This is a genomic window from Amycolatopsis sp. NPDC043887, from assembly GCF_056435665.1.
In genome coordinates this window covers 1-56818 of sequence record NZ_JBWKEB010000027.1, presented here as the reverse complement: position 1 = coordinate 56818, position 56818 = coordinate 1, and the positions used below count along the sequence as shown (strand labels likewise).

The following is a 56818-nucleotide window of genomic DNA, read 5'->3' as shown; positions in this document are numbered from 1 at the left end:
CTTTCTCCCTAGTTTGATATAGGTCCCCTTCTTCCGGTTTTGGGGGCGGGGGGGGGGGGGGGGGGTTTTTTGGTTCCCACCAAAAACCCCCCCCCACGACCCCCTCGTGGGCGCGGTCGGCTCCTGTCTGCCAGAGGGCAACCGAGCGCGTGACCTGCGGCAACCCTCACCGCTTACGATCAAGACCCCATCCAAGATCAACTCAAGCTACGTGGCATTGCGTTCCCACCTGCGCCGACTGCTGGTCGCGAAAGTGGCCTTCGCAACCCTGCCGGATGCGGCGTCGGTGCGGAGTTGCGTGTCGCTGGGTCACCCCTCCACCGTGATCCGCGGTGCCAACGCCGCCAGGAAGTCGGCCGCGTCGAAGACCTCGCCCGCCGAGACGACCCCGGTCGCCCTCGTCCGGCCGTCGAGCACGCGCTGGACGGCCTCCACCACCAGCGGTGCCGTGATCGCGTAGATGTCCTGCCCCCGTGCGACGATCCGCCGTTCTTCGCCGCCGGACCGCACGACGACGTCGACCACGAACTCCTGCGAGGAAGGGCCGCCGGCGGGAGGCGCGGGCGTCTCGGGCGTCACGACCTCGCGAGCCGCGTTCACCGTCATGTACGTGGTCACCTCGGGGATGTCGAGGTGACTGGGGACGGTGACGACGTCGGCCATCGTGAACTCGCCGAGCACGGCGCGGGTCCCGAGCGGTGCGGGGAAGTCCCAATCCAGCTCCGGCAGCGCGTCGTCGCGGTGTTCGATCCGGCCGCCGGAGAAGCGGATCCGCTTGCCGTCACGCCGCTCCCGCGAGACCCTGCCCGCCGCGCGGGTCCCCTCCGTCGGATGCCAGCTGCTCAGCCCGTAGGCGACGTGGGCTTCGTCGGCGGACGTCCAGTCGCCCATCGCGGCGGTGACCATCAGGTCGCCGAGGCCACCGAAGAACGCCATCGCCGGGATCACCGTCGCTCCCGCCGCACCCTCGCCGAACTGAGCGAAGGTGTCGATGTTCGCTTCGAGCTCCGCGGCCACGTCGAGGTACGGGATCCCCGCCCGCAGCGCCGCTTCGATCACCGGAGCGGCGGTGTCGGCGAAAGGCCCGGCGGCGTTGATCACCGCGTCCGCGCCCGCGAACGCGCGGTCGAGCGAAGCCGGGTCGTCCACCGACGCCTGCCGCACGTCGAGATCGGGCCAAGGCAGGCCGCGCAGTTTCGCCTCGTCGCGTCCCACGGCCAGCACGCAGAATCCGCGTTCGCGCAACTCCGCCACCACGAACCGCCCGGTGTGCCCGTAAGCCCCGAATACCGCGACGTCGTAATTCCCCATGATTTCTCCTGTCCTCGGACGATCCACTGTGGACCATCCTGTCGGCGGATCCCGCCGATCGACAGTGTCCGGAATGCCATCATGCGTACACTTTCGGACATGAGCACGGTCGCCCTCGCCGCCACGGACGGGATGCTGCAGTTCGAGCTGTCCATCGCCCACGAGGTCTTCGACACAGGCCTGTACGAATTCGGCGTCTACGGCTCGAAGCCGGTGAAGGTCGGCCGGTTCCTGCTCGAACCGGATCACGGCCTCGACGGTCTGAAGCGCGCCGGCACCGTCATCGTTCCCGGCTGGGCGGACATCGACGTCGATCCGCCGTCCGATCTGGTCGAGGCCGTGCGCGTCGCCCACGAAGCGGGCGCGCGGGTGGCGTCCCTGTGCACGGGCGCGTTCGTGCTGGCGGCCGCCGGTCTGCTCGACGGCCGCCGGGCGACGACGCACTGGGCGCACACCGACGTCCTCGCCGCCCGGTTTCCCTTGGTGGAGGTCGATCCGGACGTCCTCTACGTCGACAACGGCAGCGTGCTCACCTCGGCGGGCAAAGCCGCAGCGATGGACCTTTGCCTGCATCTGGTCCGTTCCGACCACGGTTCGGCCGTCGCGAACACCATCGCCCGCCGCCTGGTCGTCCCGCCGCACCGCGCGGGCGGGCAGGCCCAGTTCGTCACCGCCCCGGTTCCCGACCAGGACGACCATCCGCTCGGCCGTCTGCTCCCCTGGGTCACCGAACGGCTCGACCGGCCGCTGACCGTCGAGGACCTCGCCCGGCACGCGAACATGAGTTCCCGCAATCTGGCCAGGCACTTCCGGTCGGCGACCGGGACGACCCCGCTGCGCTGGCTGCTGACCCAGCGCATCCGCCGTGCTCAGGAACTCCTGGAACGGACCGACGACAGCGTCGACCTGATCGCCGAGGCCACCGGGATGGGCACCGCCGCCACGCTGCGGCGGCACTTCAACCGCACGGTCGGAGTGCCGCCGGACAGCTATCGCCGCACGTTCCGCGCGGTCAACGCAGGTGTGCCGTGATCAGGTCCGCGACGGCCGCCATCCCGGCCTCGTTCGGGTGGTACGGCACGCGTCCCGGCGCGGCCACGTACCGCTCCATCCACGGAACGGCGGCACAGGCGTCGTGATCCGCGCTGACCGCGGCCGCCGGGATCAGGGTGGCCCGTTCGGTGCGGGCCGCCCGGCGGGTCGCCGCCGCGAGCCGGTCCGCGACCTCGCGTTCGAAGGCCAGCTGCTCCAGGGTGAGCGGAACGCCTTCGCAGGCGGGCGTGGTGCGCGGGACGATCGTCAGGTAGTCGACGACCAGCACCCGCGCCCGCGGCGCGCGCCGATGGACCGCCGCGATGACGGCGCCGATCTTCTCGTGCACAGTGGTCAGCGCGGCGCGGACGGCGTCCTGGTCGACCTGGCCGCAGTTCGTGCCGCCGGTGTTCTGGCAGCCGTAGGTGAACAGGCTCCCGACGTAGCCGACGTCGTTGCCGCCGATGGTGACCGTCACGAGCCGGGTGTCCCTGGTGACGGCCTCGATCTGCGGCGGCTGCCCGGCCTGTCCGGTGGTGAGGATGTTCGCCGTGGTCGCTCCGCTGCAGGTGACGTCGGTGAGGGCGAATCCGCGTTCCCCGGCCACGAGACTCGCGTAGTTCTTCGTCGAACGTCCGCACGCCGCCGGGGTTCCGGGCTGCTGCGGCGGGATTCCCGGTCCAGCCGCGAAGGAACTGCCCATGGCGACGTAGCGGGCGGCCCCGGCGGCTTGGCCGGGCGGCGTGGCCAGGAGACCGATCGTGACCGCGGCGAGCACCGCGACGGCTATCCGCTTGACCATGGCGAACCCCTTATCTCAGGAAGGTGACCGGTTCCGGTCCCGCGATGCCGTCGATGGCACCGAGGGCGAGCAGATCTTCGGGACGTGGCTTCAGCGCATCGGCGAGGGCGGGGGTCTCTTCAGGGTCCCGTTTGAGGATCCCGGCCGCCAGTTCCGGGGCGATGACGGAGAAACAGGCGTCCGGGGTGAGCCAGAGCCGGTCCGCCGAGCAGAACGCGAGCGCGCCGCCAGAACCGCCTTCCCCGATCACCAGGGTCGTGATCGGCACCTCCGCCGCCGCGATCGCGCCGAACAGCTCGGCGATGGCGTTCCCGGCCCCGGCCGTCTCCGCGGCCGGATCGGCGGCCGCCCCCGGGGTGTCGACGAGGGTCAGCACCGGCAGGCCCAGCCGGTCGGCGAGCCGGAGCAGCCGGGTCGCCGTCCGGAAACCGCCGGGCGTGGTCGCGGTCCCGGTCTGCGCCGCGAAGGCGATCGACCGGCCTCCCCTGCTTCCGAGCCCGCAAAGGACGCCGTCATCGGCACCGCCCCGGAGGGTGACGCAAGTGTCGAAGTAGTCGTCGAGGTAGGCGCCCGCCCGGGGCCGGTCCGCCGACCGGGCGCGTCGAACGGCCTGCCAGCCGTCCGGAGCGGGATCGAGGGCGCCGAGTGCGCGGGGCAGCTCCGCCGGGCGGTTCCGGGAAACACCGGTCACGAGACCGAGCCACACCTTCAGCCGGTCGGTGATCGCGTCTTCGGCCACGAGTTCGTCGACATATCCGGCCGCGTACTGGTTTTCCGCCGTGTACGCCGGATCGTCGGCGTACCGCTCCGGCCGCACCCGGCGTCCGGCGAAACCCACTTGAGCGCCGGGGACGGCGAGCACGACGTCGGCGTCGGCGCCGAGCGACGCCCACACCCCGCCGGTGGTGGGGTGCCGCGCGACGCTGATGTGCGGCAACCGCTCTTCGCGCAGCAGCGCCAGACCGCGCGCGATCCGCTGCAGTTGCCGCAGCGCGGGAACACCCTCCTGCATCCGGGTGCCGCCCGTGGACAGCAGCGAAACGACGGGAAGCCGGTGCGAGCGCGCCTCGTCGAGCGCCCGTTCGATGAGCGCGCCGGTCCTCGTCCCGACCGAACCGCCGAGGAAGCCGAACTCGAAGCGGATCACGACGACCTCGTGGCCGCCGATCTTCGCGCGTTCCCAGACCACCGACTCGTCCGTGCCCGTGCATTCCCTGGCGCGTGCCAGGGAAGCGGCGTAACCGTCCCAGCCCAGCGGGTCAGTCATGGAGAGCCCGCTTGAGGACCTTGCCCATCTCGTTGCGCGGCAACGCTTCCAGGTACCGCACCACACGCGGCCGCTTGTGCGGGGACAGCAGTCCGGCGACGTGGTCGGCCAGTTCGCCCGCCGTCGGCTTGGCCCCGGCCGGGACGATCCAGGCCACGATGCGCTCGCCGAGGTCGTCGTCCGGCTCCCCGGTGACGGCCGCCTCCGCGACCCCCGGATGTTCCAGGAGCGCGTTCTCGATCTCGCCGGCGCCGATCTTGTAGCCGCCGCTCTTGATCAGGTCGGTGGCGCGGCGGCCCACGATCCGCACGTAGCCGTCCGGATCGCGCACCGCCATGTCGCCGGTCTTGAACCAGCCGTCGCGCATCGTGGCTTCCGTGGCGTCCGGCCGGTTCAGGTAGCCGAGGAACAGGTTCGGGCCGCGGACCTCGATCTCGCCGACGGACTCGCCGGTGAGCGGTTCTCCCGCGTCGTCGACCAGCCGCAGTTCGACGCCGGGCACCGGCGGGCCGACCGCACCTGGCCGCCGGTCCCCCGTCGCGCGGACACCGCAGTTCATCAGAGTTTCGGTCATGCCATAGCGTTCGACGACCCGCTGTCCGGTCGCGGCGGTGATCCGCTCGTGGTCGGTCGCGGGCAGGGCCGCCGAACCCGAAACCAGCAGCCGCGCCGCGCCCACTCCGGCGGCCAGCGCGGGATCGGCCTCGCAATCGGCCGCGAGCCGGTGGTACATCGTCGGGACACCGAAGAGCATCGTGCCCTCACCGGCGAGTTCCTTCGCGGCGGCTTCGGTCGAGAACCGGCCGAGGTGGTGCAGCGCACCGCCCCGTCGCAGCGGGCCGACGACGCCCAGGATAAGGCCGTGCACATGGAACAGCGGAAGGGCGTGCACGAGGACGTCGGCGTCGGTCCAGTCCCAGATCTCCGCGAGCGCGTCGAGATTCGACGCCACCGCGCGGCGCGGGAGGATGACGCCCTTCGGCGGTCCGGTGGTGCCCGACGTGTAGATGACGAACGCCGGAGACTCCGGGTCGGGTTCCTCGCCTCGCCACGGCGTGCCCGAGGTGTCCAGCTCGACCGGAACCCGCGGCAGCACATCGAGTTCCGGTGGCAGCTCGGCGTCCGGCGCGGCAAGCACGAGGTCCGGCGCGCTGTCGGCGACGATATGCGCCAGTTCGCGTGATCCGGCCTTCGGATTGATCGGCACCACCGGGACGCCGGCGGTCAGCGAGGCGACGATCGCGACGCAGGTTCGCAGCGTCGGTGTCGCCCACACCGCGACCCGCGGGCGCCCGGCCAGCCCGGCGGCGAGCGGGCCCGCGACGCACGCGAGTTGGCCGTAGGTCAGGGATTCGTCGCCGAACCGCAGGGCGACGCGGTCACTCTTCCCGGCAACCAGCATGGATCTCCTCCTCAGCCCCAGTTGGGCACGACGAACACGAGCCAGGCGATCAGCGGCACGACGGCCACCACGAGCGCCCCGTAGACCAGCAGTTGTTTGAAGAACTTGTCGCGGTCGACGTCCTTCGCGTTGGCGAGGACGAGCGCGCCGTTGGTGGAGAAGGGACTGACGTCCACCATCGTCGCCGAGACCGCGAGGGCGGCGATCATGCCGACCGGCCCGATCGTCCCCTGCGCCAGGAAGGGCACGGCGAGCGGGATGAGCGCGCCCATCAGCCCGACCGACGACGCGAAGGCGGAGACGATACCTCCGATGTAGCAGAGCAGCAGCGCCGCGAGCAGCGGGATCCCGACGGTGGTGACCGCGTTGCCGACGTAGTCGATGGTGCCGATCTCCTTCAGCACCGCCACGTAGGTCAGCACACCGCAGATCAGCAGCACGGTCGGCCAGGTGATCTCGGAGACGGCGGAACGGCTGGCCTTGGGCCACGCGACGCTCAGCAGGACGGCGACGGTGATGGCGGTCAAGCCCGGGTCGAGGTCGAACACGAGGGTGCCGACCACGAGCGCGACCAGGCCGGTCAGCGTCACGATCTTCGGCCCGTCCAAGGGAATGCGCCGTTCGTGCGGCAGCGGTTCTTCGTCGGCCTCCACTCCCCCGGCGCCCGCCGTCACGAGCTGGCGGCGCCGCAGTTTGGTCCCGCCGAGTACGACGAAAAGGACGCCCGCGATGGCGAGGTTCATGCCGAGGCTCGCGAAGAACAGCACCACGGGGCTGCCCGCGATGTGGTTGCGCTCGACGATCCCGTTGACGATCGAGCCGTAGACGCTGATCGGCGAGAACCCGCCGCCCTGCGCGCCGTGCACGACCATCGCGCCCATGAGCAGTGGGCTGATCTTGTAGCGGGCGGCGAAACCGAGCGCGATCGGCGCGACGATCGCGCAGGCAGCCGGGCTCACCGCGCCGATCGCGGTCAGCGCTCCGGTGACCACGAACATCACCCACGGGATCAGCGCGATCCGGCCGCCGACCAGGCGGACGGCCGCGGCGACCAGCCAGTCGGTGGTGCCGTTGGCCCTGGCGATGGCGAACAGATAGGTGACCCCCACCAGGACCACGAAGATGTCGCCGGGGAAGCCGGCGAAGATGCCGTCGGTGTCCAGGCCACCGGCGAGGGTGCCGACGAGGAAAGCGCCGGCGAAGGCGAGCGCCCCCATGTTGATCGAGCGGGTCGTGGCGAGGGCGAAGATCACCACGAGAACAAGGATCGAGATCAGCTGGGCGGACATGACCGTCCTCCTTGACGGCGGGAGCCCCTTGGCGCGTGGCCGAGTGGACTAGTGGCTGAGCCACTTTCTCTGTGACGGCGACCACCTGTCAACCCACGAGTGGTAAATTGGCTGAGCCACTTGTCCAGCCAAGGGAGGGCACCGAGTGCCGGAGGCGTTGAGCCGGTTGAACCGGGCGAAGCTCTACGAGCAGGTCGTCGAGCGGATCAAGGCGCACGTCGAGGAGTCCGGCCTGCGCGCGGGCGACAAACTCCCCAGCGAACGCGACCTCGCCGAGCGGCTCGGGGTCAGCCGCGCGTCGATCAAGCAGGCGATCGTCGTGCTCGAGGTGCAGGGCCTGCTCGAATCCCGGCACGGCGGGGGCACCTACCTGCGGAACGATCACCTCGACGTCGAACCGGTCGACGAACTCGTCGCCCGCCGCAAGCGGCTTCCGGAAGTACTCGAAGCCCGCGAGGCGATGGAGACCAAGCTCGCGGAACTGGCCGCGTCGCGACGATCCGACGCGGACCTCGCCGCCATCGACGCGGCACTGGAGTACATGAAGACCGAGATCGAGGACGGCGGGCACGGCGCCGAAGGCGATCGCCGGTTCCACGAAGCGATCACCGCCGCCGCGAACAACGCCCTCCTCGCCGAGTTCATGCGTTCGATCGACACGCAGATCGCGGAAAGCCGCAACGAGTCTTTGCGGCAACCCGGCAGGCCGTGGCGCTCACTGAGCCAGCATCACAACATCGCCGAGGCCATCCGGAACGGCGACCCGAAGGCGGCCGCGAACGCGATGCGGCGGCATGTCCAGACCGTCAGCAAGGTCCGGTTGCTGACCTGGGACCCGCAGGCCGACTAGCGTTTCACCAAGCCGTTCGCGGCGATCTCGGTCGCCGCCGCGAGCAAGGCACGCAGCTGCTTTCGTCGCGGCGCAAGGCATCCGGCCGCCAGCCGAGGCTGATGATCCCGTTCCACGCCGCCCACAGCACGGTGGCGGCCTCTTCCGCGTCGACGTCCCGCAGTTCGCCGGCCTCCACCCCTTCACGCAGGGCGCCCACGAGCCGCGCGTTCTGCTCGGCGACCGACCGGGCGAGCCGTTCCGCCAATTCGCGGCCCGCCGCGTAGCCGCCGATCCGCCGCACGTGACACTGGCGCAACACCTACGGCTGGCTCGTCGAGTATCCCGTCGACGCACGGGCCATGGAGAGTTTCATCGGCCCCGTCATGACCGATCCGGCGATCCGCCACGACGGCCGCAAGGCCATCGGCAGCGTGTCGGCGCGGTACAGCCGTGAGGCGGCCGCCCGCCTCACGACCCGGTTCGGCAAACCGATCCTGCCGGCCTGGGCCGCGGAGGATCGCGTGTTCCCGCTCGCCCACGCGCGGCGGTTCGCCGAACGGCTGGACGCGCCGTTGAAGACCATTCCGGACAGTCACGCGTACACGGCCGAGGACCAGCCGGCGAAAACGGCCGCCGTGATCACCGAATGGGCTCGGCAACTTCTTAGCGGCGAAGCGACCGTGGCGCGTTGATCCAGTGGGTCGTGAGTGGCGTTTCGGGTTCTAGCCCGAAACGCCACTCACGACCCCTCGTGAAATCGCTCATCCGGGCATCAATCGGACATTAAGTCAGCGAAAAATGTCCTTTGCGGACACTCGGGGCGCGGTCGGCTCCTGTCGGCCAGGGCAACCGAGCGCGTGACCTGCGGCAATCCTCACCGCTTGCGATCAAGACCACCATCCAAGATCAACTTAAGCTACGTGGCATTGGGCTGGAACGACCATTGCCACTCACGACAGTCGCCAGACCGGACATCCAGTCGCGAAACAGGCATTCCGTCGCCGAAAAGCGTCCCTTGTGGACACTCAGGGCACAGTCGGCTCCCGTCGGCCAGTCCAGAACCACGGCCGCGAAGGCCGCCTCTGCCTTGAGCTAGTGAAGGGTCCTTCACCGCAGAGGCTCGGTCACGCCACATTTGCCTTACCTCTCAAATAGAACCCGAAACGCCACTCACGACCCCCTAGACCCAAGCGACCGTGTGGCACCAAGAACCACCGGCGGCGTCCTGAAGGGCCCCTTCCCTACCTTCAGAGTAGGCAAGGAGGCCTTCACTACCCCGAGGAGCGCGGCAGCGGCTCGAGACCTCACTACGACAGGGCTTTGCCCAGCCGCCGCAATCCCTCGGCGATCGTCTCCGGCGCGTGGGTGGCGAACGACAGCCGCAACGCCGAGCGGTCCGGCTCCCCCACCTGGAACGCCGAGCCGGGCACGAAAGCGACGTCCTGCCGCAGCGCCTCGGGAAGCAGCCGGTCCGTGTCCGCGCCGCCGGGAAGGGTGACCCAGACGAACATCCCGCCGTCCGGGTCGGTCCACGTCGTCCCGGGCGGGGTGATCGCGGGCAGTTCGGCCAGCATCGCGTCACGGCGCACGCGGTACGTCGCGCACAGCTTCCGCACGTGCGCGTCGAGATCCGCGACGGCCAGATACTCGGCCGCGGCCGCTTGGTCGACGGTCGAGCTGTGCAGATCCGTCGCCTGCTTGAGGATCGTGACGCGGCGCAGCAGTTCTCTCGGCGCCCGGAACCAGCCCAGCCGCATCCCGGGCGCGATCACCTTCGAGAACGTGCCGAGATAGATCGTGCGCCCGGCGAGCTCGGGGCGGGCCGACAGCGGTTGCTCGCGTTCGCCGCGATAGCGCAGCTCGTGGTACGGATCGTCCTCGACGAGCCAGAACCCGTGACGCGCGATCACTTCCGCGAGCGCGCGGCGTCGCTCCGGACCGATCGTGCGCCCGGAGGGATTCGAGAACGTCGGGACGAGGTACAGCAGCGCCGGCCGTTCCCTGGCCGCGATCTCGTCCAGCGCGGCCGGATCGATCCCGTCCGCGTCGCCGGGAACGGGCACGACACGTGCCTCGGCGAGCTGGAAGCATTGCAGCGCCGACAGGTACACCGGTTCTTCCACCAGCACGGTGGCGCCGGGGTCGAGCAACGCGGTGCTCAGCAGTTGCAGGCCCTGCTGTGAACCCGTGGTGATCAGCAGATCGTCCACAGTGGTCGTGACCCCACGACCGGACAGCCGCTGCGCGAGCAGCTCGCGCAGCCGCGGATTCCCTTCGGTGGGCGAATACTGCAACGCGGACCTGTCGGCGAGTGCCCGGTCGAAGGCGGCGTGGAGGCCGTCCACATCGAACAGTTCCGGTGCGGGCATCCCACCGGCGAACGAGATCACGCCCGGGCGGGCGGTGAGCGCGAGCAGGTCGCGCACGGGAGAACTGGTGACGCCGTCCATACGACGGGCGAGGGGAAGAGACATGCAGGCTCCTCGGGAGAAACGAGCGGCTCCAGTGCAGCAGCCGGGGATCTTCCCGCGCGAGCAAGCAACTGCCGCCACGATAGCAGTTTCGCCTGCCCTAAGCTTGTGCTCGTGCCTCTCGTGGAAATCACCTACGCGCCCCATCTTCCCGAAGCCAAGCTGCGTGAGCTCGGCTCGGTTCTGCCGCATCTCGTGTCCGTCGCGGTGGAATGCCCCGAGGAGCCCTACGACGGCGACCTCCAGCCCGGCGACGTCGAACTGCGTTTCCGCGCACCGGGACCGTTCGACCGCTTCGGACTCGACCTCCTGGTGGAGGTCAGGTCGAAGTGGTTCCCGAGCCGGGCGGACAACCGCCAGGAGCGGGTGGACCTGCTGCGCACGAGCATCGAATCCGCGACCGGGATCGACGACGTCGGCGTGTACCTCTCACTGCCCGTCGCGGCTTGGTCGCAATCGGACTAGCCATCCCCGAACACGTGCCGCCGGACGAACGGGTTCCGGAACTTGCCGTCCGGGTCCAGTTCGCCGGCGAGCGCCCGGAAATCGGCCAGCTTCGGGTAATCCGCCGCGCGGTGGAAGAGTTTTCCCCAGTGCGGCCGGACGTCGAACGGTGCCAGCCGCTCCTCCATCACGGGCAGCAGCTCGCGGACCGCCTTCTCGTCCGGCAGCCACGTGAAGTGCAGCGCCAGCCGGTCTCCACCGTGGAACGGGCTGAGCCACAGGTCGTCCCCCGCGACCGTGCGGATCTCTGAGGTGAGCAGGACGGGCGCCAGCCGGTGCCCGAGTCCGCGCATCGCCTCCATTGCCGCGACGGCGTGCCGGACGGGCACGAAGTACTCGGTCTGGAGTTCGTTCCCGACGCTGGGCGTGAAGTCCAGGCGGAAATGCGGGATCCGTTCGTGCCACGGCCCGGTGACGCCGAGCTGACGTGTGCAGTTGTCCGCCGGGATGCCCGCCGCGTGGGCCGGATGCCGTGGCCCGTCCGCCGCCGTCGCGCCGAAGAAGTCCGCGCCCGGTCGCCCCGATCCTTTGACCCAGACCTGGTCGACCTCGTCGCGGGCCCAGTTCGTGAACAGGCTGACGCTGTAACCGGCGTCCTGGATCTCGTCGAAGTGCTCGTACACCGATTCCCAGGGAAGGCCGTCGAAGACGTCCTGCCGGAGATCGAACGACGGAACCAGCTCGAGGGTCAGCCGGGTCACCACACCCAGCGCGCCGAGGCCGACGACCACGCCGTCGTGCCGGGAGAAGGTCTTCAGCCCACCGTCGGCGGTCACCAGCTCCAAACCGGACACCGCCGACGCCAGGCTCTGGTTCCGCCGCCCGGAGCCGTGGGTAGCCGTCGCGACGGTGCCCGCCACCGTACAGTGCGGCAGCGAAGCGAGGTTGGCCAGCGCGAACCCGGCAGCGTGGACCTGGACGGCGATGTCGCCGTAGCGGGCCGCCGCGGGCACCGTGACCGTCGCCGAGTCCGCGTCGAGGACGGCGTCGCCGTCGAGCGCGGACAGATCGAGCAGGACGCCACCCGGACAGTCCGCGATGTCGTTGAAACAGTGCCCGCTGCCGAGAGCCCTGACCGCGGCCGCTCCGGCCACGACGTCCTGGATCTGATCGACGGTGCGCGGGCGGAAGATCCGTTCCGCGGTGAAGCTCTGATTTCCCGCCCAGTTCGTCTCTCGCACCAGGCCCAGCCTAGATTGCCGGAGTCGGCTTCACCCGGAGGAGGTTCGCACTGACAGGCTTTCCCGGCGAGATGGTGTCCATCGCGCTCTTGCTGGTCGTCCTGGCCTTCGCGGTGATCCGGCCACGCGGACTCCCGGAGGCGGTCGCGGCCGTCCCCGCCGCCGGGATCGTCCTGGCGGCCGGGGCGATCTCGTTCCCCGACGCCCTCGACGAAGTGACCAGGCTCGCCCCGGTCGTCGCCTTCCTCGCCGCGGTGCTCGTCCTGGCCAAATTGTGCGACGACGAAGGACTGTTCCAGGCGGCCGGGACACTCATGGCGCGGTTCAGCCGGGGACGGCCACAACGGCTGCTGCCGGCGGTGTTCGTCGTCGCCGCGGCGGTCACCGTGGTGCTCAGCCTGGACGCCACCGTCGTCCTGCTGACCCCGGTCGTGTTCGCCACCGCCGCGCGGATGGGCGCGCGGGCCAAACCGCACGCCTACGCCTGTACGCATCTGGCGAACTCGGCCTCGTTGCTGCTGCCGGTGTCCAATCTGACCAACCTGCTCGCCGTCGCCGCGACCGGGATCTCGTTCCTGCGGTTCACCGCGCTGATGACCTTGCCCTGGCTCGCGGCCGTGCTCACCGAATACGTGGTGTTCCGCCGGTTCTTCGCCGCCGACCTGGCGGCCCGGCCACGAGGGGGAAAAGCGGTCCCGGCCGGGAAAGTCCCGGCGTTCGTCCTCGTCGTGCTCGTCCTGACGCTGGCCGGGTTCGTGGTCGCGTCCCTGCTGGACGTCAGCCCCGCGTGGGCCGCGTTCGCCGGTGCCGCCGTCCTGGCCTGCCGTGCCCTCGCGCAGCGAAGGACGTCGCCCGCCGCGATCGTGCGATCGGCGAGCATCCCCTTCGTCGCTTTCGTGCTCGCGCTGGCGATCGTGGTCCGCGCCGTCGTCGACAACGGACTGGATGAGGCGCTCAGCCACCTGGTGCCGTCTTCCACCTCGTTCCCCGCCCTGCTCGGCGCCGCCGCGGTGGCGGCCGTCTTCGCCAACCTGATCAACAACCTGCCCGCCGTGCTCGTGCTGCTGCCGCTCGCCACCGCCGGCGGGACACCGGTGGTGCTGGCCGTGCTGATCGGGGTCAACCTCGGGCCGAACCTGACCTACGTCGGTTCGCTGGCGACGCTGTTGTGGCGGCGGATCCTGCACCGGCACGACACCCGCGCCGAGCTGGGCGAGTTCACCAGGCTCGGGCTGCTCACGGTCCCGGTGTCCATCGTGCTCGCCGTCGGCGGGCTGTGGCTCGGGCTCGTCTTGACTTCCACTCAGTGAGAGGATGGGCGCATGCCCGGGAACCTGTCGACCCCCGGCGCCAGCGTCACGTCGCGGGCGTTCGCGCTGCTCGGCGCCTTCGACGTCGACCATCGTGAGCTGTCGCTGACCGAACTCTCGCAGCGGGCCGGCTGCCGCTGCCCACCGCCCACCGGCTCGCCCGCGAACTCGTCGGGCTGGGTGCGCTGGAGCGGCGCGAGGACCGGTACGCGGTCGGGAGACGGCTGTGGGACCTCGGGCTGCTCGCGCCCGTCCAGTTCGAACTGCGGCAGGTCGCCGCCCCCTTCCTCCAGGATCTCTACGGCGCGACCGGCGCCACCGTCCACCTCGGCGAACGTGACGGCGACCAGGTGCTCTACCTCGACCGGCTCTCCGGGAACGCGTCCGTGCCGGTGGTCAGCCGGATCGGCGGACGGCTGCCGCTGCACGCCACCGGGATCGGGAAGGTCCTGCTGGCCTGGGCACCGGAGGAGGTTCAACGGCAAGTGCTCGCTTCGCTGACCCGCGTCACGCCGTACACCGTCACGCAGCCCGGCCGCCTGCGCGAGCAGTTGCGGCGGGTCCGGCGAGAGGGCTACGCGCAGACCGCCGAGGAGATGAGCCGGGGCGCGTGCTCGGTCGCCGTCCCGATCCGGCCGTCGGGTGGCGACGTCGTCGCGGCGCTCGGCCTGGTCGTCCCGGATCTGAGCCGCGGCCGGGCCCGGCTGATCTCCGCACTCCAGGTCGCGGCCGCCGGAATCGGCCGGAGCCTGCGGGTTTCACTGAGTGGAAGCGACCGCTAGCGGTTCCGCGGCCGCGCGATCAGACTCCGGTCATGCGTACCCCAGTCGCCATCGTCGGCGCCGGCCCGGCCGGACTGCTCCTGTCGCATCTGCTCGATCTCGCAGGGGTCGAGTCGGTGATCGTGGAGACCCGCTCGCGCGAGTACGTCGAAGCGCGGATCCGGGCGGGCATCCTCGAACAGTCCACAGTGGACCTCCTTCGTGAGACAGGACTCGGCGACCGGCTCGATCGCGAAGGCGACGAGCACCGCGGTATCCATCTGCAATGGCCCGAGGAACGGCATCACCTCGACTTCGTGGACCTGGTGGGCCGAAGCGTCACCGTGTACGGCCAGACCGAGGTGACGAAGGACCTCGGCAAGGCGCGTGCGACTGCCGGGCAGCAGATCCACTACGAAGTCACCGGCACCGCCGTGCACGACATCGAGACCGAGCGGCCCTACGTCACTTTCACCGACGCGGACGGCACACAGCAGCGGCTGGACGCCGACGTCGTCGTCGGCTGCGACGGCTCCTTCGGCCCCTGCCGCACCGCGATCCCCGACGCCGCGAAGCAGACTTGGGAACGCACCTACCCGTACTCGTGGCTCGGCGTGCTCGCCGACGTCGCCCCTTCGACCGACGAGCTCATCTACGCGTGGCATCCCGACGGTTTCGCCATGCATTCGATGCGCTCGGCCAGCGTCAGCAGGCTCTACCTGCAGGTGCCCAACGGCACCGACATCGGCGCCTGGTCCGACGACCGGATCTGGGAAGCGCTCGCGACCAGGCTCGGCCACGGCCAGAACGGCTGGACGCTCACGCCGGGGCCGATCACGGACAAGAGCGTGCTGCCCATGCGCAGTTTCGTGCAGCAACCCATGCGGCACGGCCGCCTGTTCCTCGCCGGTGACGCCGCCCATATCGTGCCGCCCACCGGCGCGAAGGGCCTCAACCTCGCCGTCGCCGACGTCGCCCTCCTCGCCCCCGCGCTGGCCGCTTTGGTACGGGACAAGGACTCCGCTCTCGCCGACGCGTACTCCGACACCGCGCTGCGCCGGGTCTGGCGGTGTACGCACTTCTCGTGGTGGATGACGACGATGCTGCACCAGTCTGGCGACCCGTTCGATCGGCAGTTGCAGCTTTCGCAGTTGCAGTGGCTGGCGCGGAGCGAGGCGGGCCGGGCGGGCCTGGCTGAGAACTACGCGGGGCTGCCCATCGGGTTCTGAAGATCGGTGGCTGCTGACGGTCGTCGGCGCGTACCTGACGCACCGGCGGTCCCATCGGGGACCGCCGGCAAGGCGTTGTGATTTCCCGAAACCCGCCACGCGGACGGTGGCTCACCGCATAGGATCTCCGCGGCGTCGCCGGCCCCCGATCTCCGGCGGAGACCTGAGGAAGGCAGACATGTCACCCTTTGCGTTCGCGAGCATCGAGACCATCCCACTGGTGTTGCAACTCGCGGTGGGCCTGCTCGGTCTGATCGTCTCGGTCAAAGGACGCGCCCGGGGAGTCTCCGGCCTGATGGTGGCCGCCTTCGCGGTCATGCTCGTCACGACGGTGATGAGCATCGTGTGGCAGTTCGTGGCGCTGAACGTGCCGGACTGGAGCGAGTCCGGCAATCTGTCCGTCGATGGCATCCGCTCGATCTACCTGGTCATCGGCCTGCTGTTCGACTCCGCCTCACTGCTGTCCTGGCTGCTGGTCGCGGTCGCGGTCGTCAAGAGCGGCCGGTCGTCCCGGCAGCAGCCGGGCTTCGTCCCGCCGGTCCATTACCCGATGGCCGCCCAACCGGGATACCCGGCCGCACAGCCCGGTTACGCCCAGCCAGGTCAGCCGGACCAGACACCGCCGAACCCGCCTGCTCAGCAGCCGCCGAGCTAGCGCGAGGCGACGTGAAGCCTCAGCAAGGTCCTCGACTCCCTCGCGGAAGGTTTCACAGATCGGTTCGGGATCGGACAGGCAGCCGGTGGCCATCGCGCCGTCCCGAAGCAGCACGAAGCGCCGGGTCGCCGTCCGGGCGAACCGCAGTGGCGCCTGGACGCCGTCCCGGCGCAGCCCGCGAGCGCCGCGGTGGCGCGCACCAAGTCGGCAAGGCGGGCTTTGCCTGGCCACGAGCTCATCGAAATAGGCGATGGCCCGGACCGTCGGCGTCCACCTCGGACAGCCGCAAGAGCAGACCCTTCATCGCTCCAGGTCAGGCCAGCCTCGCCGCAGGAAGACGAAAGCGGCGTCCAGCGCCGCGGCCGGATCAGCCTCGACTCCGGCCAGGTCCGGCACCTCCAGGACATAACGCGCCAGCAACCGCACTGAGAAGTCGTCCTGACCCGATTCCTCGGCGATGACCTTCGTCAGCGCGTTCTCGCAACCCGTCCACAGCGCCCTGGCGTAGGCACGCAGCGCCGGGGTGGCGATCACCAGGTCCGCGACACGGCGCGACAGCGGGTCCGGATCCGGATGGAACGGGCCGCGGGTCGCGAGGAAGTCCCGCAACGCCTCGAGGATCGAGGTGCCCTCGGCCCGATCACGCACCGCGGCGGCCAAGGCCGCTTCGCGTTCATGGCCGTCTCCGAGGATCAGCGTCTCCTTGCCACCAGGGAAGTGCGCGAAGAGCGTCGACACCGCCGTGTCCGCCGCGTCCGCGATCTCGGCGACGGTGACGTTGTCGAAGCCCCGTTCCAGGAACAGCTCTCGGGCCGCCCTCGACAGGGCTTGGCGTGTCGCCGCCTTCTTGCGTTCACGCCTGCCCGGCTCGGTCCGTTCCACGCGACCACCTTATATCGAAGTCACTCCGAAATCGTAATGAGTGTATCTTCGGAGTGAATTCGACTTTGAGGAGCCTGTCATGGGTCACTGGGACGTCCACCATTTGCCGCGCGCCGACGGCAAGACCTTCCTGGTCACCGGCGGCAACGCGGGGATCGGCTACTTCGTCGCCGAACAGCTCGCCGGATCCGGCGCGACCGTGTTCCTCGGCAGCCGGAACGCCGCCAAGGCCGATGCCGCGATGACCTCGATCCGCACGCGGGTTCCGGACGCGAGACTCGGGCACCTGCGGCTCGACCTTTCCGACCTCTCGTCCATCGAGTCCTCTGTGGACACTCTGGGGACCGAACGGCTGGACGCCGTCGTCTGCAACGCGGGTGTGCTCCTGGAGGACCAGCCGAGGCAGGAGACCGCCGATGGCCTCGAACTGACCTTCGCCACCAACCATCTCGGGCATTTCGTGCTGGTGCACCGGCTGATGCCCCTGCTCGAAGCGGCGGAGTCCGGTCGCATCGTCACCACGGGCAGTTTCGTGGGCAAGTCGGCGGAACTCGACCTGGACGATCTTCAGAGCAAACGCGACTACCAGCCCAAACGCACTTATGCGCGCTCGAAGCTGGCCCAGATGCTGTTCGCCTTCGAACTCGACAGGCGGCTGCGCGCGGCAGGCAGCCCGGTACTGAGTGTCGTCGACCATCCCGGTGGCGCGCTCGATTCCCTGACCCCGACGCGGCCGGTGCACGCGGCACCGGCCGGGCGGAAGTTCCCGGCCGGGCTTCTGTTGCAGGGCAAGGAAGCCGGAGCCTGGCCCGCTGTGCGCGCCGTCCTCGATCCCGCCGTGCGCGGCGGCGAGATGTTCGGCCCCCGTCTGTTCGGCCTGCGCGGCGAACCCCGCCGGGAACCGGTCCGCGGGAAACTCGCCGACACCGCGCTCGCCGCCCGGTTGTGGGCGGCGAGCGCGGAACTCACCCGGTGACGTCGGTCGAGTCCGGTGTGGACCGGCCACGGGACCGCAGGCCCAGCAGCAGGTCGATCACCAGGAACGCCAGCAGGCTGATCCCGAACAGCGGCACGAACCAGCCGATCGCGGCCGCGAGGACGAGAAGACCCACCACCAAGGCGAGCGGCGCCTTGCGCCACTGACCGCGCGGGATGGGCCGCCCGAAGGTCAGCCCGGTGGCGCGGGTCGGCCGACGCCGCCACCACATGCGGTAGCCGAGCACGACCAGCGTGACCAGACCGGCGCCGAGCAGGAGCAGCACGAGCTGGTTGGGCCAGCCGAACAGCACGCCCATATGCGCGTCGATCCCCCAGCGGGCGAGCTTGGCCATCAGCGGGTAGTCGGCGAACCGCACCTCGCCCAGGATCTGCCCGGTGGTCCCGTCGACCGCGACGGCGTCGACCTGCGTCGGCCAGCCGCGCCCGACTTCCGCCACCTGCCACGGAGCGCCGGGTTCCGCGGGCAGCCCGATCTCCACCGACGGCGCGTCGATCCCGGCGGCACGGGCCGACGCGAGCATCGCGTCCACGCTCTCGGGTTTCGCGGCGGGCGCTTCACCGTGACCCGAGTGCCCGGCGTGGCCGGCGTGCTCGCCGGCGCCGGCCACCTTCAACGCCGGGGTGGCCCAGCCGAGGGATTCACGCAGCGCCGAGACGTTCTCGCCCGCGTACGCCGACCACGTCAGCCCTGTCGCGGAAAGGAACAGCGCGCCGAGCAGCACCCACAGGCCGACAGATCCGTGACGGCGCACCGACTTCCCGCGCGCGGATTCGCTCTTCTCGTTCCGGCGGGCGCGGCGGCGGCTCACCCACAGCACGAGACCGCCCAGCGCGACCACCCACAGCCAGGACGCGGCCAGTTCGCTGTAGAGCCGTCCTGGCTCACCGAGAAGCAGGTTGCGGTGCAACTGGTCGAGCGTGGTCCGGAACGGCAAGGCGCCGCTCGAGCCGTACGCGACGAGATCCCCGCGCACCTGCGCGGTGGCGGGGTCGACGAAGATCGCGCGTCGTTCGGACTCGCCGAGCCCGTCCTCGGCGAAGAGCACGCGGGTGGTGTCGCCCGGTTCGGGAGCGGGCCGGATGGCGACCAGGTCACCGCCGGGGTTCGCGGCTTGTGCCGCTTTGACCTGGTCGGAGAGTGAGACCTGGTTCAGCCCGACGGGTGCCCGGAGCTGATCGGCGTAGATCCAGGACTCCATCTGCGGAGTCGCCGCGTACAGAACGCCGGTGAGCGCGGCGATGAGGACGAACGGGCCGACGAGAACGCCGGCGTAGAAGTGGAGACGGAGGAACAGTCCGCGCCAGCCGGACGCGCGCGGCGGGCTCGTGGTCGATTCGATTCGCGTTGCCATGGGGGACTCCTGAGGCGTCGGTGGGGAGGCGTGCGCCTGCGCCGCGCGCCGGTGTGGTCACGGCACGCGTGCTGAGCCCTGCCGCGACAGGGGTCTCGGCAGGGTTTCGGGGATCAGGCGAACGTCACTGGTGGGCCGCGCCGGGAAAGCAAGTCTCGCAGGAGCGCCTCGGTCGCGGGGAACTTCACCACGAGCGGGACGTGGATCCGCAGCGGCGCCGTCGCAGGCCGCGGTGTCAGACGGCGCGGAAGGACCGAAGCGATCAACGCCGTGAGCGCGAACAGGACGCGCTCGGCGCCCGCGAGCACCATCGCCACCACAAGGGTCGCCGCGGCGTGCCCGGCCGCCATGGCCAGGCCGTTGCCGGGGGCCTCGGCGTGGTGGGCGTGCGACTGCCAGGTCAGGAAGGTCAGGCAGGCGTGCATCGCCAGTTGCCCGCCCGCCACCAGGCCGAGGATGGCGAGCGGACCGCGACGGCGTCCCGCGAACGCGTACGCCACCCAGCTCAGCAGGACGACGAGCAGCACGACCACGCCGAGGTCGGGGACGCGTCCGCTGGTCCCGGCGTGCGCACCGGTCGCCAAAGTGCCGGTCAGGACCCCCACGGCCCCGCCGCGGAGGCGCCTGGCCGGGCCTCGGGCCGAGGTCGGCGTGCGCACGGGAGGCAGAGTAGAGCGCGAAAGGGCCTGCTGTCTCTCCTTGCTATCGTCACCCCGGTGTTCCGCAGCCTGTCGTTCCTCCGGCTCTGGACCGGGAACACCGCCTCCGGGCTGGCGACCTGGGCCCTGCCGTTCATCCTCGGACTCGCGGTGCTGGAACGGTCGCTTTCGGCTGTGGACCTCGGCATCGTGCTCGCCGCGCGGACCGCGGGATTCCTCGTGGCCGTACCGGTGGCGGGCGTACTGGCCGACCGGTACTCACGGCGCGGGGTCGTGCTCTGGGCCGGTTTCGTCGCGGGTGCCGCCACTCCCCTGATCGCGGTCGGTATGGGCCGATCGGTCGTGGTGATGGCCGTCGCGGCCGCCGTCGTCGGCATCGGGCAGGGCGCGTGCCGCCCGGCGTTCCAGGCGCTGACCGCCGAAGTGATCGCCGAAGACCGGCGCCAGCAGGCCAACGCCGCGATGACGCTCGCCGTCCGGGTCACGACCCTGGTCGCCCCCGGGCTCACCGCCTTGCTCTCGCAGTTCGCCTCTACGCCGGCCCTGGTGATCGGGACCGGAGTGCTGTGGCTGGGCGCGGCGATGATCCCGCCGCGAGGCACTTTCGCGCCCGCCCCGGCCACGACGAGGATCCGCTTCTTCGGCGAGTTCGCCGACGGTCTCCGCGAAGCTCGCCGTCATCCGTGGTTCCTGGCCGGGCTCGGCGCGCTGACCGCCGTGATCGCGACCGGCTATTCCGCCACCGGCGTCGTACTGCCGTTGGTCAGCCGCGACCGCTACGACACCGAAGCCGTCTTGGCCGCCGGGCTCACCGCGTACACCGTCGGCGCCCTCGCGGGCGCCGTCGTCATCGCGCGCTGGCGACCGAAACGGCAGGGCCGGGCGGCGCTGCTCGGGCTCGGCTGCTACGGCTTCGCGCCACTGAGCCTGCTGTTCCCGGTGCACCCGGCCTTCGTCATCGCCGCCTACGCGGTCGCCGGGCTGGGCATCGAACTGTTCAACGTCCCGTGGTTCACCGCGACCCAGCGGGAGGTCGAGCCGGGGAAGCTCGCGCGCGTGTCCTCTTTGGACTTCCTGTTCTCCTATGGACTGGCGCCCGCCGGGCTCGCGCTCATCGCCCCCGCGATCGACCGGTTCGGGGCGGAGCCGGTGCTGGCGGCGTGTGCGGTCGTCTGCTTCGCCGCGCCCGCGGCCGCCGCCCTCGTGCCTTCCTCGCGTGACTTTCGGGCAACCACACCGATCAAGAGTGTCTAGTTTTTGCGCTCGCTTGCGGTAACGTTGCAACCATGACGCGTCGTCTTGCCGAAGTCGCCCGCAAGGTCGGGGTCAGTGAAGCCACGGTCAGCCGGGTGCTCAACGGCCGGTCCGGGGTCTCCGCCAGCACCCGGGCCGCCGTCCTCACCGCGCTGGACGTGATGGGCTACGAACGACCGACCCAGCTGCGCGGAGATCGTGCCCGACTGGTCGGACTCGTCCTTCCCGAACTCCAGAACCCCATCTTCCCCGCGCTGGCCGAGATCATGGGCAACGCACTCGCCCAGCAGGGCTTCACCCCCGTGCTGTGCACCCGCACCGCGGGCGGCGTCTCCGAAGCCGAGTACGTCGAACTGCTGCTGCAACAGCAGGTTTCCGGTGTCGTGTTCGCCGGCGGGCTCTACGCCCAGGCCGACGCGGTGCACTCCCACTACCACCATCTCGCCGAGCGCCGCCTGCCGACGGTGCTGATCAACGCCGCCGTCGACCACCTCGGACTGCCGCAGATCTCGTGCGACGACGCGGTCGCCGTCGAGCAGGTCGTCGGCCACCTGAGCTCACTCGGGCACGAGAAGATCGGTCTCGTCCTCGGCCCGAACGACCACGTGCCGTCGCGGCGCAAACTCGAGGCGTTCCGCGCCTACGCGGCGAAACTCGGGCTCCCGGTCCTGGACGAACTCGTCGAACACGGCATGTTCTCCATCGAAGGCGGGCACGCCGCCGCGGCCAGGCTGTACCCGCGCGGCGCGACGGCCGTCCTGTGCGCGAGCGATCTCCTGGCACTGGGCGCGATCCGCGCGGCCCGGCGGCAGGGCCTGTCGGTTCCCGAAGACGTCTCGGTGGTCGGCTACGACGATTCGGCCCTGATGAACTGCACCGATCCGCCGCTGACCACGACCCGCCAGCCGATCGAGGCGATGGGCCGCGCCGTGGTGGAACTACTGGTCAAGCGCATAAACGGCGGCGAGGTGGCGGCCGAGGAACTGCTGTTCGCCCCCGAACTCGTCGTCCGGGGCTCCACCGCCCGCCGTATCTAGCCTCTCTCCCGGAACACGTGTGCCTGGAGCCGGATCACGCGTGCTTGAGGGCGGATGTGAGAGTTCCGCCTTCAGGCACGCGAGTTCCGGCTCCAAGCACGCGTGTTCGGTGAAGTACATGAAGGCCCCCTTCCCCTCGACTCAGTCGAGGGGAAGGGGGCCTTCACGCGCTTGGGGCACTCGGCGACAAGGGCTGTCGAAAAGTTGCAAGTTCTCATCCAGTTATTGCGTAGATCCAGGGCTTCACTTTAGAGTGACCGCAATCACGTGACAGCCGTCGCGATCCCGAGATGAGGCTTGAAGATGAGCAGCACTTGGTCCCCCACCGTGCGCCGCCGGATGTTCTGCCTGCTCCTCGCGGGTGGACTCACCCTCGGGGTGGCCGCCTGCGGTTCCGGTTCCGGCGAAGGCACCGGGGGCAAGGTCAAGATCACCGTGACCGGCCAGCCCCCGACCAGCCAGCCGTTCGAGCGCGGCGTGTTCGACGCCGACGTCAAGGAGTTCGAAGAGACCCACCCGGACATCGACATCGAGCCCCACGAAGGGTTCATGGATCCGAAGACGTTCTCCGCCAAGCTCGCCGGCGGGCAACTCGAAGACGTCTACTACGTCTACTTCACCGACCCGGCGCAGATCATCGCGCGCCGCCAGGCCGCCGACATCACCGAAGCGGCCAAGGGCCTGAAGAACTTCGGCGACATCAAACCGGAATTACTGGACAACTTCCGGGACGCCGACGGCAAGCTCTACGGCCTGCCGACGATGAACTACAGCATGGGCCTGGTCTACAGCCGCCCGCTGTTCCAGAAGGCCGGGCTGGACCCGAACAAACCGCCCCAGACCTGGGACGAGGTCCGCGAAGCCGCGAAGAAGATCGCCGCGCTGGGCAACGGCACGGTCGGGTACGCCGACTACAGCAAGAACAACCAGGGCGGCTGGCATCTGACCTCCTGGCTCTACTCGATGGGCAGCGAGGTCGCCCGCAAGGACGGCGACAAATGGGTCGCCGCGTTCGACAACGACAAGGCCAAGGCCGCCCTGAACCAGCTGCGCGCCATGCGGTGGGACGACGACACCATGGGCAGCAAGCAGCTCCTCGAAGCACAGGACGTCCAGCGCATGATGGGCGCGGGCCAGCTCGGCATGTACATGGCCGCCCCGGACAACATCCCGGTGCTGGTCAAGCAGTTCAACGGCAAGTACGAGGACTACGGCGTCGCCGGGATGCCGGGCGGGCAGGGCACGCTGCTCGGCGGCGAGGGCTACATGATCAACCCCAAGGCCTCGCCGGAGAAGATCAAGGCAGGTCTGGAATGGGTCCGCTGGAAGTACCTCAACCCGGAGCGCTTCGAGAAGCACGTCCAGCAGTACGTCGACGGCAAACAGCCGGTGGGGCTGCCCGCCGAGCCGACCCCGGACGTCTGGCAGGGCACGGTCCGCGACCAGCAGCTCGCGATTAAAGCCAAGCACGCCAACGTTCCCGCCGAGAACTATCAGTCCTATGTGGACGCCGGTTCGCGGATCAAGGGCAGTATCGAACCGCCGAACGCGCAGCAGGTCTACGCCATTCTCGACAGCGTGATGCAGGCGGTGCTCACCGATCGGAACGCGAACATCGATCAGCAGCTGTCGTCGGCCGTGTCGAAGGTCAACAGTGTCCTCGCCCAGGTCAAGTAGCGTTCTCGACTGGCCCGCGACAGCGTCGTCGCGGGCCGGTCGCCCGGTGGCTTCGGCCGCCGAACGCCGCCGGAACCGGTCGCGCCGCAAGCTCAAGGAGAATCTCACCGCGTACGGCCTGTTGTGCGCCGCGCTCGTGGTGTTCGCCCTGTTCTCCTGGTACCCGATCGTGCGCGGGGTCCTGCTGAGCTTCCAGCAGGTCGACTTCGTCAACCCGCCGACGTGGGTCGGCTTCGACAACTTCACCCGCCTGTTCGAAGACCCGCTGTTCGGCATCGCCTGGCGTAACACGCTGTTGTTCACCGTGCTCGCCCTGGTCTTCGGGTTCGTGGTGCCGTTCGTGACCGCGGTGCTGCTCAACGAACTGCGGCACGCCAAGGCGTTCTTCCGGCTCGCGGTCTACCTGCCGGTGATGCTGCCGCCGGTGGTCACCGCCCTGATGTGGAAGTGGTTCTACGACCCGGGCGCCGGCCTGTTCAACTCCGCGCTCGGCGCCGTGGGCCTGCCCGGCGGCCAGTGGCTCGACTCGAGCGACACGTCGATGTTGTCGCTGGTGTTCGTGTCGACGTGGGCGAACATGGGCAGCACCACGCTGATCTACCTCGCCGCGCTCGGCACCATCCCCGGTGAGCTCTACGAAGCCGCGGAACTGGACGGCGCCGGGCTGTGGAAACGCCTGATCCATGTCACGCTGCCGCAGACCCGGTTCGTGTTGCTGGTGCTCCTGTTGCTGCAGGTCGTCGCGACCATGCAGGTGTTCACCGAGCCGTACGTGATGACCGGCGGCGGACCGGACGACTCGACCGTCACCGTGCTCCTGCTGCTGTACCGCTACGCCTTCGTCTACAACGACTTCGGCTCGGCGAGCGCCTTGAGCCTGCTCCTGTTCGTCGCGCTCGGGGTGTTCTCCGCGTTGTACGTGCGCCTGACCCGGAAGGCGGATCAGTCATGAGGACGCTCGTCTCCCCCAGCACGCTCCGCAGTCCCGGCGGCAAGATCGGGTACGCCGTGATCTTCGGCTGCACCCTGCTCCTGTTCGTCATCGCGTTCCTGTTCCCGCTGTACTGGGCGGTGACCGGCGCGATGAAGTCACCGCAAGAACTGGCGCAGACGCCGGCGACGTTCATCCCGGACGAGTGGCATCCGGAGGCCTTCGCCGACGCATGGGACCAGCTGAGTCTCGGCAAGTACTTCCTCAACACCGTCATCGTCGCGGGCGGCGCCTGGCTGGCCCAGCTGGCGATCGACGTCCCCGCGGCGTTCGCGTTGTCGAAGCTGCGGCCGAAGTTCGGCAACGTCGTGCTCGGGCTGATGCTCGTGACGTTGATGCTGCCGGCGGCGGCGCTGCTGGTGCCCACCTACGTGACGATCACCGACCTGCCGCTGCTGAACGTCAACCTGATCAACTCGCCGGCGGCGGTCTGGCTTCCCGCCGCCGCCAACGCGTTCAACATCTACCTGCTGAAACGGTTCTTCGACCAGATCCCGGACGAGCTGATCGAGGCCGCGCGCCTCGACGGCGCGGGACCGGTGCGCACGCTGTGGCGCATCATCCTGCCGATCTCCCGGCCGATCCTGGCCGTGGTCTCGATCCTCGCGGTGGTGGCCGCGTGGAAGGACTTCATCTGGCCGCTGCTGGTGTTCCCGGACACCGAAAAGCAGACGCTGTCGGTGATGCTGCAGCGGGTGGCCATCGACATGCCGCTGAACGTGCTCGTCGCGGGCATGGTGCTGGCCAGTCTGCCGATGGTGGCGCTGTTCCTGGCGTTCCAGCGGCATATTCTCGCCGGGCTCACCGCCGGCAGCCTCAAGGGCTGAATTCTTCGCCGCATTCGGGGTATCCACGTACGACTGAGGAGGGCATTTCCGTGACCGCATTGGGGCAGTCCGCCGGATGGTGGCGAAGCGCGGCGATCTACCAGGTCTACATCCGCAGTTTCGCCGACGGGAACGGCGACGGCGTCGGCGATCTCGCCGGCGTCCGCGCGCGGCTGGACTACCTGGCCGAGCTGGGGATCGACGCGATCTGGTTCACCCCGTGGTATCCGTCGCCGATGGACGACGGCGGCTACGACGTCGCCGACTTCCGGGAGATCGACCCGCTCTTCGGCACGCTCGCCGAAGCGGAGGGCCTGATCGCCGCGGCCCACGCCAAGGGGATCCGCGTGATCATCGACATCGTGCCGAACCACTGCTCCGACGAGCACCGCTGGTTCAAGGAGGCACTCGCGGCGGAGCCGGGATCACCGGAGCGGCAACGGTTCTGGTTCCGGCCGGGTCGTGGGCCGGACGGCTCCGAGCCGCCGAACAACTGGAAGTCGCGCTTCGGCGGCTCCGCGTGGACACGGGTCCCGGACGGCGAGTGGTACCTGCACCTGTACAGCTCACGCCAGCCGGACTTCAACTGGGACAACCAGGACATCCGCGCCGATTTCGAGGACGTGCTGCGGTTCTGGTTCGACCGCGGCGTCGACGGTTTCCGCATCGACGTCGCCGACGGGCTGGTGAAGGACCCGCGGCTGCCCGACGTCGATCCCGGCGACGAGACGCCGTTCTCCGATCAGGAGGGGCTGCACGAGATCTACCGGTCGTGGCGCAAGATCGCCGACAGCTACCCCGGCGACCGGGTGATGGTCGGTGAGATGTGGCTGCCGGACATGTCGCGGGCCGCGCGGTACCTCCGCCGCGACGAGCTGCACGCGGCGTTCAACTTCGATTTCCTGGTGTGCCCGTGGGATTCCGCGCGTTTCCGGGACGTCATCGAGCGGACGCTGGCGGCACACGAGGAGGTCGGCGCGCCCGCGGCCTGGGTGCTGTCGAACCACGACGTCACCCGGCACGTCACCCGGTACGGCCGCCAAGGTGACACCGGCTTCGCGTTCGCCGACCGGCTGCACGGCACCCCGGTGGACCGAGAACTCGGGACCAGGCGGGCGCGGGCGGCCGCGTTGCTGACCATGGCGCTGCCCGGTGGTCTGTACGTCTACCAAGGAGAGGAGCTCGGGCTATGGGAGATCGAGGACATCCCGGACGCACTGCGTCAGGATCCGGTGTGGGCCCGCACTGACGGCGCCGATCCGGGCCGTGACGGCTGCCGTGTCCCGCTCCCCTGGTCCGGTGACGCGCCGCCGTTCGGTTTCGGCACCGGTGGGACGTGGCTGCCCCAGCCCGGGGAATGGCGCTCCAGTACGGCGGAGGCGCAGGCGGCCGAACCCGGGTCGATGCTCCGGCTCTACCGCGCCGGTTTGCGCTTGCGGAACGAACTTCCCGCGCTGGGCCCCGGCAATCTGGAGTGGCTGGCGCTGGGCGACGGCGTGCTCGCGTTCACCCGGGAGCCGGGCTTCACGTTCGTGCTGAACTTCTCGGACAGGCCCGTGGCGTTGCCGCCGCACCGCGAAGTGCTCATGGCCAGTGGCCCCGTCGAGGGTGAACTCCCGACGGACACGGCGGTGTGGCTGCTCACCTGATCAACGACCGGTCGTGACCCGGCTGATCCGGCCGCGCATCCGTGCGCGGCCCGCCGGGTCACGCCATCGGAGGTGCCTGTCGAGCACCTCGCGGAGCACACCGCCGAGGACGAGGCCGTGGGTGGTGGTCTCGACGCAGGGGTGGTCGCGGAGCCAGTCGAACAGCTCCGACGACCGTCCTCCCGGCAGCACGGACCGGAGTAGGTCTTCGGTGGTGTGGTCCGCTTGCGCGCACACGTACAACGCCCACCGATGTGCCTCCGTCGGCAGATCACCGGCCAGCTGCGCGTAAACCGTGTCCACCACGAAGCGCTCCGCGTCGGGCCGCGGTGACCTGCTGATCTCGGCGGCCAGCGAAAGCGCGAACGGGTTGCCCGCCGCGAAGTCCACAATGGACTTCCGGAGTGCGGGCGCGACACCGCGTGCTTCGAGTAGCGCCACGGACTCGGCCTCGCTCAACGCTTCGAGTTTCCGGATCCGGAGCCTTCCCGCCCACGCCGGATCGACCAGCAGCCTGGCGTCCGGCCCGGCCCTGCCCGCGATCACGACCGTGGCGCCGTCGGGCAGGCGGCGCAGGACGCCCGCCGGATCGTCGAGCCCGTCGAACAGCCGCACGGGCTTGCCCATGGCCGCCGCGTCATCGGCGAACGTCCGCAGCAAGGTCGATTTCCCGATGCCGGGCGGTCCGGTGAGGAACAGAACCTCGGCACCGTCGGCCGGGTCCCTCGCGAGCAGCCGCCGGAATTCCGCGCGTTCGCGCTCGCGTCCGACGAACAGCGGTGCCGGGTCACGACGCGTGGACACCGGATCGTCCTCGGCCCGAAGCACCTTCTCGTGCAACGCCCGCAGTTTCGGCCCCGGCCGAACCCCGAGTTCTTCGTCGAACAGCTCGTGGATCGAGCGGTAGAGTTCGAGCGCCTCGGCCCGGCGCCCGCCGCGATGAAGGGCGAGAAGATAGATCTCGTACAGCGGTTCCTCGAGGCGGTTCCGCTCGATCAGCACGGGTACCTCGGCCATCACCTCGTCGTGTCCCCCGAGTTCGAGGCGCAGCCGGAGCAGTTCCTGGGTCGCGGTCAGTTTCAGTCGCTCCAGGCGCGCACGTTCCTGTTCGGCCGCTTCGCCGGGGACGCCGGCCAGCGCCGTTCCGGTCCAGAGACCGAGCGCGCGTTCCAGCAGCTTCGCCGCCGTGTCCACGTTGCGCGCCTGTCGCGCACTCTCGATCAGCCCGGCGAATTCGACGGCGTCCACCTCGAAACGATCCGGGTCCAGCCGGTAACCTCCGGACCGCGAGACGATCGCCGAGCCCAAGCCCTGCAAGGAGAGCAGCCGCCGGAGTCGGGAGATGTAGGTGCGGATGACGGCCTCGCCGGTGGCAGGCGCCCGCTCGCCCCAGAGCCCGTCGATCAGCTCACCGGTCCGGACGAAACTGCCCGCGTTGGCCAGCAACAGCATCAAGACCGCCTGCTGCTGCGGCGAGCCGAGGTCGAGCCGGGTGCCACCGCTGGTGAAGCCGGGCGGGCCGAGCACGGTGAAGCGGTACCGGACTTCCTGCGGCAGGCTGGACATGAGCGGAAAGTAGGCGAGCGCGCGCGACGGCCGCGAGCGTCGGACGACGTCATCGGCGTACGTCGTCCACCCATGACGTACAGCAATGACGTCATCCGACGGGCGCCGCCGTCAGGTCGGGCTTCCTACGGTTTCGGCATGTCTGAAACCACGTACACCGCCGTCGCCACTTCGACCGCGGAAGGCCGCAACGGCGGCCGGGCGACCTCCGCCGACGGCGTGCTCGACGTCGGCCTCGCCGTCCCCAAGGCCTTCGGCGGCTCCGGCGACGGCACGAACCCCGAGCAGCTGTTCGCCGCGGGCTGGGCGTCGTGCTTCGTGGGCGCCGTCCGCCGCGTCGCGGGCGTCAAGAAGGTCAAGCTGGAGGACCTCGCCGTCGTCGCCGAAGTGACGCTGCATCACGACACCGAAGCGGGTGAGTTCCACCTGAGCGCCGCGCTGCACCTGGAGGCCACCGGCATCGACCAGGCCACCGCCGACGAGCTGGTCCAGGGCGCGCACCAGGTGTGCCCTTACTCCAAGGCGACGCGGGGGAACGTGGAAGTGACGTTGGACGCGACGGTCGCGTGAGCCCTCTGGCTCGTGAGTGGCAAGGACGGTTCTAACCGTCCTTACCACTCACGAGGGGACCTGGGCCAGCCTGAACGTGCCGTTGCCGGCGTTCTGGTGTCCGTGAAGGCCTCCTTCCCTACCTTGAGTGTAGGGAAGGAGGCCTTCACGGACCCGCGATCGACCGGCAGTCACCTCCGGCAGGTACGCAAGACACCGTTGGCTCTAACCGTCCTTGCCACTCACGAGACGTGCCCCTTCCTGTCACCGCCGCCCTTGCTCGCCCCTGCAGTACATGAAGGGGTCCTTCCCGTACTGGGAAAGGTGTGAAGGCCTCCTTCCCTACCTTCAGAGTAGGCAAGGAGGCCTTCACGGACCTGCGACCAACTGCCACCACATCCGGTAGGTACCTAAGACACCCTTGGCTCTAACCGTCCTTGCCACTCACGAGCCCCAACGCACCCTTGAGCTCCGCCCGGGACTTCACCCCAAGTTTGGGGAAGATCCGGTGCAGGTGCGTGCCGACCGTCCGGTGCGACAGGTAGAGGCGCTGCCCGATCTCCCGGTTCGTCAGGCCCTCCGCGGCCAGCTGCACGATGCTCAGCTCGTGCGGGGTCAGTTTCTCCCGCGCGTCGGGACCACGGTTGGGGCTGGACTCCCCGGCGCTCCGGAGTTCACGACGCGCGCGTTCGGCCCACGCGGTCATGCCGAGCGCGTCGAACGTCTCCCGCGCTGTGCGCAGGTGCGCCCGTGAGTCCACGGCGCGCCGCTGCCGCCGTAGCCATTCGCCGTAGGCCAGGTGCAGCCGACCGCGTTCGGCGGGCCAGCCGTCCAGCTCCGCCCGCAGTGCGGTCCCGAACAGTTCGTCGCTCGGTTCGAGCACGGCGCGGGCGAAGCGCAAGCCGACGTGCAACGCGGGCGCCGGGGTGACCAGTGCGAGCTGTTCCATCTCCGCGACGATCTCGCGCAGGGCCTCGACCTGACCCGCCCGGATCGCGACCTCGGTGAGTTCCGCGACGAAGTAGACGCGCAGCGCCAGTTGGAAGGCGGGATCGGCGGGGTCGAACAGGCGCCGCAGATCGGCGAAAGCGTCGTCGAAGCGGCCCTCGCTCGACGCGGTGATCCCTCTGGCGAGCTGCACGGTCGCCAGCACCGGACGGGCACCGGCGGCGAGCGCGGTCCGCTCGGCCTCGTCGGCAAGGGCCTTGGCCTGTTTGTGTTCACCCCGCAGCGCGGCGATCTCGGCCTGTACGGCGGTGGCGAGGCCGTACATGAACGGTTGCCCTGTCTCCTTGGCGAATTTGGCCGCTTCCGCCGCGGCCGGCACGGCCGCGGCGAGGTCGCCGAGCCGGACCCGGCTCCACGCCTGGACCGCCAGCGCTCGCGGCAGCAGGCCTAGCCTGCCCTGTGCCCGCAGCCCCGGCGCCGCGGCCGCCGAGAACCGGGCCGCCAGATCGACCGCGCCGACCTGTAGCGACGCGCTGCCGAGAAAACGGTCGACCTCGGGATCGGCACCGGTGACGGCGGCGAGTTCGCGCAGCTCGGCGAGCACCGATCCGGCCCGGTCGAACGGCGCCACGTAGGCGGCGACGGCGACCAGGCGCGGGTCCGAGTTCTCGACCGGGAGGCGGTCCGCGACGGCCAGCAGCGTTCGCCGCGTGTCTTCACCGGGTTCGGCCCAGAAACAGCGCATCGCGGCACCCCACAGGACACGCATCGCCGGATCCGGCTGTCCGTCCTCCGCGACCGATTCGGCCAGCCGCGCCAGTTCCGCGATCCGCGACAGGTCCTCGCGGACACCGTCCTCGAACCCGCTGAGCAACCAGCTCGCCGTCGCTCGTTGCCGTGGCGTGAGTTCTCCCGCGCGGACGTCCCGGACGAGCCGTTCCGCCGTCTCGCGACCGCCGGAGTCGACGGCCAGCTCGGCAGCGCGCAGCAACCTGTCCGCCCGCCGTTCCGGATCGCCGCTCACCAGCGCCGCTTGCTCCAGCGCCGCGACGGCGGCCGTCGCTCCGCCGCGGTGCCGGGCGCGATCGGCGGCGTGCTCCAGCTCCCGGGCCACGTCCTCGTCGGCGCCGGTCGCGGCGGCCGCCCGATGCCAAGCGCTGCGATCCGGCCGCCCGCGGAAGACGTCGGCGAGGCTCAGGTGCGCGCGGCGCAGTTCCTCGAACGGCACCGAAGCCGGGATCGCCGAGCGCATCAGCGGATGCCGGAACGAGACCGCCCGCGCTTCGAGGTCGATCAACCGGGCATCGGCGGCCGGTGCCAGTGCCGACGGCTCGACGTCCTCACCCAGCAACGCGCCTGCCGCCGCGAGTGTCTCGGCGAGCGAGCCGGTCTCGTTGAGCGCGGCGACCAGCGAAGTCGTCCGGGCCGGTTCCGGCAGCGCGGTGAACCGGTCCCCGAACGTCCGCTCGAGCCGTTCGGTCAGCGGCAGCACGGGCCCGGGCGCCTCGGTCACGGCCGACGGCAACTCGGTCAGGGCCAGCGGATTCCCGGCGGCTTCGGCGAGCACCCTGGACCGGACCGGCGAGGAGAGTCCGGGAGCGACGGAGTCGAGCAACTCGGCCGCCACGTCGCCGGGAAGGCGCTCCAGGTCCATTGAGGACAGTCCCGCGTCGCGCAGCGGCGACGGCTCCCCGTCCCGGACGGTCGCGATCAGCACGATCGGCTCCGTCTCGATCCGCCTGGCGACGAACGCGAGCGCGTCGGCGCTCTCGCGGTCCATCCAGTGGACGTCCTCGGCGACGATCAGCAACGGCTTGGCCGCCGCTTCGTCCGAAAGCAGCGTCAACGCGGCGAGCCCGACCAGGTACGCGTTGGGCTCGCCCGCTTCGGCGAGCCCCAGCGCCGCCCAGAGCGCGGAACGCTGCGGCGCGGGCAGGGTGTCGGCACCGGCCCGGACCGGATGGAGCAGCTGGTGCAGGGCGGCGTACGCGTAGTTCCGTTCGGCCTCGACGCCGGTCGTGCGCAACACCCGCAGGCCCCCGACCGTCGCGGCGGCCACCGCCTCCGCCACGACGGCGGACTTGCCGATGCCCGGTTCGCCCTGGACGAGGACACCACCGCAACCCGCGGCGGGCCCGTCGACGAGCTCGGCCAGGTCCTTCAGCTCGGCTTCCCGTCCGAAAAGCGGCATGGTGCGGCATTCCTCCCCTCGGCCGTGGGCGGCCGCCCGTCCGACGATACATAAACGGTCCGGTTAGGACTCCCCGGCGGCGTCCACAGGATGTAGACGGCGTGTCGACACGATCGGCCTAGCTTCGGGAAGGTGATGAGACGCAAGAAGTTGTTCCTGGCGGTGGCGCCGCTGGCCGCCCTGCTGCCGCTCGTGCTGACCTCGGTCACGCAGACGGCGCCCGCCGAAGCGGCGGCGACGTCGTGCTCGGCGGTCCCCGTCTCGGCGCCCGAGGACACGCGAATCGAGTCGGTCCAGGCTGAGCAGAAGCCTGGCGGGACCGTCACGTTCCCGCCCACCCCGTTCTCGGCTCCGTCCGCGATCGCGGACGTGCCCGCGTACTGCGAAATCACCGTCACCCTGACCCACGGCAAGGCGGGTGACCATGTCAAGGTCGCCGTCGCACTGCCGCGGACCGGGTGGACGGGCAGGCTCCAGGCGGTCGGCGGCAGCGCCTACACCGCCGGTGACTTCGGTGCCCCGCTGATCCAGGCCGTCAAGGACGGCTACAGCGGCGTGACGACCGACGCCGGCGTTCCACTGACGTTCCTCGACACCTCATGGGCACTCACTCCCCAGGGCGAGATCGACAAGCCCCTGGTGACGAACTTCGCGACCCGTTCCGTGCACGAAGCGGCCCTCATCGGCAAGGACGTGACGCAGAAGTTCTACCAGCGGGAAGTCGGCTACTCGTACTGGAACGGATGCTCGACAGGAGGCCGTCAGGGTTACTCCGAAGCGCAGCGGTACCCGGGAGACTTCGACGGCGTCCTGGCGAACGCTCCCGCCGTGCACTGGGCGGAGTTCGCGGTCGCGACCCTCTGGCCGCGAGTCGTGATGAACCAGGAGAAGACCTTCCCGGCGACCTGTGTCTTCACCGCCTTCCAGCAGGCGGCGATCAAGGCCTGCGACGGCCGGGACGGAGTCACCGACGGCATCGTGGACCGGCCGGACGAATGCGGCTACGACCCTCGATCGCTCGTCGGCACGGAGGTGCTCTGCGGCGACAGGGAGGTCACCGTCACCGCGGCGGACGCCGAAGTCGTCCGGAAGATCTGGGCCGGGCCGTCCGACGAGCACGGACGACGGCTCTGGGCCGGCCTTCCCAAAGGCGCCGACTTCGGCCCGGTGACGACCGCTCCCGGCTTCCCGGTGGCCACGGGCTGGGTGCGGACGTTCCTGAAGAAGCAGCCCGGATTCGACACGGAGACGCTCACCTATCGCCAGTTCGCCGACCTGTTCCGCCAGTCGGTGCGGGAGTACGACGACATCATCGGGACCTCGGACCCCGATCTGTCGGCGTTCCGCCGGGCGGGCGGCAAGCTGATCACCTTCGTCGGCACCGACGACCAGCTGATCCCGCCGGGCGGCACGCTGCAGTACCGCCGCGAGGTCGAGCGTGAGATGGGCGGCCCGAAGCGGGTCAACGACTTCTACCGGCTGTTCCTCGCGCCGGGTGTCGCGCACTGCTCCGGTGGCGCGGGTGCCGCGCCGACGAACGCGCTGGGCGCGCTCGTCGACTGGGTCGAACACGGCAAGGTGCCGTCGACCCTGCCCGCGGCGAACGGCGACAAGACCGTCACCCGTGATCTCTGCCCGTATCCGCAGGTCTCGCGATACCGCGGCCACGGTGATCCCGCGGTGGCCACGAGCTACCGCTGCACCCGCCACTGAGGCCCCGCACACCAGTGCCCGTCGTGCCGTCGCCCCCTCCGGCACGACGGGCACTTCCCCACACTGTGAGAAGTTCCGCCGTCCCCTTTGCCCTACCCCTCAAAAGTACGGTATGGACGACAGTGGACATTGCGGCGAAGCGCCTCAAACGTCGGTGCCGCCTTTCCGCCGGCAGCGGCTGAACCGTTGCACCGCAACGGAATCGCCACGCGGATCAGCACGGATCACCGCCATATCACCCCGCGTTCCAGCCGGGCGATATGACCCAAATGGTATGTACCAGTTGCGTGATCCGCCTCGTACGGTCGGGGACGAATCCCTCCCCCGCCCGTTTCGAGGAAAGCGTTGAAATGAACAGAAAGATCTTAGCCGCCACAGCCGCGGCCATAGCCGGGGCAGGCCTGGTCACCGCCATCGCCCTCACCCCCAACGCGAGCGCCGGTCAGCAGGCCGCCTCCGGTGACCAGTCCCAGTCCGAAATGCTGGCCGCGATGGCCCGCGACCTCAAGATCAGCCCGGAACAGGCCAAGCTCCGGCTCGCGAGCGAACAGCGCGCCGCGGTCGCCGACAACACGCTGAAGAAGCAGCTCGGCACGTCATACGCCGGATCGTGGCTCGACGGCTCCGGGACCACGCTGACCGTGGCGGTCACCGACGCCGCCGTGGGCGACCTCGTCCGTGCCGCGGGCGCCACCCCGAAGACGGTCGCCCGCAGTGCCGCCGATCTCGACGCGGCGAAGCTGCGGCTCGACGCCAAGTCCGCCAAGGCACCGAAGACCGTGCCGGGCTGGTTCACCGACGTCACCACCAACTCGATCGTCGTCCTCGCCAACGCCGGTGGCGAATCCGCCGCGAAGTCGTGGGCTGCCGAGGCCGGTGTGCCGTCCGACCTGGTCCGGGTCGAGGCCAGCACCGAACAGCCGCGTGCGCTGATCGACATCATCGGCGGCAACGCCTACACCTTCGGCTCGGGCCGCTGCTCCATCGGTTTCGCGGTCGACGGCGGCTTCGTGACCGCCGGGCACTGCGGCACCACCGGCACCCGCACCTCGAACCCCAGCGGAACCGTCGCCGGCTCCAGCTTCCCCGGCAACGACTACGCCTGGGTCCGCGCCGACGCGGGCAACACCCCGCGCCCGCTGGTGAACCGCTACCCCGGCACCGTGCCGGTCGCCGGTTCGACCGAGGCCCCGGTCAACTCGTCGGTGTGCCGCTCCGGCTCCACCACCGGCTGGCGCTGCGGCACCATCCTGCAGAAGAACACCTCGGTCACCTACCCCGAGGGCACCATCACCGGCCTGACCCGGACCAACGCCTGCGCCGAGCCCGGTGACTCCGGCGGTTCGTGGATCACCGGCGACCAGGCGCAGGGCGTCACCTCCGGTGGCTCCGGCAACTGCACCTCCGGCGGCACCATCTACTTCCAGCCGATTTCGGAGATCCTGAGCGTCTACAACCTGCGTCTGACTGTCAGCGGCAACCCGCCGTCCAGCACCACCACGACGCCGACCACGCCCACCACCCCGACCAGCCCGACGACGTCGAACCCGCCGGGCGGCACCTGGGCGCCGTACACGTACTACGGCTCCGGCGCGACCGCCAGCTACGGCGGCAGCAACTACCGGGTCATCCAGCCGCACACCTCCATGCCCGGCTGGGAACCGCCGAACGTGCCCGCGCTTTGGGAACTCGCCTGACCTGGACCGCCCCCGGCGACCTCACCTCGCCGGGGGCGGCTCCTCCCCCTGACGACGGCGCGCTGACGGCGGATCTCGAATCCCTCGTCCCCCGCGCCCGCCGCGGCGACCCCGCGGCGACGAACGAGCTGATGAACATCGTCCAGCCGGTGGTCGCGGACTACTGCCGGAGCCGGATGGACGGAACCAACGCGCGGGAGATCGCCGCGGACGACGTCGCGCAGGAGACCTGTCTCGCCGTGCTCAGCGGCCTGCCCACCGCGCGGACCACCGGCGGGTCTTTCCTCACCGCCGTCCTGGGAATCGCGGCAAGGAAGGTCGCCGCCGCATTCCGGCGGCGAGCCCGGGACAAGTCGGAACCCACGCCCGATCCGCCCGAACGCGCGACGCCCGAACCCAACGAACCCGAGTGGCAGGCGCTGGCCGCCGACGGCCACGACCGGTTGACGCGGCTGATGAGCACCCTGCCCGGTATCCAGCAGGAGATCCTCCGGCTGCGGATCACGGTCGGCATGACGGCGCCCGAGGCGGGCGCGGTCCTGCGGGTGAGCCCCGGCCTGGTCCGGGTCGCCCAGCATCGCGCCCTGCACAAACTCCGCACGATCATCAGCGAGGACGACCTGTGATCAGCCCCCTGATCGGTCCCGGGGACGGCCACACCTGGCCGGCGGAGATCGATGTCCGGCATCTGCGCCTCCTCGACGCCATCGCGTCGGCGGGCAGCATCGCGAAGGCCGCGACCGCACTCGGGCTCTCCCAGCCCGCGTTGAGCACGCAGCTCCACCGAGTCGAACGGGCATTGGAACGGACGGTGTTCGAACGCGACCGGCACGGCGTGCGGCCCACCGCGCTGGGCGAGGTGCTCCTGAACCACGCGCGCCGGGTACTGGCCGCGGCGGACGACCTCGAACTGGCGATCCGCCGGTTCCACAGCGCGCCTTCCGAGGGACTGCTCCGGATCGGCGCGCTTCCGACCGTCTTCGCCGAGACGCTGAGCGGTGTGGTCGCCGCGGCGGCTCGTGGCCGTCCCGTCGAACTGCTGGCCGTGACCAGCCGGACGGCGTTGTTCTCGGCGCTGGCCGACGGCACGGTCGAATTGGCGCTGTACAAGGATCACCCCGGGCAGGAGATCGTTCCGCCCGACGGCGTCCACATGCTTCCTGTCGGCACGGAGCCGGTCTTCGTGGTCGTGTCCCCGGACCATCCCGCCGCCGGACTCGGCGAGGTGTCCCTGGCCGAGCTCGACGGCTCGGTCTGGCTGATGCCGTCGGACGAGGACGACGAGTTCCACGCTCACCTGACCGACCAGTGCGCCCGCGCCGGTCTCGGCGAGATCACCGTGCGGAAGCTGGATCCGATGGCGTTGCGGCAGAGCGTCCGGCACGAACCTCGCGCGGTGGCGCCCGCCCGCTCCCTCGATTCCGGTTCCACGATCCCGGGCCCGGTGGTGGCGCTGCGGGGTGTGCCGCTGAGGACGCGGCATCTCCTGCTGTGGCGGGACGGCTCGTCCATCGACGTGCCCACTGTCCGAAGCGGACTGGTGGACGCGATCACCGAGCCCGCCGCGATCCGGCATCGGCTTCCCGAGTGGGCGGCCGCCAACCCCGGCTGGCTCGGCACCTGACCGGATTCAGCGCTGGATGCAGTCGAGACCGAGGCCGAAGGCCGTGAGCACGTACTGACAGATATGCGTCGCGTGCGCTTCGTCGGTCTCGAGGCAGCCCACCGGCACGCCCAGCAGATCGACCGCGCACGACGCGTAGAACTGCTTCGGGCTGCCGGGCACCGGGTCCGCCATGGCGGGCGAGGCGGTGACGGCGCCCAAGAACGTGACCGCGGCCGCCAGCGCGGCGATTCGAGTCTTCATCGTGTTCTCCCTTCCGTCGATGCCCCCGGGTTCCCCGGATCCAGTCGGTTCACGTGGTGATCACCGGAACGTGTCACGGTGACGTACACCGATGACGTCGTCCGACGGGCGCCGCGGCCCCTTCGGCCGTCTTAGCGTGAATTCATGCCCGTACTGGGAAAGACCGTCCTCGCCGCCGCCGTCCTGCTCACCGCCGCGTGCGGTGCCCCCTCGCCCGCTCCGCCGGTGACCGCTCCCCCCGCCGCGGCCGCCGGCTGGTCGCCGGCTCCCGTGGTGCCGTTGCCTTCCCAGCCGCCGCCGTCGCTGGTCGTGGACGCGCCGTTGCCAGAGCAGCTCGCGATGGGCCTGGTCGTGCTGCGGTACCGGGCGGAGAACCTCCGGATCGTCCCGGTGTACGGCCCCGCCGCACTGGACGTCTCACCCCGGATCGGCCATATCCACGTGACCGTCGACGACGCGGCGTGGCACTGGGCCGACGGCAGCGGCGAACCGCTGATCATCCAGTCGCTGCCCGCGGGACCGCACAAGGTGTGGATCGGTCTCGCCGACCCGACGCACAAGATCCTCGACCAGAAGACCGTGGACTTCGTCGTTCCCGCCCACACCGGACACCACTGAGGAGACGCTTTCATGACACTGGATCAGTACTACCTGCTCGGCCGCTCCGGACTGCGTGTCAGCCGGATCGCGCTCGGAACGATGAACTTCGGTACCGGCGGTTTCCACGCCGCGTACGGGAAATCCGAGGACGACGTCCGTCCGATCTTCCGCAAGTACCTGGAGGCGGGCGGGAACTTCATCGACACCGCGGACTTCTACACCGCGGGTGAGAGCGAGACCATCCTCGGCCGCCTCATCGCCGAGGCGAAGGTGCGCGACAGGGTCGTGCTCACCACCAAGTACACCAACAGCGTCGACCCCGGCGACCCGAACGCGGGCGGCAACGGGCGCAAGCACCTGATCAGGGCGCTGGAAGCGTCGTTGCGGCGGCTGGGCACCGACCACGTAGATCTCTTCCTGCTGCACACCTGGGACCGCGTCACTCCGGCGGAAGAGGTGATGCGCACGTTCGACGACCTGGTGCGCGCGGGAAAGATCCGCTACGCCGGGCTCTCCGACGTACCCGCCTGGTACGCCGCCCGGGCGCAGAGCTTCGCCGAGGCGAACGCGCTCACCCCGGCCGTCAATCTCCAGCTGCCCTACTCGCTCGTGGAACGGACGATCGAGACCGAGCACGTGCCGATGGGACAGCATCTCGGGCTCGGCATCACCGCGTGGAGCCCGCTGGCCGGCGGGTTCCTCACCGGCAAGTACCGCCAGACCGGCGAGACCACGAGCGGTGACGGCAGGCTGAGCGATCCGGGGAACGCCGGGAAGTCGTGGACGGACCGCGACTGGGCACTGCTGAAACCGCTGGAGAAGGTCGCTGACGAACTCGGCGTCACGATGGCCCAGGTCGCGATCAACTGGGTCGCGACCCAGCCGGGCGTCGCGGCCGCGATCGTCGGGGCGAGCAGCGCCGATCAGCTGGGCAAGAGCATGGCCGCACTGGACTTCACGCTTCCGCCGGACCTGCGGGCGCTCCTCGACGAGGCCAGTGCCGTCCCGCCGGAGTCGGTGTACCGGATGTTCACGCCCGCGTATCAGAACTGGGTGATCAGCCCCGGGGTGAAGGTCGGGGACAAGCCGGCGGGGTACGCGCCCGCGGTGCGGAACTGGTGAGCTGACCATCGGCGTGCCCACGGTCTGTCGCCGTTTCGCGGCGACGGGCCGTGGGTCACCCGGAGCGTCGCCGATTCGCGGCAACGACCCACGCTCGCCATGCCTGCCAGAGACACGCGGTATAGGCCGTTATACGGCTCCTATCCGCGAGATCGACATGAGGTCGCGCGGATGCTTCGGCAGTGCCCCCAGGCAGGTCACCCTGATTACGCCGGACCGAGGAACTCCCCCGCCACCGCCGCGAACTCCGCCGGCTTGGTGCCGTGCACCCGATGCCCCGCGTCGTCGATGGTCACCAGGCGGCAGTCCGGGATCAGCCCGCACATCCGCTCCAGCGACTCCCGGGTGACGTGGCTGGCCGGCCCGCCGCTGACCAGCAGGGTGGGCGCGGTGATCGCGGCGAGCCGGTCCCACCAGACGGGGTCGGGCGTGCGCAGTTCGGCCATGATCGGGTCGATCAGCCGCCAGTCGAACGGCAACCGCTCGGGCGGCTCCTGCGCGGGAGCCAACGGCTCCAAGGGCTCGAGAGGAGGCGGCGGAGTGTCCTCGACGACCAGCCGCCGGACGCGTCCCGGCAGGCGCTGGGCGAGCAGCACGGCGACCCGGCCGCCCAGTGAATGGCCGACCAGATCCGACCGCTCCCCCAGCAGATCGGCCGCTTCGTCGGCCATCGCCGCGAGCGAGTACTTCTCCGCAGGGGGGCTGTCGCCGTGCCCCGGCAGATCGACGGCCAGCACACGACGGCCGGCCAGCCGGGCGCCGAAATCGGCCCAAGTGCCCGATCCGCTGCCCAAGGCGTGCAACAGGACGACGGGCACGCCAGCCCGCGGACCCCTCTCTCGAACGGCGAGCATCACGCCCGCAAGTGTGCCCGGTCCGGCGCGACGGCGTGCTCCAGCGGCTGCCCGAGCACGAACCGCCGCAGCTCTCGCACGACGAGCTCGCCCATCCGAGCGCGTTCGGCACCCAGCGCGCCCGCCAGATGCGGGGTGAGCACCACGTTCGGCAACGTGTACAGCGGCGAGTCCGGCTCGGGCGGTTCGGGCCAGGTGACGTCGAGGATCGCCGTGAGATCGGGGCGCTCGCGCAGCACGGGGACGACCGACGGCTCGTCGACGACGGCGCCACGGGCGGTGTTGATCAAGGTCGCACCGATGCCCATCCTGGCCACCAGCTCACCGTCGACCAGTCCTTCGGTCTCCGGCAGCAGCGGCGCGTGCAGGCTGACCACGGGACACGTGGTGAACAGTTCGTCCAGACCCACCAGCCGCACGCCGAGACCGTCGGCCGTCGCCGGGTCGACCACGGGGTCGCTCGCGAGGACGTCCACGTCGAAACCGCGCAAATGCGACGCGACGAGAGCGCCGATCTCGCCGAGGCCGAGCAGCCCGACCCGGGACCGGTAGGCGCCCGCGACCCTCGGGTCCGGCGGATAGGCCCGCCGCTCCCGGATCTCCCGGGAGATCCGGTGCACCTGCTTGAGTCCTAAGAGGACCTGGGCAAGGGTGAACTCGGCGACCGGGACGGCGTTCGCGGCCGCGGCCGACACGATCGGCAGCTCACGCGCCCAGAACTCGGGCGTCGTCAGCGGCCGGACCGAGCCGGCGGCGACGAGCACGGCCCGCAGGTCCCGCGCGTGTCCCAAGAGGACGGAGTCCAGCACCGGGGCACCCCAGCCGGACAGCAGGATTTCGACGCCTTCCAGTGCCGCCGGGTTCTCCGCCAGCCGCTCACGGGTGAGCGGCTCACGCAGGTCCACCAGCGTTTCGATCTCCTTCAGCACCGCCTCGGGATAAACGTCGTCGCGGCGGCGTTCCTCCATCACGAGAAGTGCCGTCGGCCGGTGTCGCAGCTCGGTCATTCCTACCTCCGCGGCGACCATACATCGGATGCTTGACCCGGTCCACGCGCGGCGAGTCCCACGCAGAGGCGACCAGGGGCGATTGGAATTCGTAATGATCGGACCATTGACCGGAGACCGGGAAAGCGCTTACCGTCCCCTCCGAGGTAGACAGCGTGGTCCACAGTGAACAGGAGATGCGATGCGGAAATCGCGGTGGATCGGCGTGGGACTCACTGTCTCAGCGCTGGTCCTTTCGGGCTGCTCGGCAGGCCCCGCCGGAACGAACGTCGCGCAGGACACCAAGGCGCCGTTGGAACTGTGGACCCGGACGACCCCCGGCGGCCCCGGTGAACAGGCCACCAAGCGGCTCGCGGAAGCCTTCGAGAAGGCCACGGGATTCAAGGTGCAGGTCACCGCGATCTTCGACGACTTCGAGACGAAGCTCGCCCAGCGGGCCGCCCAGCGCGACCTGCCGGACATCGTGATGAACGACGTCACGCAGCTGGGCACGCTGAAGAGCCAGGGTCTCGTCCGCGAGGTCGAGCCGGGCAAGATCAAGCACACCTCGGAACTCACCGAGCAGGCCCTGAAGTCGAACCAGACAGCGGACGGCAAGCTGTACGGCCTGCCCTACAGCGCGCAGGCCTCGGCGCTGCTCATCCGCAAGGACTGGCGGGAGAAGCTCGGCAAGAGCGTCCCGCAGAGCTGGGCCGAGCTGGCGGACCTCGCCAAGGCCTTCACCACCGGCGACCCCGACGGCAACGGCAAGGCCGACACCGCGGGCCTGAACGCGACGCTGTCGACCAAGCGGGGCTACGCCTCCTGGTACTTCTCGAACTTCCTCTGGGCCGCCGGCGGCGACTTCATCTCCGAGACCGGTGGTGGCAAGTACAAGCCGGCGATGAGCACACCCGAATCCGTGGCCGCGGTGCAGTGGTTCCGCGACCTCGGCTGCAAGGACAACGTCATCCAGCCCGGTTCGGTCACCATGCCGACCCCGGCGACGAACGAGACCTTCGAAGCGGGCAAGGCCGGGATGTACGTCGTCGGCCCGTACCTGCTGCCGCGGTTCGACAAGTCGCTCGGCAAGGACAAGTACGAGGTCGTCCCGATGCCGAAGGGCGCCAAGAACGCCGACGTCCTCGCCGAGGGCCTGTCGATCTACATGATGGCCGGTTCGCCGAACCAGGCCGGGCAGGACGCCTTCGGTGACTTCGCGATCTCGGTCGACGGCCAGAAGATCGGCATGGAGGGCGAATCGGCCTTCATCGTGCAGCTTCCGGTGAACAAGAACGTCGACATCACCCAGGTCCGCTCCGACCCGCGCTGGAAGACCTACGCCGAGATCTACACCAAGTCCGGCCACTACGCGCCGTCCATCCCGAACTGGACGCCGGTCCGCCAGGACACCGCCGACACGATCAGCGCGCTCGTCGCCGACTGCAAGCTCGATCTCAAGGCGGAACTGTCCAAACTCGACACCAAGCTCACGGCGACCTTGCAGCAACAGGGGATCAGCGCCTCATGACCGTAGATCACGCCAAGCCGGCGGCCGTCGGCGCGGACCGTCCCGCCGTCAAGCGGGCACCCGCGCCGAAGGCCCGCAGGCGCAGCGACCGCGACGGGAAGTGGTGGACGCCGTGGCTGTTCCTGGCCCCCGCCCTGATCCTGTTCGTGTACTTCAAGTTCATCCCGATGTTCACCGCGGTGACGATGTCCTTCCAGGACGTCCAGCCGTACCTGGGCAACCAGTGGGTCGGCGGGCAGAACTACAGCACCGTCCTCGGTGACGAGGCGTTCCACTCCGCGATCTGGCACACCATCGTGATCGCGGTCGGGCAGACCGCGGGGTCGATGATCATCGGCCTCGCGCTCGCCCTGCTGATGGAGGGCCAGAGCAAGCGGCTGAAGTTCCTGCGGTCGGCGGCGTTCCTGCCGGTGGTCGTGCCGATCGCGGTGGTCGCCGAACTGTGGCGCATCATGTACCACCCGACCGAGGACGGGATGCTGAACTCCATCCTCGGCCTGGTCGGGATGGGCCCGTCGGGCTTCATCAACGATCCCGACAGCTCGATGATCTCGGTCATCATCACCGGGATCTGGCGCGGTGCCCCGTACGACATGATGATCTTCCTCGCGGGCCTCGCCGGAATCGACAGGGGACTCTACGAAGCGGCCACTGTGGACGGTGCCTCCCGCTGGCGCAAGATCCTCCACGTGACGCTGCCGGGCCTGCGATCGGTGTTCTCGATCCTGTTCGTACTCGCGGCGATCCGCGGCCTGCGGGTGTTCACCGAGGTGTTCCTGCTGACCAACGGCGGGCCGAACGGCTCGACCGAAGTGGCGATGACCCTGATCTACAAACTCGGCCTGGAACAGAACCGGCTGGGCGTGGGCGCGGCGGGCGCGGTCCTGCTGTTCCTCGCGACGCTCGTGCTGACCCTGTTCGTCCAGGTGCTCCGACGGAGGCGAGACGCATGACCGCGGCCAACGATTCCGCACTCGGCCTCGACGCCGTCAAGTCACCGGCCGGGCGGATCCTCAAGTTCGTCCTGTACGCCCTGTTGCTCCTCGTGTTCGCCGGACCGCTGCTGGCACTGCTGGTCAGCGCGTTCAACGACGTCTCGGATCCGACGGCGCTGAGCGTCGTCCCGTCCAGCCCGACGCTGGACAACTTCGGCATCGCCTTCGACCTTGGCGTGGGGATGTACCTCCTCAACTCGTTCCTGGTGGTGGGCTTCGGCCTGCTGCTGCAGGTCGTGATCTCGGTGCTGGCCGGATACGCGCTGGCGCGCAAGAAGTTCCGGTTCATGACCTTCGTGCTGGTCGCGATCCTGGCGACGCTGATGCTCCCGGAGGAGATCCTCGCGATCCCGCTGTCGCTGATCCTGTCGGATCTGCCGGTGGTGCATCTGAACCTGATCGGCAGCCTCGCCGGGATGATCGTGCCGCTGGGCGCGTGGGCCTTCTCGATCCTGGTGATGACCGAGTTCATGAAGGACGTCCCTCGCGAGCTCGAAGAGGCCGCGCGGATCGACGGGGCCGGCGACCTGCGGATCTTCGCCCAGATCATCCTCCCGATGTGCAAGCCCGCGCTCGGCGTGATCGGCGTCTTCGGCTTCACGATGATCTGGGACCAGTACCTGCTGCCGTTGCTGGTGTCGACCGATGCTTCGACGTACACCCTGCCGCTGGCCCTGCGGACCCTGCGGATCGACACGAACGTCACGCCCGGCGTGATCATGGCCGCGTCGCTGCTGGCGCTGCTGCCGTCGGTCGCCGCGTTCCTGTTCTTCCAGCGTTCGTTCGTCCGCGGCCTCGCCTCGGGCGCGCTCAAGGGCTGAGTCACCAAAGACAATCAAGGAGCGATCCTGCAGTGAGTTCCACCGCCTGGTTCACCCACGACCGGTTCGGGATGTTCGTCCACTGGGGACTGTATTCCCTCGCCGCCCGGCACGAATGGGTGCAGAACCGCGAAAAGCTGACCGACGAGCAGTACCGGGTGTACTTCGACCATTTCGAACCGGACAAGTACGACCCGCGTTCCTGGGCGCGCGCCGCGAAGGCCGCGGGCATGACCTACGTCGTTCTGACCACCAAGCACCACGACGGTTTCTGCCTGTGGGACAGCGACCTCACCGACTTCAAGGTGACGAACACGCCGTACGGCAAGGATCTGCTCGGCCCGTTCGTCGACGCCTGCCGCGAAGAGGGCTTGAAGGTCGGCTTCTACCACTCGTTGATCGACTGGCATCACCCCGCGTTCCCCGTCGACGGCACCCATCCCCGCCGTGACGACGCCGAGTACATCGCGGCGCACCAGTACGCCGACATCGCCGAGTACCAGCTCTATCTGCACGGTCAGGTGCGCGAACTGCTCACCCGCTTCGGCACGATCGACTACCTGTTCTTCGACTTCTCCTACAAGGGCCGCAAGGAATGGTGGGGCGGCAAGGGGCCGGACGACTGGGACTCCCCCGGCCTGCTCGCGCTCGTCCGCGAACTCCAGCCCGGCATCCTGGTCAACGACCGCGCCGGGATCCCGGGGGACTTCATCACCCCGGAGCAGTACCAGCCGTCCGGTCCGATGACCCGCGACGGCGTCCCGGTGGTGTGGGAGGCGTGCCAGACGCTGAACGGCAGCTGGGGTTACGACCGCGACAACCTCGACTACAAGAGCCCGGAACTGCTCATCCGAATGCTGGTCGACGGCGTGTCCAAGGACGGCAACCTGCTGCTCAACGTCGGTCCGAACGGCCGGGGTGAGATCGACCCCCGTGCGCACGAAGTCCTCGCCGAGATCGGCCGCTGGATGGACCGGCACGAACGTTCCATCCGCGGCTGCGGTCCCAGCGAGTTCACCGCACCCGCCGACGGCCGCTACACCCAGCGCGGTGACCGGCTGTATCTGCACCTGTTCAGCTGGCCGATGAACCACGTCCACCTGCCCGGGCTCGCCGGACGGGTGCGCTACGCCCAGTTGCTCGACGACGCCTCGGAGATCCGGCAGGTGCACACGGATCCCGGGCAGACCGCGCAGAACACCCAGATGGGCGGGCAGCCGGAAGGCACGCTCACCCTGAAACTCCCCATCCGGAAACCGGACACCCCGGTCCCGGTGATCGAACTGTTCCTGAGCAAAGAAAGCCCCGCCGCCGAAACCCTCCCCACCGATTGAGCACGGAGGCATCATGGATCGCAGAAGGTTCCTCAGCGGCGCCACCCTCGGCGCCGCGCTGATCACCGTCCCCTGGGTCACCGCGGGCACGGCGTCGGCCAAACCGAAGGGGCTGTGCGCCCTGAACGTCAGTTCGCTGACCGAACTGCAGAACGCGATCAACCAGGCGGGCCCCGGTGACGTCATCACCGTGAACAACGGCACGTACACCGTGCCGTCGGGCAAGCCGATCAGCATCAAGGGCAGGCGTGGCACGAAGGACCAGCCGATCACCATCGTCGCGCAGTCCCGCGGCGGCGTGACGCTCAACGGTGAGCAGAGCTTCGTCTTCGACGACTCCACCGGCGTCACGCTCAGCGGATTCAATTTCCGGCAGAGCACCACCCTGGAGATCCCGGCGAACTGTTCGCGGATCCGCCTGACCCGCAACGACTTCCAGCTGGCCGACCTCCCGGACCTGCACTGGGTGATGGTCCGCGCCGACTACAGCAAGATCGACCGCAACCACTTCCACCACAAGACGACGCTCGGCGTCATGCTCTGCATCGAGGGCGCGGACGACGACAAGATGGCGACAGGCGTCCACGTCGTGCGGAACTACTTCTCCGACCACACCTTCGCCGGCGAAAACGGCGGCGAGCCGATCCGGCTCGGCGTCAGCCCGCGCGCGCTGAGCACCGCCGGCGCCACGGTGGAGTACAACCTGTTCGAACGCGCGAACGGCGACCCGGAGGCGATCTCGGTCAAGTCGTCGGGCAACTTCATCCGCAACAACACCATCCGGAACAGCCTGGGCGGCATCGTTCTGCGCCACGGGAACAAGTCCGTCGTCGAATCCAACTTCATCCTCGGCGGCAAGGAAGGCATCCGGATCTACGGCAACGACCACAAGATCCTCAACAACTACATCGCCGGCGTGTCCAGCAGGGCACTGGTCATCGGCAGCGGCACCGTTCGGGACCACTTCCCCGGTGAATCAAAGGAATCACGGCGCAAGAACGACGCGGCGGACCGGGTGCTCATCGCGCACAACACGTTGCTGAACAACGGCAGCACGCTCTCCGGCGAGACCAACCGGACGGTCGAACCGCGCGACTGCACGATCTCGGACAACATCTTCGTCGGCGACAACGAAGACCTGGTCGCGATGAGCACCACGGGCAACTTCACCTGGTCCGGCAACATCCTGTGGGGTTCGGGCGGGAACGGCAACATCCCTGCGGGAACCTTCCGCCGGATCGACCCGAAGCTCGTGCAGGGCACCGATGGGGTCTCGCGGCTCGCCGCGGGCAGCCCCGCGATCGACGCGGCGACCCTGTCGACCGCGCCGGTCACGCTGGACATCGACGGTCAGGCCCGCGGCAGCCTGCGTGACGTCGGCGCCGACGAGTACTCGACGGCCGCCATCGCCAACCGGCCGCTCACCACCGCGGACGTCGGCCCCGGCGCTCCGTAGCCGGGCGGTCGGCATCAGAGCCGGGCTCACGCCGGTGTCAGCCCACACCGGCGTGAGCCCACCGCACCACCGCGTGCCCGTTGGCGGAGCCGAATAAGTACCCGAGAAGCGACCAAACGCGTGAACCCGCCTCGGCCGAAGGCCCCGCCATCGCGGTGGCAGGGCGCCCTGCACGTCCACCGCGACGTGGCAGACCAGCCGGCGGCCTGCCGACGTCGATCGCGGTCGCGGGTTCACCGCCAGACTCCGAGGAGGAACCATGGCGCAGCGCGCCGCGGGTTCGGCCACCCTGGCCGACGTCGCCCGCGAGGCCGGAGTGTCGCTCGCGACGGCGTCGAGGGCGCTCAACGGCGGGACCAGACAGGTCAGCGTGACGCTGCGCGAATCGGTGCTGCGGGCCGCGGAACGGCTGCAGTACACGGCGAACGTGCCCGCGCAGGCGATGGCCCGCGGCCGCGGCAATGTCGTCGGGCTGCTGGTGCACGACATCGTCGACCCGTACTTCTCCTCGATCGCGTCGGGTGTGATGCGCGTGGCGGCGCGACACGGGCTGACGGTCACCATCGCGAGCACCGAGAACCATCCGGAGAAGGAGCTCGAGTACGTCACGACCTTGCGGGGGCAACGGGCGCGAGCGGTCATCCTCGCCGGGTCGCGTAACGAAGACAGTGCCCTGCAACGGAGCCTGACCAAGGAACTCAAGGCGTTCGAGGCCGCCGACGGTCAGGTCGTGGTCATCGGCCAGCGGAAGCTGCCGTTCGACACCGTCATGCTGGAGAACCGGGCCGGAGCGGCGGATCTGGCGGAGAACCTCGCCGTGCTCGGGCATCGGGACTTCCTCGTGCTCGCCGGGCCGCCCGGCCTGCTGACGTCGCGGGATCGTGTTCTCGGTTTCCGTGACGGGCTCGCCCGGCACGGTATCCCGCTGCCCGAGAACCACGTGCTGCGGGCGGAATTCACCCGCGACGGCGGCTACGCGGCGATGGTGCGCGCGATCGAGAACGGCTTCCGCGGCTGCGTTTTCGCGGTCAACGACGTGATGGCCGTCGGTGCGATGGCCGCCTGCCGCGACCGCGGGCTGCTGGTCCCCGCACAGATCGCGATCGCGGGCTTCGACGACATCATCACCTTGCGCGACATAAGGCCTTCGCTGTCCACCGTGCGCGTGCCGATCGAGCGCATGGGCGAACAGGCACTCGACTTCATCCTCGACGCCCGCACGGCCACTCCCCGGGTCAAGCCGATCACCGGTGAGGTCGTGCTGCGCGAAAGCACTCAACCGTTGGAGGGAAAATGATCCGCCCGGGACTGTGTTCGGTGACGCTGCGGCGGCTGGACGCCGACGAAGTCGCCAGCCGCGCCGAAAAGGCGGGCCTGCAAGTGATCGAGTGGGGCGCGGACGTCCATGTGCGCCCCGGTGACGACTGGGCGGCCGAGCGCGCGTTCGAGGCCATGGCACGGCACGGGCTGACCTGCGACTCCTACGGTTCCTACTTCCGCGCCACCCCGGTGGAGGCCGGGAAGTTCGGTGAAATCGCCGCCACCGCGGTCCGGCTCGGCGCCTCGCGGATCCGGGTGTGGGCGGGCAAAGCGGGCTCCGAGGACGTCGACCCCGACGAACGCGAGCAGGTCGCCGCCGGTCTCCGCGAGGCCGCCGACGTAGCGAACGAACACGGTCTGGAGGTCGCGCTGGAGTTCCACGGCGGGACGCTGACCGACACCGCGGAATCGACCGTCCGGCTGCTCGAAGAGGTCGGCCGCGACAATCTCGGCACCTACTGGCAACCGCCGCAGGACCTGCCGGACGACCAGGCGCTGGCCGGCCTGGAACTGGTGCTCGACCACGTGCGCGCGGTGCACGTCTTCTCGTGGTGGCCCAGCAACGAGCGGCATCCGCTGACCTTCCGGGCGGATCTGTGGACGCGGGCGTTCGGCCTGCTCGCCAGGACCGGACGGCCGCTCGACGCGCTGCTGGAGTTCGTCCCGGACAACGATCCGGACCTGCTCCCTGGCGAGGCCGACTCGCTGCGGAAGCTGATCGAGGCGGGCGCGTGAGGTTCACCGAAACCGACAGGTTGCTCTTCGCCGGCGACTCCATCACCGACTCCAGCCGCGATCGCGCCGATCCCGCGTCGCTGGGCAAGGGGTATGTCCGGCAGATCGCGGACTTCCTCGGTGACGGACCGGAGGTGATCAACAGAGGCGTCAACGGAAACCGGATCTACGACCTCGAAGCCCGGTGGGCCACCGACGTCCTCGCGACGCGCCCCACGGTGCTGACGGTGAAGATCGGCATCAACGACACCTGGCGGACCTTCGATCGCGGCCTGTCGAGCCCGATCGGGAAGTTCCGTGCCGCCTACTCCCGGCTGCTGGCCGGTGCGCGGGAGCACCTCCCGGCCGAGTTGTACGTGATCACGCCGTTCCTGCTGCCGGTGGAGCCGGGACAGCGGGAGTGGCTCGGTGATCTGGCGCCCCGCGTCGAAGCGGCGATCGACGTGGCGACCGAGTTCGGCGCGCGGCTGGTGCGCGCGGACCTGTTCATGCCGCGCGCGGCGGCCGAGCACGGGGCGGCGACGCTCGCCCCGGACGGCGTCCACCCCAGCCCGCTGGGTCACCGGTTACTCGCCGAAGCATGGCTCGCGGCGGCCGGTGCGCCGGTCGAGGAGGCCAGGCTCACCTAGGCCGTGCCCGGCAAGCCTGGCCGATACAGTTGCCCCGTGAACCGGAACGCCATCATCGCCGGTCGTTACCGGCTGGAGCACAAGGTCGGCCGGGGCGCGATGGGCGTGGTGTGGCAGGCGCGGGACGAGCGGCTCGACCGCACGGTCGCGGTCAAGCAGTTGCTGCCGGACAACTCCCCGGGCGACGCGCCGTTCCGGTCGATCGTGCGCGCGATGCGGGAGGCCCGGGTCGCCGCGCGGCTCAAGCATCCGCACGCCGTCACCGTCTACGACGTCGTCGAACAGGACGGAACCCCGTACCTGATCATGGAGTTCCTCTCATCGCGGCCGCTGACGGAACTCCTCGCGGACGGCGGCCCGCTCCCCGCGGGCCGCGTCGCTGAGCTCGGCGCGCAGATCGCCTCCGCGCTGGCCGCCGCCCACGAGGACGGCATCCTGCACCGGGACGTCACACCCAACAACATCCTGATCACCGAGGACGGGCAAGCGAAGATCGCCGACTTCGGCCTGTCCCACGCCACGGGCGAAGGGACGATGACCGGCGACGGTCTCGTCGTCGGCACACCGGCGTACCTCTCCCCCGAGGTCGCCGACGGTGACGAACCCGGGTACCCGTCGGACGTGTTCTCGCTCGGCTCCACGCTCTACACCGTGCTGGAAGGCGCGCCGCCGTTCGGCACCGACGGCAACCAGATCGCCCTCCTCAAACGGGTCGCCCGCGGCAAGATCATCGCACCGCGATCCACCGGCCCGCTCACGGACGTCGTGCTGCGGCTGCTCCGGCGCGATCCGCGGGAACGGCCGGACATGGCCGAAGCCGCGCGGATGTTCGCCGCCGTCGCCGACGGCCGTCCGGCGATCCTGTCCGGCACCAAACGGCTTCCCGCGCCCACCCGCCGTTCGCGGTTGCCGTTCGCCATCGCGGGCGGCGTGGTCGCGGCGGGTGGTGTCCTGGCGGGGATCCTGCTGTTCGACGGCGGTCCGCCCGATGCCACCGCTCCAGTGGCGGCGCCGTTGCCTTCGGCTGCGAAACCGGTGTGCGAAGCGCGATACGAGGTCGCCAACCGCTGGCCCGGCGGTTCGGAGATCCGCGTCTCCGTCCGGAACGCCCAGGACACCCGCCTCACCGGCTGGGAGGTCAGCTGGACCCTGCCGCCCGGCACCCGCATCGCCAACCTGTGGAACGGTTCCCTGACGCAGGACGGCGATCGCGTACGAGTGTCCGAAGTGGACTGGAACGCGGTACTGCCCGTCGGCGGGACGACCACCTTCGGCTTCATCGCGACCACCGAGGACGACGGCGGAGCCGCACCGGTCGCGGTGTGCCGGAGTTCTTAGCGAGCGGTCGATTCCCGCGCGTTCAAACGCACGGGGACTTCGATCCGGCGCGGCTCGCCGTCGGCCGCCTTCCCCTCGACGAGGTCCATCAACGCCGTGGCCGCACGGCCGCCCACCTCGCGTGGATGCACGAACATCCCGGTCACCTGCGGCGAAACGAGGCGGAGCGAACCGCTGTCCACCGCACTGCAGATCCCGAGCGCGCCGGGCACCGCGAGCCGTCGGCGGCGGGCCTCGTGGAGGACGCCGAGGGCGAGGTTCTCCGATGTCGTGAAAACGGCGTCCGGGCACACCCGCCGGTCGAGGAGTCTGCCCAGTGCTTCCGCCGTGCCTTCGGTGGTCGGCGGCTCGTCGATCTCGGCCACCACCGGCTCCAGCCCCCGGCCTTCCATCCAGCCGGTGTACCCCGCGACAAGATCGGCCGCGTAGGAGCGGGCGGTGTCGGTGGCGATCATCGACGGCCGCTCGTAACCGTTGTCCGCCAAGTGATCCAGCATCAGCCGGGCGGCCGCGACGAGGTCGTTGTCGACGACGACCGGCACCGGGCACGGCGCCGCCATCGGACGTCCGATGGTCACCAGCGGCCTGTCCTGGCACCAGCCGGTCGCGAAGAAAGGCTCGTCTCCGCGGGGATCCACCAGGATCGCGCCGTCGACGGCGAAGGCGTTCAGCCGGTCGAGGTCGGCGTCCATCGGGGTCAGAAGCAGGGCGTACGAACGTTTCGACGCGGCCTCGGCCGCGCCGTTGAGGACCTCCAGGAAGTAGTCCGAATTGGGCACGAGCGCGCAGGCGCTGCTCGCGTCGACCGAGTTCGCGAGCTGGATCGCCAACGTGCGGCTGCGCCGGGTGACCAGCTGCTGCGCGTGCACGCTGGCCTGGTAACCGAGTTCGGCCGCCGCCCTCGCGACGCGCTGCCGGGTCTCCTCGGAGATCCGGCCTTGCCCGCTGAGCACATGAGAAACGGTGGTGATCGAAACCCCCGCGGCGGCGGCGACGTCACGGATGGTCGGCGACACTCAGGCCTCCACGGGCGGTCCCCAAACGCGGTTCGGCCGGTCGGTGTCCAGCCGATAGTCGGTGACATGGGCGTCGCCCAGCCTACGGCCGAGGTCCGCCGCCGCCGCCAGCGGCCGCGCGGGATCGCGCTCCACCTCGCCCCGGCTGTTGCCGACGCCGACCACGATCCCGGCGAGGTCCTGGCGCAGGTATCGGGTGAGCTCCTGGAACTGGGCCTCCAGGCCGAGTGTCGCGCCGCGGTAGCTCTCCTCGCACGAGATCAGCACCGCGGCGCGTTTGTGCATCAACCCCGGCACGACCTCCGCGGTATGCGGCGAACTGCCGGAGGTGTAACAGAAAAGCCGGTCGAAGAAGGACTTGAGCCGTCCGGTCATGCCGTACCAGTGCAGCGGTGTCGCGTAGACGATCGCGTCCGCCGGGAGCACATGATCGAACAACAGGCGCTCGTAGCCGTCGCCGATGCCGCAGGACCGGTCGCTCAACCGGCAGCCGCGGCAGTCCCCCAGCGGCGACTCGACGAAATCGGAGAGCCGGATGAAGCCGACCGTGTGCCCGGCTTCATCCGCCCCCTTGGCCAGCGCCTGCGCGAGCGCCCAGGAGTTGCCTTCACGACGCGGGCTCGAATCGAGCACCAAGACCTTCATGCGGTTCTCCCCCGGAGAGACTGCCAAAACGTTTTAGCAGTCTCTCCGGGGAGGGTTTCCCCTGTCAAGCGACCTTGGCCGCCGCGGCGAGGAGGACCTCCGCGACGACGTCCGGCCGCGAGACCGAGACAGCGTGCGAAGCGTCGACCCTGGTGACCTCCGAACCGGCACGCTCGGCCATGAACGCCTGCGCGGCGGCGGGGATCGCGTGGTCCTGCTCGGCGATCAGCGCCCACGAAGGCAGGTTCTTCCACGCCGGCTCACCGTCGAACGGCGTGGCGAGCGCGCGCTCGGTGACCGGACGCTGGGTGACCGCCATGACGTCGGCGGTCTCCGCGGGGACGTCGGCCGCGAACACGTCCGAGAAGTTCTCGGGCTTGATCGACAGCTCACCCTGCGCGGCCAGGACGTTCGTGGTGTCCGGGCCGAGCTTGCCGCCTTCGAACCGGCCGGACAGCTCGAACACGCTCTCCCCCGCCTCCGGCTGGAAAGCGGCGATGTAGACGAGCGCCTCGACGTTCGGCGCGGTGGTGGCCGCACGGCTGATCACCACGCCGCCGTAGGAGTGCCCGGCCAGCACCACGGGACCGTCCACGCCGTTGACGACGTCGGACACGTAGTCCGCGTCGGACTCGATCCCGCGCAGCGGGTTCGAGGCGGCCAGCACGCGATAGCCCTGCTCACGCAGCTTCGGGACGACGCCGTTCCAGCTGGACGAGTCGGCGAAAGCGCCGTGGACCAGGACGATGGTGGGCTTCTGGTTGCTCATGATGACTCCTTCAGTTCAGGGAGAACGATCGGTCTTTCTGCCTGAACAATGCTCGCCGGAGAGGTCTTCCGCAACGTGACGAAGCCGACCTAGTGGAATGACCGTTCTTTCTCTAAGGTTGGGGAATGCCGACTGTCGATCGGGACGTCCACCCGAAGATCCGGCTGCTCGAGACAGCGTCGCGACTCTTCTACGCCGAGGGCATCCATGCCGTCGGCGTGGAGCGCCTGGTCTCCGAAGCGGCCGTGACCAGGGCGACGTTCTACCGCCACTACCCCACCAAGGACGACCTCGTCGCCGCCTACCTGAGCACTACGAGCGAGCGGATCCGCGCGGGCGTCGACGCGGCCACGCAAGGGAAGCCCGCTCGCGAAGCACTGCTCGCCGCACTGGGCATCGTCGGCGACCGGACGCTCGACGACGACTTCCGCGGCTGCCAGTTCCTCAACGCCGCGGCCGAGTACCCCGATCCCGCGCACCAGGTGCGCCAGGTCATCGACGACCACCGGGACTGGTTCTTCGGCGTGCTTCGCGACTTGGCGCGCGACGCGGGTCATGCCGACCCCGAGCACGCCGCCCGCACCCTCGTCCTCCTCCGCGACGGCGCGCTTCACGGCGGGAACCTCGACGACGCCGCGACCGTGCGCGCCACTTTGCACCGAGCCGTGGCCGAGCTCGTCCCCTGACGTTCATCGCGTCTTCTCGACGGTCGTAACAAGTGCTACCTTCGCGGAAGGGGGCACGGCCGGACCGAGGAGCGGCGACGATGAGGCTTTCTCCCAGCGCGCACGTCGACCCGTTCTGCCGTGACCGGCTGCCGCCCGCCGATCAGTGGCCGGAGTTCGTGTTCGACCTGCCGGAACTCCGGTACCCGGACAGACTGAACGCCGCGACCGGGCTGCTCGACGACACCGCCGCGCGCCTCGGCCACGACAGGCCATGCCTGCTCTCCCCCGCCGAAACGTGGACATACGGCGAAGTCCTGGCCCGCGCCAACCGCGTCGCCCACGTCCTGGTCACCGAGTTCGGGGTCGTTCCCGGAGACCGGGTGCTGTTGCGGGGCACCAACACTCCGTGGCTCGCGACCGCATGGCTGGCCGTGCTCAAGGCGGGCGCGGTGGCCGTCACTACCATGCCGATGCTGCGGCGCACCGAACTCGACAAGATCGCCGGCCGCGCGAAACCCGCGGTCGCGGTCTGCGACGAACGACTGCTGGACGAACTCCCGCCAGATCTCCCCGTCGTGTCCTACGGAACCGAACTCGCGGCCCGCGCGGAACGGCATCCTGTGACGTTCGCCGATGTCCCGACCGCGGCCGACGACGTCGCCCTGCTGGCCTTCACCTCCGGCACGACAGGATCCCCGAAGGCGACGATGCATTTCCATCGCGACCTGCTCGCGATCGCCGACACCTTCTCCCGCCACGTCGTACGCCCGACGTCCGACGACCTCTTCTGCGGTACACCGCCGCTGGCCTTCACCTTCGGCCTCGGCGGCCTGCTGGTCTTCCCTCTGCGCGCGGGCGCGGCGACACTGCTCGTCGAGCGCGCCACCCCGGCGGAACTCGCCGCCATCGTCGCCACGAAGAACGTCACCGTTCTCTTCACCGCCCCGACCGCGTACCGGGCGATTCTGAACGCAGGCGAGGGCCAGTTGCTGACCGGAGTACGCCGGGCCGTCTCGGCGGGCGAGTCGCTTCCCGATCCCGTGGCCGAGCAGTACCGGGAGATCGTCGGACGGCCGCTCATCGACGGGCTCGGCAGCACCGAGATGCTGCACGTGTTCATCTCCTCCGCCGACGGCGACGCGCGTCCTGGCGCCACCGGCAAAGTCGTGCCCGGCTACCAAGCGGCCGTTCTCGATGCCGATGGTTCGCCCGTTCCCGACGGCACTCCCGGTTTCCTGGCGGTTCGAGGGCCCACCGGTTGCCGCTACCTCGAAGACCCGCGCCAGCAGGACTACGTCCGCGGCGGCTGGAACCTCACCGGCGACACCTACGTCCGCGACACCGACGGCTACTTCCGGTTCGTCGCGCGCAGCGACGACATGATCATCTCGTCGGGGTACAACATCGCCGCCCCCGAGGTCGAGGAGGTCCTGCTCACCCATCCGGACGTGGACGAATGCGCCGTGATCGGCACGCCGGATCCCGATCGCGGCTCGGTCGTGACGGCGTTCGTCGTTCCCCGGCCCGGTATCGAGCCGGGCGTGGATCTGGTGCGGGCATTGCAGGACCACGCCAAGGCGACCGCGGCGCCGTACAAGTATCCGCGGCGGGTGCGGTTCATCGAGGCATTGCCGCGCAATGCGAGCGGGAAGCTGCAGCGATATCTGTTGCGGGAACTGTGAGCTCTGTCCACACCGGATCTCGTCTGAGGTCTTTCGATCTCCCGCAAGTCATTGAGGGTAAGGCGGATGTGTCGGACGCGGCGGGTGGTCACCAAGGGGCACGTCGGCAAGTAGACCTTCGCAAGATTTAACTTTGCGAAGGTGACTTTGCGACCTGCCTCGTTTGTCTTATGACCCACTCAGGTCGAAATCCCCGCCTTCGCCAGAATGCGAAACAAATTCCGGAGCACCTTTCACATTCGCACACCTGTTCGAACACTGGTATTCTTGCGGGGTGTCCAGCCAACGAATCCTCGAACCGCCGCAGGAGCTGTGGCGTGCCGGTGCGCGCGAACTCGCGCACGGCGTGGTCGAGCGGTTGTCGGTGGCACGACAGGCTTTGGCCGAGGTCGGGCAGTTCCTGGCCGAGATCG

Annotated in this window: 51 protein-coding genes and 2 pseudogenes; 34 read left to right on the top strand and 19 right to left on the bottom strand. The window is 69.7% G+C overall.

Annotation, left to right across the window (positions count from 1 at the left end):
* Positions 1–309 precede the first annotated feature (309 nt).
* Positions 310–1311, bottom strand: a complete 1002-nt coding sequence (locus AC069H_RS40660; protein WP_478235882.1) for a saccharopine dehydrogenase family protein — start codon at positions 1309–1311, stop codon at positions 310–312.
* A gap of 99 nt (positions 1312–1410) precedes the next feature.
* Between AC069H_RS40660 and AC069H_RS40655 the strand changes: the two genes are divergently transcribed.
* The gene (locus AC069H_RS40655) at positions 1411–2343 is read left to right on the top strand and encodes a helix-turn-helix domain-containing protein (RefSeq protein WP_478235881.1); all 933 of its coding nucleotides are present in this window, start codon (positions 1411–1413) and stop codon (positions 2341–2343) included.
* On the opposite strand, the gene AC069H_RS40650 is transcribed toward AC069H_RS40655, so the two are convergent.
* From AC069H_RS40650 to AC069H_RS40635, 4 genes are read right to left on the bottom strand one after another with little or no spacing between them, the layout of a single operon-like run.
* Complete coding sequence (locus AC069H_RS40650; protein ID WP_478235880.1) at positions 2324–3145, bottom strand: SGNH/GDSL hydrolase family protein; 822 nt, start codon at positions 3143–3145, stop codon at positions 2324–2326. The genes AC069H_RS40655 and AC069H_RS40650 overlap by 20 nt on opposite strands.
* A 10-nt stretch (positions 3146–3155) precedes the next feature.
* The gene (locus tag AC069H_RS40645) at positions 3156–4412 is read right to left on the bottom strand and encodes a carboxyl transferase domain-containing protein (protein ID WP_478235879.1); all 1257 of its coding nucleotides are present in this window, start codon (positions 4410–4412) and stop codon (positions 3156–3158) included.
* Positions 4405–5814 carry an acyl-CoA synthetase gene (locus tag AC069H_RS40640; protein WP_478235878.1) on the bottom strand — a complete coding sequence of 470 codons (1410 nt, stop codon included), beginning with the start codon at positions 5812–5814 and terminating at the stop codon, positions 4405–4407. Before AC069H_RS40640 ends, AC069H_RS40645 begins: the two co-directional genes overlap by 8 nt.
* An 11-nt stretch (positions 5815–5825) precedes the next feature.
* A complete protein-coding gene (locus AC069H_RS40635; RefSeq protein WP_478235877.1) occupies positions 5826–7103 on the bottom strand; it encodes an SLC13 family permease in 1278 nt (425 codons plus the stop codon).
* Positions 7104–7248: 145 nt separating this feature from the next.
* Here AC069H_RS40635 and AC069H_RS40630 point away from each other — a divergent pair, with 145 nt between their 5' ends.
* The gene (locus tag AC069H_RS40630) at positions 7249–7953 is read left to right on the top strand and encodes a FadR/GntR family transcriptional regulator (protein WP_478229870.1); all 705 of its coding nucleotides are present in this window, start codon (positions 7249–7251) and stop codon (positions 7951–7953) included.
* A gap of 4 nt (positions 7954–7957) precedes the next feature.
* Here AC069H_RS40630 and AC069H_RS40625 read toward each other — a convergent pair whose 3' ends face one another.
* Positions 7958–8254 carry a TetR family transcriptional regulator C-terminal domain-containing protein gene (locus AC069H_RS40625; RefSeq protein WP_478235876.1) on the bottom strand — a complete coding sequence of 99 codons (297 nt, stop codon included), beginning with the start codon at positions 8252–8254 and terminating at the stop codon, positions 7958–7960.
* 40 nt (positions 8255–8294) lie between these two features.
* Between AC069H_RS40625 and AC069H_RS40620 the strand changes: the two genes are divergently transcribed.
* Positions 8295–8627 carry an alpha/beta fold hydrolase gene (locus AC069H_RS40620; protein ID WP_478235875.1) on the top strand — a complete coding sequence of 111 codons (333 nt, stop codon included), beginning with the start codon at positions 8295–8297 and terminating at the stop codon, positions 8625–8627.
* Positions 8628–9242: 615 nt separating this feature from the next.
* Here the strand turns inward: AC069H_RS40620 and AC069H_RS40615 are convergent.
* On the bottom strand, positions 9243–10409 hold the full coding sequence (locus AC069H_RS40615) for an aminotransferase-like domain-containing protein (RefSeq protein WP_478229873.1): 1167 nt from the start codon (positions 10407–10409) through the stop codon (positions 9243–9245).
* Positions 10410–10520: 111 nt separating this feature from the next.
* Here AC069H_RS40615 and AC069H_RS40610 point away from each other — a divergent pair, with 111 nt between their 5' ends.
* On the top strand, positions 10521–10871 hold the full coding sequence (locus tag AC069H_RS40610; protein WP_410647831.1) for a hypothetical protein: 351 nt from the start codon (positions 10521–10523) through the stop codon (positions 10869–10871).
* Here AC069H_RS40610 and AC069H_RS40605 read toward each other — a convergent pair.
* The gene (locus AC069H_RS40605) at positions 10868–12091 is read right to left on the bottom strand and encodes an FAD-binding protein (RefSeq protein ID WP_478235874.1); all 1224 of its coding nucleotides are present in this window, start codon (positions 12089–12091) and stop codon (positions 10868–10870) included. The two genes, AC069H_RS40610 and AC069H_RS40605, sit on opposite strands and share 4 nt — an antisense overlap.
* A gap of 71 nt (positions 12092–12162) precedes the next feature.
* Here AC069H_RS40605 and AC069H_RS40600 point away from each other — a divergent pair, with 71 nt between their 5' ends.
* The 4 genes and pseudogenes from AC069H_RS40600 to AC069H_RS40585 all read left to right on the top strand — a co-directional run bounded on the left by AC069H_RS40600 (position 12163) and on the right by AC069H_RS40585 (position 16046).
* A complete protein-coding gene (locus tag AC069H_RS40600; protein ID WP_478235873.1) occupies positions 12163–13401 on the top strand; it encodes an ArsB/NhaD family transporter in 1239 nt (412 codons plus the stop codon).
* A gap of 12 nt (positions 13402–13413) precedes the next feature.
* Positions 13414–14183: pseudogene (locus AC069H_RS40595) on the top strand (IclR family transcriptional regulator).
* 32 nt (positions 14184–14215) lie between these two features.
* Positions 14216–15391 carry a 4-hydroxybenzoate 3-monooxygenase gene (locus AC069H_RS40590; RefSeq protein ID WP_478235872.1) on the top strand — a complete coding sequence of 392 codons (1176 nt, stop codon included), beginning with the start codon at positions 14216–14218 and terminating at the stop codon, positions 15389–15391.
* Positions 15392–15569: 178 nt separating this feature from the next.
* Positions 15570–16046 carry a hypothetical protein gene (locus AC069H_RS40585; protein ID WP_478235871.1) on the top strand — a complete coding sequence of 159 codons (477 nt, stop codon included), beginning with the start codon at positions 15570–15572 and terminating at the stop codon, positions 16044–16046.
* Positions 16047–16346: 300 nt separating this feature from the next.
* Here AC069H_RS40585 and AC069H_RS40580 read toward each other — a convergent pair whose 3' ends face one another.
* Positions 16347–16928: a TetR/AcrR family transcriptional regulator gene (locus tag AC069H_RS40580; RefSeq protein WP_478235870.1), complete on the bottom strand. Its 582-nt coding sequence runs from the start codon at positions 16926–16928 to the stop codon at positions 16347–16349.
* A 79-nt stretch (positions 16929–17007) separates the two neighbouring features.
* Between AC069H_RS40580 and AC069H_RS40575 the strand changes: the two genes are divergently transcribed.
* Positions 17008–17904, top strand: coding sequence for an SDR family NAD(P)-dependent oxidoreductase (locus AC069H_RS40575; protein WP_478235869.1), 897 nt, complete (start codon positions 17008–17010; stop codon positions 17902–17904).
* Here AC069H_RS40575 and AC069H_RS40570 read toward each other — a convergent pair.
* Together AC069H_RS40570 and AC069H_RS40565 are read right to left on the bottom strand one after the other, a co-directional pair.
* Positions 17894–19279, bottom strand: a complete 1386-nt coding sequence (locus AC069H_RS40570) for a PepSY-associated TM helix domain-containing protein (RefSeq protein WP_478235868.1) — start codon at positions 19277–19279, stop codon at positions 17894–17896. The two genes, AC069H_RS40575 and AC069H_RS40570, sit on opposite strands and share 11 nt — an antisense overlap.
* 113 nt (positions 19280–19392) lie before the next feature.
* Entirely contained in the window at positions 19393–19938 is a 546-nt protein-coding gene (locus tag AC069H_RS40565; RefSeq protein ID WP_478235867.1) for a hypothetical protein, read from the bottom strand.
* A gap of 57 nt (positions 19939–19995) precedes the next feature.
* Between AC069H_RS40565 and AC069H_RS40560 the strand changes: the two genes are divergently transcribed.
* The 6 genes from AC069H_RS40560 to AC069H_RS40535 all read left to right on the top strand — a co-directional run bounded on the left by AC069H_RS40560 (position 19996) and on the right by AC069H_RS40535 (position 27373).
* Complete coding sequence (locus AC069H_RS40560) at positions 19996–21192, top strand: MFS transporter (RefSeq protein ID WP_478235866.1); 1197 nt, start codon at positions 19996–19998, stop codon at positions 21190–21192.
* Between the two features lie 32 nt (positions 21193–21224).
* Entirely contained in the window at positions 21225–22229 is a 1005-nt protein-coding gene (locus AC069H_RS40555) for a LacI family DNA-binding transcriptional regulator (protein ID WP_340682345.1), read from the top strand.
* 303 nt (positions 22230–22532) lie between these two features.
* Positions 22533–23906 (top strand): ABC transporter substrate-binding protein, encoded by a 1374-nt coding sequence (locus AC069H_RS40550; protein ID WP_478235865.1) that lies wholly within the window; start codon positions 22533–22535, stop codon positions 23904–23906.
* On the top strand, positions 23884–24858 hold the full coding sequence (locus AC069H_RS40545) for a carbohydrate ABC transporter permease (protein ID WP_478229885.1): 975 nt from the start codon (positions 23884–23886) through the stop codon (positions 24856–24858). Before AC069H_RS40550 ends, AC069H_RS40545 begins: the two co-directional genes overlap by 23 nt.
* Positions 24855–25724: a carbohydrate ABC transporter permease gene (locus tag AC069H_RS40540; RefSeq protein WP_478235864.1), complete on the top strand. Its 870-nt coding sequence runs from the start codon at positions 24855–24857 to the stop codon at positions 25722–25724. The genes AC069H_RS40545 and AC069H_RS40540 overlap by 4 nt, the downstream gene beginning before the upstream one ends.
* Positions 25725–25774: 50 nt before the next feature.
* A complete protein-coding gene (locus AC069H_RS40535) occupies positions 25775–27373 on the top strand; it encodes a glycoside hydrolase family 13 protein (protein WP_478235863.1) in 1599 nt (532 codons plus the stop codon).
* Here the strand turns inward: AC069H_RS40535 and AC069H_RS40530 are convergent, their stop codons facing one another.
* Complete coding sequence (locus AC069H_RS40530) at positions 27374–28939, bottom strand: BTAD domain-containing putative transcriptional regulator (protein ID WP_478235862.1); 1566 nt, start codon at positions 28937–28939, stop codon at positions 27374–27376. It abuts the gene before it with no gap.
* A 138-nt stretch (positions 28940–29077) separates the two neighbouring features.
* Between AC069H_RS40530 and AC069H_RS40525 the strand changes: the two genes are divergently transcribed.
* Positions 29078–29509 (top strand): organic hydroperoxide resistance protein, encoded by a 432-nt coding sequence (locus AC069H_RS40525; RefSeq protein WP_478235861.1) that lies wholly within the window; start codon positions 29078–29080, stop codon positions 29507–29509.
* Positions 29510–29915: 406 nt separating this feature from the next.
* On the opposite strand, the gene AC069H_RS40520 is transcribed toward AC069H_RS40525, so the two are convergent.
* Entirely contained in the window at positions 29916–32627 is a 2712-nt protein-coding gene (locus tag AC069H_RS40520; RefSeq protein ID WP_478235860.1) for a helix-turn-helix transcriptional regulator, read from the bottom strand.
* A 135-nt stretch (positions 32628–32762) separates the two neighbouring features.
* Between AC069H_RS40520 and AC069H_RS40515 the strand changes: the two genes are divergently transcribed.
* The 4 genes from AC069H_RS40515 to AC069H_RS40500 all read left to right on the top strand — a co-directional run bounded on the left by AC069H_RS40515 (position 32763) and on the right by AC069H_RS40500 (position 37661).
* Entirely contained in the window at positions 32763–34340 is a 1578-nt protein-coding gene (locus AC069H_RS40515) for a tannase/feruloyl esterase family alpha/beta hydrolase (protein WP_478235859.1), read from the top strand.
* A 350-nt stretch (positions 34341–34690) separates the two neighbouring features.
* Positions 34691–36037, top strand: coding sequence for an alpha-lytic protease prodomain-containing protein (locus tag AC069H_RS40510; RefSeq protein WP_478229892.1), 1347 nt, complete (start codon positions 34691–34693; stop codon positions 36035–36037).
* Positions 36022–36663, top strand: a complete 642-nt coding sequence (locus AC069H_RS40505; RefSeq protein ID WP_478235858.1) for a sigma-70 family RNA polymerase sigma factor — start codon at positions 36022–36024, stop codon at positions 36661–36663. The genes AC069H_RS40510 and AC069H_RS40505 overlap by 16 nt, the downstream gene beginning before the upstream one ends.
* Positions 36660–37661: a LysR family transcriptional regulator gene (locus tag AC069H_RS40500; protein ID WP_478235857.1), complete on the top strand. Its 1002-nt coding sequence runs from the start codon at positions 36660–36662 to the stop codon at positions 37659–37661. Before AC069H_RS40505 ends, AC069H_RS40500 begins: the two co-directional genes overlap by 4 nt.
* Before the next feature lie 6 nt (positions 37662–37667).
* On the opposite strand, the gene AC069H_RS40495 is transcribed toward AC069H_RS40500, so the two are convergent.
* Entirely contained in the window at positions 37668–37904 is a 237-nt protein-coding gene (locus tag AC069H_RS40495) for a hypothetical protein (RefSeq protein ID WP_478235856.1), read from the bottom strand.
* A gap of 144 nt (positions 37905–38048) precedes the next feature.
* Between AC069H_RS40495 and AC069H_RS40490 the strand changes: the two genes are divergently transcribed.
* Both AC069H_RS40490 and AC069H_RS40485 read left to right on the top strand, forming a co-directional pair.
* Complete coding sequence (locus AC069H_RS40490) at positions 38049–38522, top strand: DUF6130 family protein (protein WP_478235855.1); 474 nt, start codon at positions 38049–38051, stop codon at positions 38520–38522.
* 12 nt (positions 38523–38534) lie between these two features.
* Positions 38535–39626: an aldo/keto reductase gene (locus AC069H_RS40485; protein WP_478229896.1), complete on the top strand. Its 1092-nt coding sequence runs from the start codon at positions 38535–38537 to the stop codon at positions 39624–39626.
* 206 nt (positions 39627–39832) lie between these two features.
* Here AC069H_RS40485 and AC069H_RS40480 read toward each other — a convergent pair whose 3' ends face one another.
* Positions 39833–40444 carry an alpha/beta fold hydrolase gene (locus AC069H_RS40480; protein ID WP_478235854.1) on the bottom strand — a complete coding sequence of 204 codons (612 nt, stop codon included), beginning with the start codon at positions 40442–40444 and terminating at the stop codon, positions 39833–39835.
* A gap of 35 nt (positions 40445–40479) precedes the next feature.
* A complete protein-coding gene (locus AC069H_RS40475) occupies positions 40480–41487 on the bottom strand; it encodes a hydroxyacid dehydrogenase (protein ID WP_478235853.1) in 1008 nt (335 codons plus the stop codon).
* A 181-nt stretch (positions 41488–41668) separates the two neighbouring features.
* Between AC069H_RS40475 and AC069H_RS40470 the strand changes: the two genes are divergently transcribed.
* The 9 genes from AC069H_RS40470 (at position 41669) to AC069H_RS40430 (ending at position 51625) form a co-directional block, all read left to right on the top strand.
* Positions 41669–42997 carry a sugar ABC transporter substrate-binding protein gene (locus tag AC069H_RS40470; protein WP_340682361.1) on the top strand — a complete coding sequence of 443 codons (1329 nt, stop codon included), beginning with the start codon at positions 41669–41671 and terminating at the stop codon, positions 42995–42997.
* Positions 42994–43950 (top strand): carbohydrate ABC transporter permease, encoded by a 957-nt coding sequence (locus tag AC069H_RS40465; protein WP_478229900.1) that lies wholly within the window; start codon positions 42994–42996, stop codon positions 43948–43950. The genes AC069H_RS40470 and AC069H_RS40465 overlap by 4 nt, the downstream gene beginning before the upstream one ends.
* Entirely contained in the window at positions 43947–44813 is an 867-nt protein-coding gene (locus tag AC069H_RS40460; protein ID WP_125690702.1) for a carbohydrate ABC transporter permease, read from the top strand. Before AC069H_RS40465 ends, AC069H_RS40460 begins: the two co-directional genes overlap by 4 nt.
* Positions 44814–44845: 32 nt before the next feature.
* Positions 44846–46147: an alpha-L-fucosidase gene (locus AC069H_RS40455; RefSeq protein ID WP_478235852.1), complete on the top strand. Its 1302-nt coding sequence runs from the start codon at positions 44846–44848 to the stop codon at positions 46145–46147.
* 13 nt (positions 46148–46160) lie between these two features.
* Positions 46161–47603 (top strand): chondroitinase-B domain-containing protein, encoded by a 1443-nt coding sequence (locus AC069H_RS40450; RefSeq protein WP_478235851.1) that lies wholly within the window; start codon positions 46161–46163, stop codon positions 47601–47603.
* A 259-nt stretch (positions 47604–47862) separates the two neighbouring features.
* Positions 47863–48900 (top strand): LacI family DNA-binding transcriptional regulator, encoded by a 1038-nt coding sequence (locus AC069H_RS40445; RefSeq protein WP_478235850.1) that lies wholly within the window; start codon positions 47863–47865, stop codon positions 48898–48900.
* Positions 48897–49658 (top strand): sugar phosphate isomerase/epimerase family protein, encoded by a 762-nt coding sequence (locus AC069H_RS40440; protein ID WP_478235849.1) that lies wholly within the window; start codon positions 48897–48899, stop codon positions 49656–49658. Before AC069H_RS40445 ends, AC069H_RS40440 begins: the two co-directional genes overlap by 4 nt.
* Positions 49655–50287, top strand: a complete 633-nt coding sequence (locus AC069H_RS40435; protein ID WP_478235848.1) for an SGNH/GDSL hydrolase family protein — start codon at positions 49655–49657, stop codon at positions 50285–50287. The genes AC069H_RS40440 and AC069H_RS40435 overlap by 4 nt, the downstream gene beginning before the upstream one ends.
* A gap of 36 nt (positions 50288–50323) precedes the next feature.
* Positions 50324–51625 (top strand): serine/threonine-protein kinase, encoded by a 1302-nt coding sequence (locus AC069H_RS40430; protein WP_478235847.1) that lies wholly within the window; start codon positions 50324–50326, stop codon positions 51623–51625.
* Here the strand turns inward: AC069H_RS40430 and AC069H_RS40425 are convergent.
* The 3 genes from AC069H_RS40425 to AC069H_RS40415 all read right to left on the bottom strand — a co-directional run bounded on the left by AC069H_RS40425 (position 51622) and on the right by AC069H_RS40415 (position 54055).
* Positions 51622–52641, bottom strand: coding sequence for a LacI family DNA-binding transcriptional regulator (locus AC069H_RS40425; protein ID WP_478235846.1), 1020 nt, complete (start codon positions 52639–52641; stop codon positions 51622–51624). The two genes, AC069H_RS40430 and AC069H_RS40425, sit on opposite strands and share 4 nt — an antisense overlap.
* On the bottom strand, positions 52642–53286 hold the full coding sequence (locus AC069H_RS40420) for a flavodoxin family protein (protein ID WP_478229908.1): 645 nt from the start codon (positions 53284–53286) through the stop codon (positions 52642–52644).
* 64 nt (positions 53287–53350) lie between these two features.
* Positions 53351–54055 carry an alpha/beta fold hydrolase gene (locus tag AC069H_RS40415; RefSeq protein WP_478235845.1) on the bottom strand — a complete coding sequence of 235 codons (705 nt, stop codon included), beginning with the start codon at positions 54053–54055 and terminating at the stop codon, positions 53351–53353.
* A gap of 125 nt (positions 54056–54180) precedes the next feature.
* On the opposite strand from AC069H_RS40415, the gene AC069H_RS40410 reads away from it, so the two are divergent.
* The 3 genes and pseudogenes from AC069H_RS40410 to AC069H_RS40400 form a co-directional block, all read left to right on the top strand.
* Complete coding sequence (locus tag AC069H_RS40410) at positions 54181–54741, top strand: TetR/AcrR family transcriptional regulator (protein ID WP_478235844.1); 561 nt, start codon at positions 54181–54183, stop codon at positions 54739–54741.
* Between the two features lie 80 nt (positions 54742–54821).
* Positions 54822–56405 carry an AMP-binding protein gene (locus AC069H_RS40405; protein WP_478235843.1) on the top strand — a complete coding sequence of 528 codons (1584 nt, stop codon included), beginning with the start codon at positions 54822–54824 and terminating at the stop codon, positions 56403–56405.
* A gap of 274 nt (positions 56406–56679) precedes the next feature.
* A pseudogene (locus AC069H_RS40400) lies at positions 56680–56818 on the top strand (HNH endonuclease); the annotation flags it as partial.

Coding starts and splice junctions, on each gene's coding strand:
- AC069H_RS40525 (WP_478235861.1), top strand. CDS start 29,078: ATGTCTGAAACCACGTACACCGCCGTCGCCACTTCGACCGCGGAAGGC.
- AC069H_RS40475 (WP_478235853.1), bottom strand. CDS start 41,487: ATGACCGAGCTGCGACACCGGCCGACGGCACTTCTCGTGATGGAGGAA.
- AC069H_RS40635 (WP_478235877.1), bottom strand. CDS start 7,103: ATGTCCGCCCAGCTGATCTCGATCCTTGTTCTCGTGGTGATCTTCGCC.
- AC069H_RS40650 (WP_478235880.1), bottom strand. CDS start 3,145: ATGGTCAAGCGGATAGCCGTCGCGGTGCTCGCCGCGGTCACGATCGGT.
- AC069H_RS40415 (WP_478235845.1), bottom strand. CDS start 54,055: ATGAGCAACCAGAAGCCCACCATCGTCCTGGTCCACGGCGCTTTCGCC.
- AC069H_RS40600 (WP_478235873.1), top strand. CDS start 12,163: ATGGTGTCCATCGCGCTCTTGCTGGTCGTCCTGGCCTTCGCGGTGATC.
- AC069H_RS40645 (WP_478235879.1), bottom strand. CDS start 4,412: ATGACTGACCCGCTGGGCTGGGACGGTTACGCCGCTTCCCTGGCACGC.
- AC069H_RS40615 (WP_478229873.1), bottom strand. CDS start 10,409: ATGTCTCTTCCCCTCGCCCGTCGTATGGACGGCGTCACCAGTTCTCCC.
- AC069H_RS40510 (WP_478229892.1), top strand. CDS start 34,691: ATGAACAGAAAGATCTTAGCCGCCACAGCCGCGGCCATAGCCGGGGCA.
- AC069H_RS40555 (WP_340682345.1), top strand. CDS start 21,225: ATGACGCGTCGTCTTGCCGAAGTCGCCCGCAAGGTCGGGGTCAGTGAA.
- AC069H_RS40575 (WP_478235869.1), top strand. CDS start 17,008: ATGGGTCACTGGGACGTCCACCATTTGCCGCGCGCCGACGGCAAGACC.
- AC069H_RS40585 (WP_478235871.1), top strand. CDS start 15,570: ATGTCACCCTTTGCGTTCGCGAGCATCGAGACCATCCCACTGGTGTTG.
- AC069H_RS40450 (WP_478235851.1), top strand. CDS start 46,161: ATGGATCGCAGAAGGTTCCTCAGCGGCGCCACCCTCGGCGCCGCGCTG.
- AC069H_RS40445 (WP_478235850.1), top strand. CDS start 47,863: ATGGCGCAGCGCGCCGCGGGTTCGGCCACCCTGGCCGACGTCGCCCGC.
- AC069H_RS40420 (WP_478229908.1), bottom strand. CDS start 53,286: ATGAAGGTCTTGGTGCTCGATTCGAGCCCGCGTCGTGAAGGCAACTCC.
- AC069H_RS40530 (WP_478235862.1), bottom strand. CDS start 28,939: ATGTCCAGCCTGCCGCAGGAAGTCCGGTACCGCTTCACCGTGCTCGGC.
- AC069H_RS40550 (WP_478235865.1), top strand. CDS start 22,533: ATGAGCAGCACTTGGTCCCCCACCGTGCGCCGCCGGATGTTCTGCCTG.
- AC069H_RS40405 (WP_478235843.1), top strand. CDS start 54,822: ATGAGGCTTTCTCCCAGCGCGCACGTCGACCCGTTCTGCCGTGACCGG.
- AC069H_RS40485 (WP_478229896.1), top strand. CDS start 38,535: ATGACACTGGATCAGTACTACCTGCTCGGCCGCTCCGGACTGCGTGTC.
- AC069H_RS40495 (WP_478235856.1), bottom strand. CDS start 37,904: ATGAAGACTCGAATCGCCGCGCTGGCGGCCGCGGTCACGTTCTTGGGC.
- AC069H_RS40465 (WP_478229900.1), top strand. CDS start 42,994: ATGACCGTAGATCACGCCAAGCCGGCGGCCGTCGGCGCGGACCGTCCC.
- AC069H_RS40655 (WP_478235881.1), top strand. CDS start 1,411: ATGAGCACGGTCGCCCTCGCCGCCACGGACGGGATGCTGCAGTTCGAG.
- AC069H_RS40490 (WP_478235855.1), top strand. CDS start 38,049: ATGCCCGTACTGGGAAAGACCGTCCTCGCCGCCGCCGTCCTGCTCACC.
- AC069H_RS40620 (WP_478235875.1), top strand. CDS start 8,295: ATGGAGAGTTTCATCGGCCCCGTCATGACCGATCCGGCGATCCGCCAC.
- AC069H_RS40570 (WP_478235868.1), bottom strand. CDS start 19,279: ATGGCAACGCGAATCGAATCGACCACGAGCCCGCCGCGCGCGTCCGGC.
- AC069H_RS40640 (WP_478235878.1), bottom strand. CDS start 5,814: ATGCTGGTTGCCGGGAAGAGTGACCGCGTCGCCCTGCGGTTCGGCGAC.
- AC069H_RS40440 (WP_478235849.1), top strand. CDS start 48,897: ATGATCCGCCCGGGACTGTGTTCGGTGACGCTGCGGCGGCTGGACGCC.
- AC069H_RS40410 (WP_478235844.1), top strand. CDS start 54,181: ATGCCGACTGTCGATCGGGACGTCCACCCGAAGATCCGGCTGCTCGAG.
- AC069H_RS40460 (WP_125690702.1), top strand. CDS start 43,947: ATGACCGCGGCCAACGATTCCGCACTCGGCCTCGACGCCGTCAAGTCA.
- AC069H_RS40520 (WP_478235860.1), bottom strand. CDS start 32,627: ATGCCGCTTTTCGGACGGGAAGCCGAGCTGAAGGACCTGGCCGAGCTC.
- AC069H_RS40590 (WP_478235872.1), top strand. CDS start 14,216: ATGCGTACCCCAGTCGCCATCGTCGGCGCCGGCCCGGCCGGACTGCTC.
- AC069H_RS40470 (WP_340682361.1), top strand. CDS start 41,669: ATGCGGAAATCGCGGTGGATCGGCGTGGGACTCACTGTCTCAGCGCTG.
- AC069H_RS40540 (WP_478235864.1), top strand. CDS start 24,855: ATGAGGACGCTCGTCTCCCCCAGCACGCTCCGCAGTCCCGGCGGCAAG.
- AC069H_RS40515 (WP_478235859.1), top strand. CDS start 32,763: ATGAGACGCAAGAAGTTGTTCCTGGCGGTGGCGCCGCTGGCCGCCCTG.
- AC069H_RS40660 (WP_478235882.1), bottom strand. CDS start 1,311: ATGGGGAATTACGACGTCGCGGTATTCGGGGCTTACGGGCACACCGGG.